Source organism: Streptomyces sp. NPDC127190 (assembly GCF_042672505.1).
Taxonomy (GTDB): domain Bacteria; phylum Actinomycetota; class Actinomycetes; order Streptomycetales; family Streptomycetaceae; genus Streptomyces.
Window position 1 is genome coordinate 61,639 of the sequence record NZ_JBHXVE010000016.1, and the last position, 57,494, is coordinate 119,132.

Here is a 57,494-nt window from a genome sequence, read left to right on the forward strand (position 1 = left end):
CCTGCGGGGGAGTGTGGGTGTCGCGGGCGCTGTGGGTCGGGGCGCGCGCGGGTGGGTGCGGGGGGGGGGGCCCCCGCGGCCGCCCCCCCCCCCACATGCTGTGGAAGCTCACGCGTCGTCACCCTCGCGCATCGGCACCCGCACCCCGCGCTCCTCGGCGACGGACTCCGCGATGTCGTAGCCCGCGTCCACGTGCCGGATGACACCCATGCCGGGGTCGTTGGTGAGGACCCGGCGGATCTTCTCGCCGGCCAGCTTGGTGCCGTCGGCCACGGTGACCTGGCCGGCGTGGATGGAGCGGCCCATGCCGACGCCGCCGCCGTGGTGCAGGGAGACCCAGGACGCGCCGGAGGCGACGTTGACCATGGCGTTGAGCAGCGGCCAGTCGGCGATGGCGTCGGAGCCGTCGAGCATGGCCTCGGTCTCCCGGTAGGGGGAGGCGACGGAGCCGCAGTCGAGGTGGTCGCGGCCGATGGCCAGCGGGGCGGCCAGCTCGCCGCTGGCGACCATGTCGTTGAAGCGCTCGCCGGCCTTGTCGCGCTCGCCGTAGCCGAGCCAGCAGATCCGGGCGGGCAGGCCCTGGAAGTGGACGCGCTCGCCGGCCATCTTGATCCAGCGGGCCAGGGACTCGTTCTCCGGGAAGAGGTCGAGGATCGCCTTGTCGGTCTTGGCGATGTCGGCGGGGTCGCCGGACAGGGCCGCCCAGCGGAAGGGTCCCTTGCCCTCGCAGAAGAGGGGGCGGATGTAGGCGGGGACGAAGCCGGGGAAGGCGAAGGCCCGGGTGTAGCCGGCGAGCTGGGCCTCGCCGCGGATGGAGTTGCCGTAGTCGAAGACCTCGGCGCCCGCGTCCTGGAAGCCGACCATGGCCTCGACGTGCCTGGCCATGGACTCGCGCGCGCGGGTGGTGAAGCCCGCCGGGTCCTTGGCCGCCTCGTCGGCCATGTCCTCGAAGGCCACGCCGACCGGCAGGTAGGACAACGGGTCGTGGGCGGAGGTCTGGTCGGTGACGATGTCGATGGGGGCGTTCATCGCGAGGAGCTGCGGGACCAGCTCGGCCGCGTTGCCGAGGACGCCGATGGACAGCGGCTTGCGCTGGTCGCGGGCCTCGACGGCGAGCTGGAGGGCGTGGTCGAGCGAGTCGGCCTTCACATCGAGGTAGCGGTGCTCGATGCGGCGCTCGATGGCGCGCGGGTCGCAGTCGATACAGATCGCGACGCCGTCGTTCATGGTGACCGCGAGGGGCTGGGCGCCGCCCATGCCGCCGAGGCCGGCGGTGAGGGTGATGGTGCCCGCGAGGGTGCCGTTGAACTTCTTCGCGGCGACGGCGGCGAAGGTCTCGTAGGTGCCCTGGAGGATGCCCTGGGTGCCGATGTAGATCCAGGAGCCGGCGGTCATCTGGCCGTACATGGTCAGGCCGAGGGCCTCCAGGCGGCGGAACTCCTCCCAGTTGGCCCAGTCGCCGACCAGGTTGGAGTTGGCGATGAGGACGCGCGGGGCCCACTCGTGGGTCTGCATGACGCCGACCGGGCGGCCGGACTGGACCAGCATGGTCTCGTCCTGCTTGAGGGTCCTCAGAGTGCGGACCATGGCGTCGAAGGAGCGCCAGTCACGGGCGGCCTTGCCGGTGCCGCCGTAGACGACGAGCTTGTCGGGGTGCTCGGCCACCTCGGGGTCGAGGTTGTTCTGGAGCATGCGCAGGGCGGCCTCCTGCTGCCATCCCAGGGCGCTCAGTTCCGTGCCGCGCGGTGCTCGTACGGGGCGGGGTCCCGACATCGTCTGCCTCCTCCTGTTACTACGTCTATTCACATCCTGTCGTTCTGAATAGAACTAGTCAATAGGGCGGTACGGCCGCGTCCGCGCGCCGCCGGTGTTTGGCTGGAAGCACCCGAGGCGGACACGGCGGACACGAGGGGAGAGGCTGTGGAGCGCGACCCGGAGACGGAGGCACGGCGGCAGGACCTCGAAGCGGAGGCGCGGGCCCGGGCGGGCCGGCGGGACCGGGCCGTGCGAGCCGCGGTGGAGCAGGGGCTGCTGGGGCCGGACGCGGCCGTGCTGGGGCTGCTGGACGTCACCGGCATCCGGGAGTCGGCGGCCGCGCTGCGGGCGGCGTTCGCCGCGGTCGTACCGCCCGGCACCCCGGTGCTGCACGCCTTCGCGGTGAAGGCGACCCCGCTGGTGCCGGTGGTACGGCTGCTGCGCGAGGCGGGGATCGGCGCGGAGGTGGCCAGCCCCGGCGAGCTGGCGCTGGCCCGGGCCGCCGGGGTGCCGCCCGCCCGGACGGTGCTGGACTCGCCCGCGAAGACCCCGGCCGAGCTGCGCGAGGCGCTGGCGCTGGGCATCGCCGTGAACGCCGACAACCCCCAGGAGCTGGACCGGATCGACGCCCTGATCCGCTCGGCAGCCAGCCGCTCCCCGCTCGGCCTGCGGGTCAACCCCCAGGTCGGCGGTGGCAGCATCGGGGCGACCTCGACGGCGACCCCGACCTCCAAGTTCGGGGTGGCGCTGCGCGACGAGGGGGCGCGCGAGTGGGTCGTGCGGGCGTGCCTGGAGCGGCCGTGGCTGACCCGGCTGCACGCGCACACCGGCTCGCAGGGCATCCCGCTGGCGCTGCTGGCGCGCGGGGTGGCGGAGACGTACGCGCTGGCCGAGGAGATCAACGCGCGTGCGGGACGGCGGCAGATCGACACGCTCGACATCGGCGGCGGGCTGCCGGTGAACTTCGCCGGGGAGGCGGCGACCCCGTCGTACGCCGAGTACGCGCGCGTGCTCGCCGAGGAGGTGCCGGGGCTGTTCGACGGGCGGTACGGGCTGGTGACCGAGTTCGGCCGGTCGCTGCTGGCCAAGCACGGCACGGTGGTGGCCCGGGTGGAGTACACCAAGAGCGCGGGCGGACGGCGGATCGCGGTGACCCACGCGGGCGTGCAGGTGGCGACGCGGACGGTGTACGCGCCGGCGGCGTGGCCGCTCAGGATCGCGGCGTACGACGGCGAGGGGCGGCCCAAGCGGGGGCCCAAGGAGGTGCAGGACGTGGCCGGGCCGGCCTGCTTCGCGGGCGACCTGCTGGCCGAGGGGCGCACGCTGCCGCTGCTGGAGCCGGGCGACTATGTGGCGGCGCTGGACACGGGCGCGTACTACTTCGCGCACCACTACGCCTACAACTCCCTGGCCCGGCCCGGCATCCACGGTTTCGCGCCGGACGGCCGGGGAGGCGTCGCCTTCGCGGTCGTACGGGAGCCGCAGTCGATCGCGGAGGTGGTGGCGGAGTCCGGTGGGGCGCACGGGGCGTCGCTCACCACCCTGAGCGCGCCCGGGAACCGTTGACACACCCCCCGAACCCCTCGAACAAAGGAGTCAACTCCGCGCGCACAGACGCCGGTTGGCAACACTAGTACGCCGGACGCATGTTCCACTGGAAAATGCCAAAGACCTCACCCCTCGCGCACACCGTGCGTAGTGTCGGCGTCACGCAGCCGGAGTCCCAGGCGGGAGGGGAGCCACGGTGCCCGGAATCGACGAGTGCCTGCTGGAAGCGATGCGGTTACCCGGTGCGCGCGGAGCCGCACTGGTGGACTGGACGAGCGGACTGGCGCTCGGCACGGTCGGGGAGGCCCCCGGCGACGACCACGAGCGGACCGCCGCCGAGGCCGCCGAACTGGCCCGGATGGCCGCCGAGCACGGCACGTTCGCGGCGCACGGCACGGACCTCGCGCCGGTGGAGGACGTGATCATCAGCAACGGCGACAGCTACCACCTGCTGCGGTTCGTGGACACGTCCTTCGACAGCAGCGTCTTCCTGCATCTGTGGCTCGGCCGCGCGGAGGGCAATCTCGCGCTGGCCCGGATCCGGCTCGGCGAGATGGCCGCCCGGCTGGTGCTGGGATGACCGCGGTCCGCACGCCCCCGCCGCTGCCGGTGCGGGACCGGACGGCCTCCCGGGCGCTGTCGCCGATGCTGACCCGGCTGGCCGAGGAGCGGGCCACCGGGGTCCTGGTCCGCGAGCACGGCACCCTCCATCTCGCCGAGGGGCGGGTGGTGCACGCCGAGAGTCCGCTCGCCCCCGGCCTGGACGTGCTGCTCACCGCCCACGGCACGCTCGCGGCCGCCGCCTGGCAGCGGGCCGCCGCGCAGGCCTCCGGCCCGCTGCACGCCGCCGAACTCCTGTTGCGCTCCGGCCTGTTACCGGCCGGCGCGCTGGAGCTGTGCCATCTGGACGCGCTGTACGACGCCGGGTACTTCACGCTGGCGCCGAGCAGCACCCCGGGCCGGTTCCGCTACGACCCCGCACCCCGCCTCGGCCCGCTGCCCTCGGTGCCGGTGGTGGCCCTGGAGCACGAGACACTGCGCCGCCGGCTGCTGCTGCACCGGCTGTGGCCCGACCCGGCCGCCGACAGCGCACCGCTGATCCGCGCGGACCCGGTCGCCGGGCCGCCGGCCGCCGCGCCGGTCACGCCCCGGCAGCGGGCGGTGCTGGACCGGGTGGACGGCGTCCGTACGGCCGTCGACATCGCCCGGAACCTGGGCCGGCAGGCCTTCCACACCCTGGTCGACGTCCGTCGGCTCACGGCGGCCGGCCACCTGGCACCCGCCCCGCCGAGAGCACCCGCCCCGCCGAGAGCACCCGCCCCGCCGAGGGCACCCGCCCCGCCGAGAGCACCCGCCCCGCCGAGGGCACCCGCCCGGCCGACACCGCCGTCCCCCGCGACGGCACCGGCCGCCCCCACGCCACACGCACCGGCGGCACACCCCGCACCGGCGATCCCCGTCCCGCCCCCGCTCCACCTGGTCACGACCGACCCCGACATCGCGCTGCTGAAGAGGCTCAGGGATGCGCTGGAGGCGCTTTGAACGGCACCGCCCCGCCGAGAGGAGAGAGCTGATGGTGTCCGAGGAGGACCTCCGGACCGTCCTGGACGAACTGCTCCGGCTGCGCAGCCGCGTGCCGCAGCTCACCGGAGCGCTCGCGGCCGGCGTCGACGGCCTCGTCGTCGCCCACGACACCCCCGGCGTCGACCCGGAGGGCCTGGCGGCACTGACCGCCGCCGCGCTCGGGGTCGCCGTCCGGGTCACGGACGCCACCGGCAACGGCGGCTTCCGGGAACTGCTGGTGCGCGGCGAGCGCGGCTACATCGCCACCTACGCGGCGGGCCGCACCGCCGTACTGACCCTGCTCGCCCAGGACCGGGTCAACGTCGGCCGGCTGCACCTGGAGGGCCGCCGGGCCGGCGCCCGCATCGGGGAGCTGCTCGACGCCGCCGAGGCGGCGGCGCGGGCCGCCCGCCCGGCCCGGAGAGCGCTGGGCGCCGTCAGCACTCCGGCCGACAGCTGACCGCCGACAGCTGAACACAGCTGAACGAAGAGCACCGAAGCCGACCGAAGAGAACCGTAGAGAGAGGACCCGTCATGGCCAACACCGAGACAGCGCTGAAGGAAGCCCTCACCACCATCGAGGGCGCCACCGGTGTCGCGCTCGTCGACTACACCAGCGGAATGGCGCTCGGCACGATGGGCGCGAACAAGAGCTTCGACCTGAACGTGGCCGCCGCCGGCAACACCGACGTGATCCGCGCCAAGATGCGCACCATGGAGATGCTCGGCCTCAAGAGCGAGATCGAGGACATCCTGATCACGCTGACCGACCAGTACCACCTCATCCGGCTGCTGCGCAGCCGCGGCGGCAACGGCCTCTTCCTCTACCTGGTCCTGGACGCCGGCCGGGCCAACCTGGCGATGGCCCGGCACCAGCTCCGCCGGATCGAGGAGCAGCTGGAGGTCTGAGCCCGCCGCTCGCGCCGCACAGCCACCCGGACCGCCGTCCGGGCTCGGCCTCAGACCAGGGCCTCGGTACGGCGGCGGGCCCCGCCCGGGGCCGCGTCGCCGGCCGCGATGCCCGTGCCGCGCAGGCCCTTCACGGCCTTGCCGGCCGGGCACCCGGCGCGCCGGTCGAGCCAGTCGACGCGCACCCACAGCAGGGTGTCCGCGGCCCGCTCGAGCCGGCCGATCCAGGCGGCCTTGAGCCGCAGCCCGGTGCCGAACCCGGCCAGCAGCAGCCCGCCGGCCACCGGCACCGCGAAGGCCGAGCCGACCGCGAGGGCGAAGCCCAGCAGCAGCCACCAGCGGTGCCCCCGGCGCCAGTTGCGCACGCTCACCGCACGGTCCTGCAAGACGTCGTACCTGCCCGCGCGGGCCGCGCCCCGGGCCAGCTCCGCATAACGGCGCCGGCGCGTCAGGGCCACGGCCGCCGCGCCGACCAGGAACAGCGCGGCCCCGGCCAGTGCCCCGATCCGGCGGCCGGTCAGCCCTTCCGGCAGTGCGCCGAGCCCTGCGGCGCACACCCCGAACCACCACATCGGCGCGGCCCCCGCCCGTACCACGACGGCCAGCCGAGCCAGACCCTGTCCTCCGCGTCCTCCGCGCGCCACGTCAGCCTCCCGTGTCACGTGTTCCCTCGGTGTCTGTGTCCCGACAGGAAGCTAGTGCCAGAAGGTGAGACGAGTCTGAGAGCGGGCGCGCCGACGCGTGGTCACTCCACGAACAGCCCACGGGCCGCGGCGTGCGCGTCGAACTGCTCCAGGCGGGCCTGGGCGTCCGGCAGGTCGTCGCAGATCGCCTCCAGCAGCACCCGGCCGAGCAGCATCGGCGCGCACGCGGTGTCGAAGGCGAGCCCGGTGCCGACGGCGGCGGGCAGCAGCAGGTCGGAGTACTTGGCGACCGGCGCGAAGGCCGAGTCGGCGACCGTGACGACGGTGAGGCCGGCGTCCTTGGCATAGGCGAGGGTGTCCACGACCTCGCGCGGATGCCGGGGCAGCGCGAAGCACAGCAGGGCGGTGGCGCCGGCGCGGACGGCCGTGTCGATGCGGTCCTGGATCATCGTGCCGCCCTCGTCCAGCAGCCGGACGTCCGGGTGGACCTTGGCGGCGAAGTAGGCGAAGCCGTACGCCTGCGAGGCGGCGGCGCGCAGGCCCAGCACGGGCAGCGGACGGGAGGCGGCGAGGACCCGGCCGGCCTGCTGCACCGGGCGCGGGTCGGCGAGGAGCTCGGCGAGGTGCCGGAGGTTCTCGATCTCGGCCTCGACGGCCAGCTGGTACTCGTTGTGGACGCCCGTGCCGGGGGCCGGTTCGGCGGGGACGACCTCGCGCAGGTGCTTGCGCAGGGCCGGGTAGCCGTCGAAGCCGAGGGCGACCGCGAACCGGGTCACCGAGGGCTGGCTGACCCCGGCCAGTTCGGCCAGCTCCACGCTGGAGAGGAAGGGCACGTCCGCGGCGCGGCGCACCATGCTGTGCGCGATGCGGCGCTGGGTCGGCGTGAGCCGGTGGCCCTCGAAGAGCGCCTGCAAGCGGTTGGCCGGGGTGTCGGTCGCACTCATCTGGTACTCCCCCCTCCGTATGTCCTCGACGTCCCGGGAGAGTACAGCGCCGAGGCACGGACGAACACGGGCAGTCCATTCACAGAATGTTTCGCTGCATACCGTTATACAGCCCAGAGGTGCCGGAGAGGGGGGTTGTCCCCAGTGCGACGGCGGCGGTGGCTCCCTAGCCTGGTCGCCATGGACACACGGGACGAGGGGGACGTCGACCTCCGCAAGGATCTCGACGCCACGGTGCGGGCACGCAGGGACCTGGGCGAGGACTACGACTCCGCGCTGGTCGACTCCTTCCTGGAGAAGGTCGGGCAGCGCATCGACGACACGGTCGACCGGCGGGTACGGCGGCAGCTGGCCGAGCAGCAGATGACGGCCGTACGCGGGGCGCGGCAGCCGCAGGGCGACAGCTGGGCCGAGCGCCATGGCTTCGCCCTGATCACGTTGGTGCTGGCGATCCCGCTGTCCGCGATCGCCGCCGCCCTCAGCGGTCTCACCGGTCTGGCGGTCGCCTGGGCCGGCATCGTCGGCGTCAACCTGGTGCAGGCGGTACGGCTCAACCCGGAGCTGTTCCGCGGCGGTTCGGCGGCGCGGGACTGAGGGCGCGCCGGCCCGCCGGGAAAGTCACGGGAAGACCGCACGGCGGGCAGGCGGGAAACACGGGAAAACCAGGAAAACCAGGAAAGCCGGGAAGCCGGGAAGCCGGGAAGCCGGGAAGCCGGGAAAAGCTTTCGCGGGGACCGCCGCACCCCCGTCACCGGGGGGCGGGACGACGGCGGTCCCCGCGAAGGACGCGGGCCGGGTCAGGGCCGGGCTGTCGCGTCCATGGCGTCCATGGAGGTCCGGGAGCCGCTCCGGAGGTCCTTGGCGCCGTTCGGGCCGGCCGGGGCGGGGAGCCGCTCCCGCCCTGCCGACACCCACCAATGTGCCGGACCCGTGTTAAGCGGGTGCTGCGTGCACGTGACACTTCCGGAACGGCGCGAACAGCCCGGGACACCGCACGTTCGCCGGAGTCACGGGCCGTTCACCGCACGTTCGCTACTTGTTGCCGCCCTTGGCGAGGAAGGCGAGCAGGTCCTGCCGGCTGACCACACCGGTCGGCTTGCCCTCGACCAGGACGATCGCGGCGTCGGCCGTGCCGAGCACCTGCATCAGGTCGCCGACCGGCTCACCGGAGCCGACCTGCGGCAGCGGGGCGCACATGTGCTTCTCCAGCGGGTCCTCCAGCGAGGCCCGCTTGCTGAACAGGGCGTCCAGCAGCTCGCGTTCGACGACCGAGCCGACGACCTCGGCGGCCATCACGTCCGGGTGCCCGGCGCCCGGCTTGACGACCGGCATCTGCGAGACGCCGTACTCGCGCAGCACCTCGATGGCCTGGCCGACGGTCTCCTCCGGGTGCATGTGCACCAGGGAGGGGATGGTGCCGCCCGCCTTGTCGCTCAGGACGTCGCCGACGCGGGCGCTGGGGCCCTCGTCCTCGAGGAAGCCGTAGTCAGCCATCCACTCGTCGTTGAAAATTTTACTGAGGTAGCCGCGGCCGCTGTCCGGCAGCAGGACCACCACGACGTCGTCCGGGCCGAGCCGCTCGGCGACCCGCAGCGCGGCCACGACGGCCATGCCGCAGGAGCCGCCGACCAGCAGGCCCTCCTCCTTGGCCAGACGGCGGGTCATCTGGAAGGAGTCCTTGTCGGAGACCGGCACGATCTCGTCGGCGACGGTGCGGTCGTAGGCGGTCGGCCAGAAGTCCTCGCCGACGCCCTCGACCAGGTACGGCCGGCCGGAGCCGCCGGAGTAGACCGAGCCCTCCGGGTCGGCGCCGACGACCTTGACCGCGCCGCCGCTGACCTCCTTGAGGTACCGGCCGGTGCCGGAGATGGTGCCACCGGTGCCCACGCCCGCCACGAAGTGGGTGATCTTCCCCTCCGTCTGCTCCCACAGCTCGGGGCCGGTGGAGTGATAGTGGGAGAGCGGGTTGTTGGGGTTGGAGTACTGGTCGGGCTTCCACGCGCCCGGCGTCTCACGGACCAGCCGGTCGGAGACGTTGTAGTAGGAGTCCGGGTGCTCCGGCGCCACGGCGGTCGGGCAGACGACGACCTCGGCGCCGTACGCACGCAGCACGTTGATCTTGTCGGTGCTCACCTTGTCGGGGCACACGAAGATGCACTTGTACCCCTTCTGCTGAGCGACGATGGCCAGCCCCACACCGGTGTTGCCGCTGGTCGGCTCGACAATGGTCCCGCCCGGCTTCAGCTCGCCGCTCTGCTCTGCCGCCTCGATCATGCGCAGGGCGATGCGGTCCTTCACGGAGCCGCCCGGGTTGAAGTACTCCACCTTGGCCAGGACGGTGGCCTGGATGCCCTTGGTGACGTTGTTGAGCCGCACCAGCGGGGTGTTGCCGACGAGGCTGATCATCGAGTCGTGGAATTGCACCGTTGTCTCCGGTTGCTTGCAAAAACTGTGGTCGTAGTGGTTCCGCCAGCCTAAGGCCCGCGGGTGACGCCGCGCGGGCGTTCACTCCCCGTGGAGATTGACGCACGCCCTGTACGGGGCAAGGAGTGGGTGTACGGCTACGAGGAGGTGGCGGCGACGCATGACGAGCATGTCGAGGGCGAGGGTGGCCCGGCGTATCGCGGCCGGTGCGGCGTACGGGGGCGGCGGGGTCGGGCTGGTCGGCGCGGCCGCGGTCGGTCTGCTGCTGGCGGAGGTGCGGCTGGCCCGCCGGCATGTGGGCAACGGCGGCGGCGGCCGGGTGCCGGTGGCCGACGGGGTGTACGGCTGGGGGTACTCCCGCTCGGACGGGCTCGGGAGCGAGGGGGCCGGGCTCGGCGGGACGTACGGCCTCGCCGGCGAGGTGCCGTTGCGGCTGACCCTGCTGGGCGACTCCACGGCGGCCGGTCAGGGGGTGCACCGCGCCGGGCAGACCCCGGGGGCGCTGCTGGCCTCGGGCCTGGCGGCGGTGGCGGAACGCCCGGTGGAGCTGCGCAATGTGGCGCTGCCCGGCGCCCAGTCCGACGACCTGGACCGCCAGGTGAGCCTGGTGCTGTCCTCCTCGGCCCCCGTCCCGGACATCTGCGTGATCATGATCGGTGCGAACGACGTGACGCACCGGATGCCGCCGACCCGCTCGGTGCGGCATCTGTCGGCGGCGGTACGGCGGCTGCGCACGGCCGGCGCCGAGGTGGTGGTCGGCACCTGCCCCGACCTCGGCACCATCGAACCGGTGCAGCAGCCGCTGCGCTGGCTGGCCCGGCGGGCCTCGCGGCAGCTGGCGGCGGCCCAGACGATCGGGGTGGTGGAGCAGGGGGGCCGCACGGTGTCCCTCGGTGATCTGCTGGGCCCGGAGTTCGAGGCGAACCCGCGGGAGCTGTTCGGCCCGGACAACTACCACCCCTCGGCGGAGGGGTATGCGACGGCGGCGATGGCCATACTGCCCACCGTGTGCGCCGCGCTGGGTCTGTGGCCGGAGGAGGAGCGGCCGGACGTGTCGCGCCGCGAGGGCTTCCTGCCGGTGGCGCGGGCCGCCGCGGAGGCCGCTTCCGAGGCGGGCACGGAGGTCACGGCGGCGATGCCGACGGGCCCGCGCGGCCCGTGGGCCCTGCTCAAGCGCCGGCGCCGGCGCCAGGTCCCCGAACCGGAGGCGGTCACCCCGTCCCCGTGACCGCCCCCCGGCCGAGTGGGAGGCTGGACGGACAAGGGCCCGGGGGTACGGCACTGCGGCCAAGCAAGCGACAGCCAAGCAAGCCGTGGCCAAGCAAGCGCTTAGAAAGTGCGGCCAGTGTCACACCACGACACCGGTGACCTGGGCCATACGTACCGGTAACTTCCCAAGCGGCCATGCCAAACTCAGCCCCACTGGAGCCGTGATGCCCGAAGCCGTCATCGTCTCGACCGCCCGCTCCCCCATCGGCCGCGCCGGCAAGGGTTCCCTCAAGGATCTGCGCCCCGACGACCTCACCGCCACCATCATCCAGGCGGCCCTCGCCAAGATCCCCGAGCTGGACCCGCGGGACATCGACGACCTGATGCTCGGCTGCGGCCTCCCCGGCGGTGAGCAGGGCCACAACCTCGGCCGCGTGGTCGCCGTACAGATGGGCATGGACCACCTTCCGGGCTGCACCATCACCCGGTACTGCTCCTCCTCGCTCCAGACCTCCCGCATGGCCCTGCACGCCATCAAGGCCGGCGAGGGCGACGTCTTCATCTCGGCCGGCGTCGAGACCGTCTCCCGCTACATCAAGGGCAGCTCCGACGGCCTGCCCGACACGCACAACCCGCTGTTCGCCGAGGCCGAGGCCCGTACCGCCGCGGTGGCCGAGTCGACCGGCTCCACCTGGCACGACCCGCGCGAGGACGGCCTGCTCCCCGACCCGTACATCGCGATGGGCCAGACCGCCGAGAACCTGGCCCGGCTCAAGGGCGTCACCCGCCAGGACATGGACGAGTTCGGCGTCCGCTCGCAGAACCTCGCCGAGGAAGCCATCAAGAACGGCTTCTGGGAGCGCGAGATCACCCCGGTGACGCTGCCCGACGGCACGGTCGTCAGCAAGGACGACGGCCCGCGCGCCGGCGTCACACTGGAGGGCGTGTCGGGTCTGAAGCCCGTCTTCCGCCCGGACGGCCTGGTCACCGCCGCCAACTGCTGCCCGCTCAACGACGGTGCCGCCGCCGTCGTCATCATGTCGGACACCAAGGCCCGCGAACTGGGTCTGACCCCGCTCGCGCGGATCGTGTCCACCGGCGTCTCCGGCCTGTCCCCCGAGATCATGGGCCTCGGCCCGGTCGAGGCGTCGAAGCAGGCACTGCGCCGGGCCGGCCTGACCATCGGCGACATCGACCTGGTCGAGATCAACGAGGCCTTCGCCGCCCAGGTGATCCCCTCCTACCGGGAGCTGGGCATCGACATCGACCGGCTGAACGTCAACGGTGGCGCCATCGCCGTCGGCCACCCCTTCGGCATGACCGGCGCCCGGATCACCGGCACGCTGATCAACTCCCTCCAGTGGCACGACAAGCAGTTCGGCCTGGAGACCATGTGCGTCGGCGGCGGCCAGGGCATGGCCATGGTCATCGAGCGGCTGAGCTGACGCACGGTCGGTAGCGAACCGGCCACGTTATGTCGGCCAGGGGCCCAGAACCGAGGAAACTCCCAGGTTCTGGGCCTTTCTGTGATCCAATCTCCCCCAGGATGTGACCTATCTGACGCGCCGGACACATCGGTGCAGGTCAGTGAAGGTCAGCGCGGTACACAACGAAACCATGAGCCAAAAGTCCTGTCCGTTTCGTGACGTTACGCACTGACAGTTGGTTAGTCCGCCCTTCAAGCTGATGTAGGAAGTCGGGGGTCGACTTTGAACCTGGGAGTACGTCAGTGAGCGCCATGCCGATCGCCCTGCTGCTCACCACGGCCGCCACGGGCGCCGTGGGCGTCGCCGTCCTGCGCACCGTCCTGAAGCTGCGCCGCCAGCTCACGGAGTTGCAGGCCCAGCTCGCCGAGAACCAGCACGCCACCACGCGCGCGCTGCTGCCGAACGCCCGCACGTCGGCCGCCGCCGACCAGATACGCACGGCCGTGGCCGAGGCGCTCGCGGAGGAGCGGGAGCGGGAGCTGGCCGAGGCGCGCGCCTTCTGGGCGGCGCAGGAGGCGCGGGACGCCTCCGACACCCCCTCGCTGCTGGGCCTGCCGGACACCGAGCTGTTCCTGCCGCGGCAGAGCGACTTCGTGGGCCTGGAGCCGGTGGCCGAGCCGGGCGCCGACGCCGAGGAGTTCTCCGGGGAGTCCCCGGAGCTGGCCGCCGCCCGCCGTCGCCACCCCTCGCACCCGGACTTCGTCCCGGTGCAGTCGCCCGCCGTGAACGACCACGAGCGTACGGTGACCGCGCTGGAGCAGCTGGCCGCCGAGCGCGTCGAGCTGTCCGACGTCCGCCCGGGCCCGCTCGGCACCCTCGACGTCTATGTCTTCGCCGACGGCACCACCCTGTGCATGACGCCGGGCCACCGTGAGACGGCGGAGCGTCTGGCGGCCGCGGTGGAGGCGGGCGAGGCTCCCTACCTGCTGGGCGGCTCGGGCATCTCCGGCGCCTACACCCTGACCTTCGCCTGCGGCGAGAACGGCACGGACATGGTCTACATCCTGGCCGACCGGGTGATCGCGTCCCTGTAGGGCCTCAGACCCCCGCCCGCTTCCGCGCCTCCTCGACCAGCCGCACCGCCTCCGCGACCTGGTCGTCGCTCTCCAGCACCACCGCCAGATCGTGGGCCGCCACGAGGATCTGGTCGGCCGCCGCGAACATCCCGGCGTCCGGCATCTCCCGAGGCTCGGTCCCGGGCTCCTCGACGCGCTGCGCCCATCCGGCCAACTGCCGGGCCAGCGCCAGCGCCTCCGTGGCGGCGCCTCTCTGGAGCCGGCTCTGCGGAGCGGCCCGCAGCCGGTCGGCGAAGTGATCCACTGCTTGGGTCAGGGGCGTCGTATCAACCACGCGCCGAGCGTAACGTGCCGGACTGTTGCCAATACGCGAACGCTCAGGCACGGTGACGTGAAGGACCGGCTTACATCCCCTTTGCGTTCGGAGGCGCCGATGTCCCAAGTCTTCTCCGAGGAGACCCATCGCAATCTGCTCGCCCGCATCCCGCACTGCACCGGTCGTGAAGTCTCCGACTGGCTGCGCACCGTCGAAGAAGGCCCGTCACTCTTCCGCTTCGAGGAGAAGGTCAGCTGGCTCCGGCACGAGTACGACCTCGCGTACGGCCACGCGAAGGCGCTCGTGCACGAGTACGACCTGAGGAGGGCGGCCCGCAAGCTGCGCTAGCCACCGCTCCCCCTGCATGGCGAAGGGCCCCGGGTCGGAACCCGGGGCCCTTCGCAACGACGGGGCAGGCGCTAGTCGTTGTTGGTGAAGATGGCCACCAGCCGCAGCATCTCCACGTAGATCCACACCAGGGTCATGGTGAGACCGAACGCGGCGAGCCAGGACTCGTGGCGCGGGGCGCCGTAGGCGATGCCGTCCTCGATCTGCTTGAAGTCGAGCGTCAGGAAGAACGCCCCGAGCAGGATCGCGACGATGCCGACGAGCGCGCCGAGCGGGCCGAAGCTGCGCAGACCGCCGTCCTCGGCGACGCCGAAGGCGACCAGCAGCAGGTTGACCGCCATGACCACGAAGAAGGCCATCGCGATGGCGATGCCGATGCGGGCGTACCGCGCGGTGACGCGGACCCAGCCGGCCTTGTAGACCAGCAGGGTCGCGGCCGAGACCGCCATGGTGCCGAGCACCGCCTGGAAGGGCGCGCCCTGCCAGCGGCTGTTGTACATCTCGCTGAGGACGCCGAGGAAGACGCCCTCGAAGGCGGCGTACCCGAGGATCAGCGCGGGCGAGGGGGTGCGGCGGTAGCTCTGCACCATCGCCAGGACGAACGCGACGATCGCCGAGCCGACGGCCAGGCCGTAGCTGGTGGCCGAGACCGGCAGCAGCGCCCAGGCGAGGACGGCGCCGACGGCGACCGTGCCGAGCGTGATGGCCGAGCGGACGACCACGTCGTCCATGGTCATCCGGTCGGTGGTGACCGGGGCCTGCGGTGGCGTGCCGACGCCCTGCTGGGCGTACGGGTTCTGCGCGTAGGGGTTCTGGCCGTAGGGGCTCTGCGCGTACGGGTTGCCCTGTGCGTACCCGGCCTGCGGTGCGGTGTTGAAGCCGGCGTAGCCGTGGTCGCGGCTGAACCCCCGTCGCGAGAAGACCGGGTTGCTGCTCCTCATCTCACTCCTCCATGGCTGCCGTGCGCAGCCTTGGCTCAAAGCGTAATGGATTGGCAAAGGATCGACGTGATACCTGAGGAGGATCTTTCCCCTGCCGTGCTGAGCAACACGCTACGCGGCCGGGTGATTCCTGGCCATGGGTGATCGCACCGAGGGTGCCCCCTAGGGGCGTGGTGGTGCCCGGAGCCGGACTTGAACCGGCACGCCCGCGAAGGGGCAGCGAGGTTTAAGCTCGCCGTGTCTGCATTCCACCATCCGGGCAGGCCGTGGGCTCCGCTTCGGGTTCCGAGCCTATCGGGACGCATCCCCCGAACAGCGGAAGGGCGGACCGATGTTGTCTTATTTTATTGACGTCTGAGGGTGCATCAGCCCAAGGAACAAGCCATCCGCACTTGCCAATAGCCTGACGCGGGGCGTCTGCCGACGCACGCGAAATGACGGAATTTCACCGTCTGAACGAGGGTGTTCCACCCGTTCTCGACAATGCCCGACACTCCCTTGACAGTGCTGACGCTCCCTTGACGTTGCCGGGTCTCGGGGTCGGTGGTCCTTCCCAGGTATGACACGGCCGCCCCGGGTCCGACCCGAGTCGCCCTCCGGAACCCGTTCTGCGTCTGACTACACGGCCGTCCCGCGCCGGAACGATGGAGAGGTCCCCTGAACCACTCGTCGTCCCGACAGGAGCACCCTCCCGTGACCACCACCCCCACCGCCGGCCGGACCACGGCCGTGGCCGCACGCGCCACCGAGCTGTCAAAGATCTACGGGCAGGGTGAGACCCGGGTGGTCGCCCTGGACCGGGTCTCCGTGGACTTCCGGCAGGCCGAGTTCACCGCGATCATGGGCCCGTCCGGCTCCGGCAAGTCCACGCTGATGCACTGCGTGGCGGGCCTGGACACCTTCTCCTCGGGCTCGGTGCGGATCGGCGAGACCGAGCTGGGCTCCCTGAAGGACAAGCAGCTCACCAAGCTGCGCCGGGACAAGATCGGCTTCATCTTCCAGGCGTTCAACCTGCTGCCCACGCTGACCGCGCTGGAGAACATCACCCTGCCGATGGACATCGCCGGGCGGAAGCCCGACAAGGCCTGGCTCGATCGCGTCATCGAGATGGTCGGTCTGTCCGGGCGGCTGAGCCACCGGCCCGCCCAGCTCTCCGGCGGCCAGCAGCAGCGCGTGGCCGTCGCCCGCGCCCTCGCCTCCCGGCCCGAGATCATCTTCGGGGACGAGCCGACCGGAAACCTGGACTCGCGCTCCGGCGCCGAAGTGCTCGGCTTTCTGCGCAACTCCGTACGCGAGCTGGGCCAGACCGTCGTCATGGTCACGCACGACCCGGTGGCCGCCGCCTACGCGGACCGCGTGATCTTCCTCGCGGACGGCCGGATCGTGGACGAGATGTACGCCCCCACCGCCGAGTCGGTCCTCGACACCATGAAGCAGTTCGACGCGAAGGGCCGTGTCAGCTGATGTTCCGCACCGCCCTGCGCACCGTCCTCGCGCACAAGGCCCGGCTGCTGATGACCGTGCTCGCCGTCATGCTCGGCGTCGCGTTCGTCTCCGGCACCCTCGTCTTCACCAACACCATCTCCGACGCCTACCAGAAGAGCAGCGCCAAGGGCTTCGACGGCGTCGACGTCGCCGTACGGCCCACGTACCAGGAGTCCAAGGGCGATCAGGTCGGCAGGACACCCGAGCTGACCCAGGCCCTGCTGGAGCGGGCCGCGAAGGTTCCCGGCGCCGCCTCCGCGACCGGTGTCGTCAGCGGCTTCACCGCCGTCGCCGACCGGCACGGCAAGCTGGCCGGCGGCGACTGGCAGTCCGCCGGCGGCAACTACTGGGGCACCAAGGACACCCGGTACCCGCTGGTCAGCGGCCACGCCCCGCACGGCAGCGGCGAGGTGCTGCTCGACTCCAAGACCGCCGAGCGCGCCGGCTACCGGGTCGGCGACACCGTGCGGCTGTCCGTGAACGGCCCGGTGCTCACCCCGACCCTCGCCGGCATCTTCACCACCGACGACGGCAACGTCTCCGCCGGCGGCAGCCTCGCCCTGTTCGACACGCCGACCGCGCAGAAGCTGTTCGGCAAGAAGGGCACGTACGACGAGATCGACGTCCGGGCCGCTCCGGGCACCAGCCAGTCCGCGCTGAAGGCCGGGCTGGACCGGGCCCTGCCGTCCCGCCTGGTGGAGACCACCACCGGCGCCCGGCTCGCCGACGACCAGGCGAAGGCGATCGCCGACTCGATGAGCAGCCTGAAGCAGACCCTGCTGGTCTTCGCCGGCATCGCGCTGTTCGTCGGCACCTTCATCATCGCCAACACCTTCACCATGCTGGTCGCCCAGCGCACCCGCGAGCTGGCGCTGCTCCGCGCGGTCGGCGCCTCCCGCCGGCAGGTGACCCGGTCCGTGCTCGTCGAGGCGTTCGTGGTCGGCGCGGTCGCCGGGGTGGCCGGTCTGGCCGCCGGTGTCGGCATCGGCGCGGGCCTGCGGGCGCTGCTCGGCTCCTTCGGCGCGAGCGTGCCGGACGGGCCGCTGGTGATCACCCCGGGCACCGTGGCGGCCGCCCTCGCGGTCGGTGTCCTCATCACCATGCTGGCCGCCTGGCTGCCCGGCCGCCGGGCCGCGAAGATCCCGCCGGTGGCGGCGATGAGCAGCGTGCACGCCAAGGCGACCACCAGGTCGCTGGTGCTGCGCAACACCCTCGGCGCGCTGTTCGCGGCGGCCGGTGTGACGGTGGTCCTCGCGGCCACCACGATGAGCGCCGACTCCGCGCAGGCCCCGATGGGGCTCGGCGCCGTCCTGCTGATCGTCGGCGTGTTCGTGCTGACCCCGTTGCTGTCCCGGCCGCTGGTCGCGGCGGCCGCGCCGGTGCTGCGCGCGTTCGGGGTCTCGGGCCGGCTGGCCCGGCAGAACGCGGTGCGCAACCCGCGCCGTACGGCGGCCACCGCGTCGGCGCTGATGATCGGCCTGACCCTGATCACCGGGATGACGGTGATGGCGGGCAGCCTCCAGACGTCCATCGACAAGATGGCCTCCTCGGCGATCCGCGCGGACTACGTCGTCTCGATGGCCAACCGCTCGCCCCTCTCCCCGGACGTGGCGAAGAAGCTGGCCGCCACCGACGGCGTGACCGCCAGCAGCCCGCTGCGCAACGCCGCGTCCCGGATCGACGGCACGACCGAGTACCTGACCGGGGTCAACGGCGCGGCCATCGGGAAGCTGACCGACCTGACGGTGGACGAGGGCTCGTTCACGGTGGGCGGCACCCGGGTGGTCGTGGACAAGGACCGGGCCGAGCAGTACGGCTGGCACGCCGGGTCCCGGTTCACCGCGCACTTCGAGGACGGCACGGCACGGCGGCTGACCGTCGCCGGGGTCTACGAGGGCAACCAGATGATCAACGGGATCATCCTCGACGACACCGTCCTCACCCCGCATCTGGCCCACCCGTCCGACATGCAGGTCATGGTGAAGACGGCGGACGGCGCCTCGGAGGCGACGAAGGACCGGCTGGCGAAGGCGCTCGGCCTGAACCCGGCGATCAAGATCCAGGACAAGCAGGACATCTCCCATGACATCGCGCAGATGTTCACGATGATGCTGAACATGGTCTACGGCCTGCTCGGCATGGCGGTGATCGTCGCGGTCCTGGGCGTGATCAACACCCTGGCCATGTCCGTCTTCGAGCGCTCCCAGGAGATCGGCATGCTCCGCGCGATCGGCCTGGACCGCAAGGCGGTCAAGCGGATGGTCCGTCTGGAGTCCCTGGTGATCTCCCTGTTCGGCGGGGTCCTCGGCATCGGCCTGGGCGTGTTCTTCGGCTGGGCAGCCGGCGAGCTGCTCGGCACCAAGATGCCGACCTACGAACTGGTCCTGCCCTGGGGCCGGATGGCGCTGTTCCTGCTGCTGGCGGGCGTGGTCGGCGTCCTCGCCGCCCTGTGGCCGGCCCGGCGCGCGGCCCGGCTCAACATGCTCGCGGCCATCAAGGCCGAGTAGGACCGAGCAAGGGCGGTAAGGCCGAGCAAGGGCCGGATGACGGTCGTACGACGGGAAAGGGGGCCCCTGGGCAAGGGGCCCCCTTTCCGTGGTACCCAGAGGGTCAGGCGGTCCAGGTGCGGGTCCGCAGCGGCAGCCCGGGGGCGCCGGAGTCGGGGGTGCGGATCGCCAGGACCTGGTTGACGCCGATGCGGTTGCGTTCGAAGGCGAGCGCGCAGGCGGCCATGTACAGCAGCCAGACCCGGGCCCGGCCGGGGCTGGTCAGGCCGACCGCGCGGTCCCAGCCGGCCTCCAGGTTGGCCACCCAGCGGCGCAGGGTGCGGGCGTAGTGCTCGCGGATCGCCTCCACGTCCCGGACCTCGAACCCGGCCCGCTCCAGCTGGGTGACGGTGGTGCCGACCGGGGCGAGTTCGCCGTCGGGGAAGACGTAGGCGTCGATGAACGCGTCCACCTCGTAGGCCGCTTCGTCGCGCTGGGGGCGGCGGGCGATCTGGTGGTTGAGCAGCCGGCCGCCGGGCTTCAGCAGGGCGTACAGCTGGCGCGCGTACTCCAGATAGCGTTCGGCGCCGACGTGTTCGGCCATGCCGATGGAGGAGATCGCGTCGTAGGGGCCGTCCACGACGTCCCGGTAGTCCTGGACCCGGATCTCCACCCGGTCGGTCAGTCCCTCGTCCGCGACGCGCTTGCGGGCGTACGCGGCCTGTTCCTGCGACAGGGTGATCCCGACGACGCTGACGCCGTGCTCACGGGCCGCGTGGATGGCCATCGAGCCCCAGCCGCAGCCGACGTCCAGCAGCCGCTGACCCTCCTTCAGGCCCAGCTTGCGGCAGACCAGTTCCAGCTTGTCGCGCTGGGCGGACTCCAGGGTTCCGCCGTCCTCCCAGTAGGCGCAGGAGTACACCATGGAGGGGCCGAGGACCAGCTCGTAGAAGTCGTTGCCGACGTCGTAGTGGTGGCTGATGGCCCGCTTGTCGGTGCGCCGGGTGTGCAGTCCCCGGCGGGGCCGGCGGACCTCCTCGCCCGGCGGGGCGGGCGGCACCGGCGGGCCGGCGAGCTTCAGCAGCTCGCGGCCGGCGGCCCGGACGGCGGGGTCGCGCAGGGTCTGGAGGAGGCCGGGCGCGTCCTCGTCGCGCTCCCAGACCAGCCCGGCCATCGCGTCCAGCGCGGTGTACAGGTCACCCTCGATCTCCAGGTCCCCGGCCACCCAGGCGCGGGCCAGGCCCAGTTCGCCCGGCTTGAAGAGCATGCGGCGCAGGGCGCGCCGGTTGCGTACGACGAGCGCCGGCGCATCGGCCGGCCCCGCCTCGGAGCCGTCCCAGGCCCTGATCCTCACCGGGAGCGGGGCTCCCAGCAGCTGCTCGGCAAGACTCTTCAGCCGCGACGCGGCGTCGGCCATGGCACACCTCCAAGACGACGATCCCGGATGCCGGTTGGCACGTAAACACCCGGAGCCCTCATTCGTAGTCCCGCACCGGGCCGACTGACCGTTTCCTGCCAGGGACGCGCCGCACGAGTATCCCCGGGAACGCCGAAGGACCTCCCGCACCACGGATGGCAGGAGGTCCTTCGGTTGGTTCGGCCGTACGGCCTTTCAGCGACCGGGGGAGGTCAGGAGGCCTTGGCCTTCGCCTCGGTCTTGCCGGCGGCGGCGACCGGCGCCGGCTTGGCGGCCTCGTAGAACTCCTCGCGCGGGTTCTCCATGGCGCCCAGGGAGACGACCTCGCGCTTGAGGAACATGCCGAGGGTCCAGTCGGCGAAGACGCGGATCTTGCGGTTCCAGGTCGGCATCGCCAGACCGTGGTAGCCACGGTGCATGTACCAGGCGAGACGGCCCTTGAGCTTGATCTTCATCTTGCCCATGACGATCATCGCCACGCCCTTGTGCAGGCCGAGACCGGCCACCGCACCCTTGTTGGCGTGCGAGTACTCCTTCTGCGGGAAGCCCCGCATGCCGGAGACCACGTTGTCGCCGAGGACCCGGGCCTGGCGCAGCGCGTGCTGGGCGTTCGGCGGGCACCAGGCGTTCTCGTTGCCCGCCTTGCGGCCGACGAGGTCCGGGACCTGTGCGTTGTCACCGGCGGCCCAGATGTAGTCCGTGCCCTTGACCTGGAGGGTCGGCTCGCAGTCCACGTGGCCGCGCGGGCCGAGCGGCAGACCGAAGCGGGCGAGGGCCGGGTTCGGCTTGACGCCGGCGGTCCACACGATGGTGTTGGCGTCGACCTCGAGGCCGTTCTTCAGCACCACGTGGCCGTCGACGCAGGAGTCCATGGAGGTGGAGAGGTAGATCTCCACGCCCCGGCTCTCCAGGTGCTCCTTGCCGTACTGGCCGAGCTTGGGGCCGACCTCGGGCAGGATCTTGTCGGCGGCGTCGACGAGGATGAACCGCATGTCCTCACGGGACACGTTCTTGTAGTACTTGGCCGCGTCGCGGGCCATGTCCTCGACCTCGCCGATGGTCTCCGCGCCCGCGAAGCCACCGCCGATGAAGACGAAGGTGAGCGCCCTGCGGCGGATCTCCTCGTCGGTCGTGGAGTCGGCCTTGTCCAGCTGCTCCAGCACGTGGTTGCGCAGGCCGATGGACTCCTCGATGCCCTTCATGCCGATGCCCTGCTCGGCGAGGCCGGGGATCGGGAAGGTGCGGGAGACCGCGCCCATGGCGATGACCAGGTAGTCGAAGGGCAGCTCGTACGCCTCGCCCACCAGCGGGGCGATCGTGGCGACCTTGCGGTCCTGGTCGATGGTGGTGACCCGGCCGGTGAGGACCTCCGCCTTCGGCAGCACGCGTCGCAGCGGGACGACGACGTGGCGAGGGGAGATGTTGCCGGCGGCGGCTTCGGGGAGGAAGGGCTGGTAGGTCATGTACGACCGGGGGTCGACGACCGTGACGGTCGCCTCGCCGTAGCGCATCTTCTTGAGGATGCGCCGAGCTGCGTACAGGCCTACGTACCCACCGCCTACTACGAGGATCCTGGGACGCTCCGTGGTGCTCATGGCATCGAGTATCCACCCGCCGGGAGGGGGTCGCTCGTGCGCCCCTTCACAAGGTCCGACAGGGCCTGTGCTACACTCCCCGACCCGCGTGACGCAGATCATGGTGCGCTCGGGGAACCGTGAACCGGTTCGCCCCGTTGTCAATGCCGCGTGAGCTGCCTCTCCGGGCACTCGGGGGGTGCGTGAGGGTGTCGGAACACCCTCGGAACGCACCGTTCCGAGGCCTTCTCTCGCCTGTCATCTGAACATGTTCAAACGGCTCTTGACCCCCCGGAAGGGCCATGCAGCACCCCTCGGCGGCCCGCCAGGGGGCAATATCTTGTGAAGAACTTCACGAAGGTTCCCGGCGGCTCGCCACCGAGGGGCCCCGCAGGGCCCCTCGAAGTCGCTCAAACGTTATCCGACCTGCTCAGCCGACGGCTACTGGCCGGTAACAAAAGAGAGCTACGCCACCGACCACGCGGTCCCGTCGAGGATGTCGTGCTCGCTGACGATGACCTCCTGGGCGCCGATCCGCTCCATGATCGCGAGCAGCACCAGGGCGCCCGCCCCGATGACGTCCACCCGCCCCGGATGCAGCGAGGGGATCGCCGCGCGCTCGGCGTGCGTCGAGCGCAGCAGCCACTCGGTGATCTCCCGGACCCGCTCGTAGCCGACCACGGAGTGGTGGACGCGCTCGGAGTCGTACTCCGGCAGCTCCTGGGCGATCGCGGAGACCGACGTGACCGAGCCGGCCAGGCCCACCAGGGTCCGGGCCTCGCGCAGCGGGACCGTCTGCTCGGCCAGGTCGAGCGCGGCCTCGATGTCGGCCCTTATCGCGGCGATCTGCTCCTCGGTCGGCGGGTCGGTCACCTTGCCGTCCCGCACCAGGTGCCGCTCGGTCATCCGGACACAGCCGATGTCCACGGACCGTGCGGCCCGGGCGTGCTCCTCGCCGACCACGAACTCCGTGGAGCCGCCGCCGATGTCCACGACCAGATACGGCCTGGCGAGGTCGTCCCGGCTCTTCAGGTCCTTGGTGGCGCCCATGAAGGAGTACTCGGCCTCCTGGTCGCCGCTGATGACCTCCGGCTCGACCCCGAGGATGTCCAGCACGCCGCGCACGAAGTCGTCGCGGTTCTCGGCGTCCCGGGAGGCCGAGGTCGCCACGAAGCGGAGCCGCTCGGCGCCGTGCTTCTTGATGATCTCCGCGTACTCGCGGCACGCGGCGAACGTCCGCTCCAGCGCCTCGGGCGCGAGCCGGCCGGTGCGGTCGACGCCCTGGCCGAGCCGCACGATCGTCATCCGCCGGTCCAGGTCGACCAGTTCACCGGTGGCCGGGTCGGCGTCCGCGACCAGCAGACGGATCGAGTTCGTACCGCAGTCGATGGCGGCGACACGGGTCACTTGTCCTCCCCCTCGGTGTGTTCGGGCCCGGCCTGGCCGAGCGTCACGCAGGCGCCCTTGCGCCACCACTCCGGCAGCATCGCGAGCGCCTCGTCGCCGAGCGGGTTCACACCCGGCCCGGCGGCCAGCGAGTGGGCCACCAGGACGTGCAGGCACTTCACCCGGTCCGGCATGCCGCCCGCGCTCGGGAAGCCCTGGAGCACCTCGATCTCGTCCCGGCGCCGGATGTAGTCCTCGTGCGCGGCCCGGTAGGCGGCGGCCAGCTCCGGGTCGCTCTGGAGCCGCTCGGACATCTCCTTCATCACGCCGTTCGCCTCCAGCGTGCCGATGGCGGAGGACGCCTTGGGGCACGTCAGGTAGTACAGCGTCGGGAAGGGCGTGCCGTCGGGGAGCCGGGGAGCCGTCTCCACGACGTCCGGCTGACCGCACGGGCAGCGGTGCGCGATGGCCCGAAGGCCCCGCGGCGGGCGGCCCAGCTGCTGTTTGAAGGCCTCGACGTCCGCGTCGGTGGGCTCGGTGCGCGGAGTGGGCGGCGGAGGCGTTTCCATGACTGCTTTCGAAAGACTTTCTGTCGGTGGCCGGCCGAGGACGTGTCGTCGGTGGCCGGCCGATGGCCGAGGCTGCTGCTCAGCCGACGGTACCGGTCACTGGTCGGAGGCGTCGGACTTGTCGATCCCGTCCCAGACGTTCGCGTACCAGGGCCGGTGGGCGGCGCGCAGGTCGGTGCGGGACTGCCGGGCCGCGCCGGGGTCGACCACCACGTACCCGGTCTCGCCGGGCATCACGTAGTGCAGCCGCCGCCGGATCTGCTGCTCGGCGTAGGAGTCGTCCTGCCAGCGCGCCTTGAGGTCGCGCAGCTGCTCCACGCGCTCGCGCGCCTGTTCCTGCTGCCGCTGGAGGTCGGAGATCTGGGCGCGCTGGGAGACGTACTGCCGCATCGGGTACGCGAGGGCGACGATCAGCGAGCACAGCACCAGCGCGAGCAGCGCCGCCCGTCCGGTGAGCCGGGAGCGGCGGGCCTGCCGTTTGGTCTGGGAGCGGTAGACCCGGGCCGCGGTCTGCTCGCCGAGCAGCCGCAGCCTGGTCGCGGTGGAGAAACGGTCCCGGTCCTTCACGGCCATCTGGCGTACCGCCTCCCCTTGTCTGTCGCCTGCTGCTCGCACACGTGCGTACGTCCCCGGACACGGTACGGGACCGGGTACGGGGACGTACGTACGACTGGCGAGGACTTAGCCCCTACTGGCTCAGCCCTCTGCCGGCTCAGCCCTCTGCCGGCTCGGCTGTCTGCCGGCTCGGCTGTCTGCCGGCTCAGCCCTTGAAGCGCGGGAAGGCGCTGCGGCCGGCGTACACCGCGGCGTCGTCGAGGATCTCCTCGATGCGCAGCAGCTGGTTGTACTTGGCGACGCGCTCGGAGCGGGCCGGGGCACCGGTCTTGATCTGGCCGCAGTTGGTGGCGACGGCCAGGTCGGCGATGGTGACGTCCTCGGTCTCGCCGGAGCGGTGGGACATCATGCACTTGAAGCCGTTGCGCTGGGCCAGCTCGACGGCGTCCAGGGTCTCGGTCAGCGAGCCGATCTGGTTGACCTTGACCAGCAGGGCGTTGGCGGTGCCCTCCTCGATGCCGCGGGCGAGACGCTCGGGGTTGGTGACGAACAGGTCGTCGCCGACCAGCTGGACCTTGTCACCGAGCTTGTCGGTGATGGTCTTCCAGCCGTCCCAGTCGTCCTCGAACAGCGGGTCCTCGATGGAGACCAGCGGGTACGCCTCGACCAGCTCGGCGTAGTACTCGGTCATCTCGGCGGCCGAGCGGTTCTTGCCCTCGAAGACGTAGGAGCCGTCCTTGTAGAACTCGGACGCGGCCACGTCGAGGGCGAGGGCGATCTGCTCGCCGGGGGTGTAGCCGGCCTCCTTGATCGCCTCCAGGATGAGGTCCAGGGCCTCACGGTTGGAGCCGAGGTTCGGGGCGAAGCCGCCCTCGTCGCCGAGGCCGGTGGCCAGGCCCTTGTTCTTCAGGACCTTCTTCAGGGTGTGGTAGACCTCGGCACCCCAGCGCAGGGCCTCGGAGAAGGACTCCGCGCCGATCGGGGCGATCATGAACTCCTGGATGTCCACGTTGGAGTCGGCGTGCGAGCCGCCGTTCAGGATGTTCATCATCGGCACCGGCAGCAGGTGCGCGTTCGGGCCGCCCAGGTAGCGGAAGAGGGGGAGGTCGCTGGCCTCGGAGGCGGCGTGGGCGACGGCGAGGGAGACGCCGAGGATGGCGTTGGCGCCGAGGGAGCCCTTGTTGTCGGTGGCGTCCAGGTCGAACATGGCCTGGTCGATCAGGCGCTGCTCGGTGGCGTCGTAGCCGACCAGCTCGGGGCCGATCTGCTCGATGACGGCCAGGACGGCCTTCTCGACACCCTTGCCCAGGTAGCGGTTCGGGTCGCCGTCGCGGAGCTCGATGGCCTCGAAGGCGCCGGTCGAGGCGCCGGACGGGACGGCGGCACGACCCGTGCTGCCGTCGTCGAGGCCGACCTCGACCTCGACCGTGGGGTTGCCTCGGGAGTCCAGGATTTCCCGGGCTACGACGACGTCGATGGACGGCACGAGCATCTCCTTCTTGGATGTGACGCTGGAAGTGCGGGGCGGTCTGCCTTACGGCTGTGCCTTGCGACTAGAGCCTAACCGCCCCAGGGCCATCGGCCAGCCGACCGACCGGCCCGTGGACGGGGAAGGACACGCAGACGGTACCCATTGTTCACCGTCGGAACAAAGGGGGGTGCGGAAGAACAGCGGACGACGGCTCGGCAAAGAGGACGACGGCTCGGCAAAGAGCCGGGCCGGCCCGGAGCGGCCGAGGGCCGGTCATGGAAAAGCCCCGCCCCGGCGCGTACGGGGGAGAACGCGCCGGGGGGGGGGGCCCGCGGGGACGGGGGGGTCGGCCCTCACCGGGGCTTCACTCGGCGACGAGTGTGGGGGGCCCGGTGGTGAGGGCGCTGTGGCTCTGCGCGGGGCCGCGGGTCACTTCAGGTGCAGCTGCTGGCCCGGGTAGATCAGGTCGGCGTCCGTGACGATGTCCTTGTTCAGGTCGAACAGCTTCTTCCAGCCGCCCTGGACGTGGTGCTTCTCGGCGATGGTGCTGAGGGTGTCGCCCGCGACGACCTTGTACTCGCCGTCGCCCTTCTTGACCTTCTTGCCGGTCGGCGTGGTCACGGTCTTGCTCGGGGACGGGGTGGTGCGCTGGGTGGAGCGGGTGGCGGCCTGCCCGTCGGTGGAGCGGCTGGTGGTGCCGGTGCTCTTGGTCGTGGAGCCGGTGCTCTTGGTCGTGGTGCCGCCGGCCGGGGCGGAGCCGTTGTACGGCGTGCTCGTCAGGCCCGTGCCGCAGACCGGCCAGGCGCCCTTGCCCTGCGCGGCGAGGACCTTCTCGGCGACGGAGATCTGCTGCGCCTTGCTGGCCTTGTCGGCGGTCGAGGCGTAGGCGGTGCCGCCGTACGCGGCCCAGGTGGAGGCGGAGAACTGGAGACCGCCGTAGAAGCCGTTGCCGGTGTTGATGGCCCAGTTGCCGCCGGACTCGCACTGGGCGACGGCGTCCCACTGGGAGGCGGTGGCGGCGGAGGCGTTGCCGGCCGCCATCAGCGGGGCGGCGACGGCGGCACCGGCGACACCGGCGAGTGCGACGGCGCGGACGGCCTTGGACGGACGACGGTGCTTGCCCTTGCCGGAAAACAGCATGGATCATCCCCTCACCGACGCCTGCGAGGTGAGCTGTCGGGTTCGGGCCGGTTGAGTTGCCCGGCCGCACTCCGCTTGCGCGGGGCGCGGCTTCACCCCAAGCCGGTTCCGGCCTCAACGGCCGGTCACGGCACCTACCTTGGTTCCCCCGCTCCTGCCTGCGGCGCTCGAAGCGACGACTGTTCCCGGGTGGCCGCTGGCAGGATTCGGCGTTGCGACCGCCGGGGCTCGCGGTGGCGAGCGGTCCTGACCGTAGACACGCGATCGGCGGAATTTCAAAGACGATCAGGGCTTCTGAGACTCATCCCACACTTTCGCCAAAACGGACATTAGCGATCAAGCGGGGCGTCAACTGGCCCTAATTTACGCCCGTTTCGGTACCGACTTTCAGCGTCTGACCGGCACTGATGTCGTTCGGGTCGGACCCGATGGACTTCTGGTTCTCGGCGTAGAGGGCATGCCATCCGCCGTCGACCCCAAGGGAGTCCGCAATGGAGGTGAGAGAGTCCCCCGCGCGCACGGTGTAAGTCTCCGGCCGACGGGAGGCATGGCGGCCCGAAGCGGCGTCGTTCTGACCGTTTGTCACGCTTTCGTCCGCACTGTCCCCGCGGTGACGCCCGCCACTGCTGAGCGAACCGGTGTCCACCAGGCTCCAGGAGCCGGCGCTCTGCTGGGTCGGGTCCGGATCGTCCGCTTCCGGCGTGTCCGGGGTGGAAGTGTCGCTTTCCTTGGGGTTCTGGCTGCCGGTCGGCGCGGAGGTGCCCGGCTTCGGGGTGCCGCTCGGGGTGGAGCCGTGCGCCTTGCCGTGGTGCGCGCCGGAACCCTTGCCCGTACCCGAGGAGGGGGTCGAGGCGGGGTCCTGGGTCGAGGTGGAGGGGCCGGAGGAGCCGGCGCCGCCGGAGCCGGTGCCGCTGTCCGTGCCGGAACCGGAAGCCGAGCCCGTCGAGTCCGCCGAGCCGGTCGAGCCCGTCGAGCCCGTCGTCGGGTCGGACGACGTACCCGAATCCGACGAGCCGGACGAACCGGAGCTGTCCGTGGAACCGGACGCGTCACCCGTGCCGCCGGAGCCACCGGAGCCGCCGACGCCCGTGTCGACGTCCACCGAGCCGGAGTTCGCGGTCAGCCCGGACAGCAGGGCGCAGGTGGCCCAGGGCGTGGTGCCCTTGTCGGCGAGGATCTTCTCGGCGACCGCGATCTGCTGCGAACGGCTCGCCTGGTCGGGGCTGCCGGCGTAGCGCGTGCCGCCGTATTTGGCCCAGTCGTCCTGGGATATCTGGAGACCGCCGTAGTACCCGTTGCCGGTGTTCGCGCTCCAGGAGCCGCCGCTCTCGCACTCGGCGACCTTGTCCCAGGTGGTTCCGTCGGCCGCGTTGGCGCTCGCGGCGCCGAGGAGCGGGATCGCGATGGCGGAGCCGGTCACTCCGGCCGCGACGAGGAGGGCCGGAGCCTGACGGGGGCGACGGTGACGACCGTTCCCGGAGAGCATGCGGAAGCCTTTCGTGCGACAACAGGAGCGGCGTGGCGGTTGGTGCGGGGCGCCACGCTGATGGGTGAACGTATCGGCAACGATCACTTGTCACAAGTTCATGCCGCGCAGATCACGTGAAGATCACAGAGCTGATGGTGTGTCACCTCGCCCCGCGGGGTATCGGGTCGGCCGGTGTTCAGGCGCGCGGCGTGAACTCCACCGGCAGGGTGCGCAGGCCCCGCATGATGAGCCCGCCGCGCCAGCGCAGCTCGGCCGGATCGGCCCCGAGCCGCAGGTCGGGCAGGCGGGTGAACAGCGTGGCGAGCGCGCTCTGGCCCTCCAGCCGGGCGAGCGGGGCGCCCAGGCAGTAGTGGATGCCGTGGCCGTAGCCGAGGTGCTGGTTGTCCCGTCGGCCGAGGTCCAGCACGTCCGGGTCGGCGAACCGCTCCGGGTCCCGGTCGGCGGCGGCGAGCACCACGAGCACCGGGTCGCCGGGGGCGATGTCCTGGCCGCCGATGGTCAGCGGCTCGGTCGCGAACCGCCAGGTGGCCAGCTCCACCGGGCCGTCGAAGCGCAGCAGCTCCTCGACACCGGTCTCCAGCAGGTCCCGCTCGCCGCGGGCCAGGGACGCCTGGAGCCGGGTCCGCTGGCCGGGGTGGGTGAGCAGCGCGTAGGTGCCGTTGCCGATGAGGTTGACGGTCGTCTCGAAACCGGCGAACAGCAGGATGAACGCCATCGCCGCGGCCTCGTTCTCGGTGAGGTGCTCGCCGTGGTCGGAGGCGCGGATGAGACCGGAGATGAGGTCCTCGCCGGGCACCGGCTCCGCGGGCAGCGCCGCGCGCTTCTTGTGGATCAGCTCGGCGAGGTAGCCGCGCATCTTCTTGACGGACCGCGCGACCCCGCCCCGGGGTCCGCCGCCGTGCCGGATCATCATCCCCGCCCAGTCCCGGAAGTCGTCCTGGTCCTCGCGCGGGACACCGAGCAGGTCACAGATGGCGTAGATGGGCAGCGGGAAGGCGAACTCGTGGATGAGGTCGGCCGAGCCCCGGGCCGCGAACCCGTCGATGAGGCGGTCGGTCAGCTCCTGCACCCGGGGCGCGAACTCGGCGACCCGGCGGGGCGTGAACGCCTTGCTCACCAGCCGGCGCAGCCGCGTGTGGTCCGGCGGGTCGATGTTCAGCAGGTGCGTCATCAGCTCGGCCTTGCGCTCCCCGGGGATACCGGTCTTCCCCTTGGCGTGCGCGGGCTCGTCGTGGTGCGCCGGGTTCTTGCTGAGCCGCTGGTCGGCGAGGGCCTGCTTGGCATCGGCGTACCGGGTGACCAGCCAGGCCTCGACCCCGCTGGGCAACCGGGTCCACCGCACCGGCGCGTGCTCCCGCAGCCACGCGTAGGCGGGGTAGGGGTCGGCGGCGAACTCCCAGCTGAAGAGGGCGGGAGGGGCGGGAGGGGGGACGGGTCCGGGGGTGCCGGGGGTGGCGTCGGGGGTGGTCGGGGGGTGGGGCAGCTCGGTCACCTCTCGACGGTATCCGGCTGCGCCCCCTTCCCCTCGCGCCTCCCCCTTGTTACGCCTTCTCCCCTGGTACGCCTTCTCCCCTGGTACGCCTTCTCCCCTGGTACGCCTTCTCCCCTGGTACGCCTTCTCCCCTGGTACGCCTTCTCCCCTTGTTGCACCTTCTCGTGCCTGTTACGCCTTCTCCTCCGGCAGTCCCTCCGCCGCCCGTATCGCGTCGCGGTAGACGCGGGCCGCCGCGCGCAGGGCCGCCTCCGGGTCGGTGCCGTTCGCCTCGGCGTGGGCGGCCAGGGCGAGGAGTTCATAGCCGACGCCCTCGCCCGTGGGCAGCGGGACGTCCAGGCCGGCCGTGCGGGCGCGGGAGGCGAGCTTGGCGGCGAGGGCCAGGCCGGGCTGGCCGAGCGGGACGCCCTCGGTGACCGAGTCGCGCTGCTTCTCCTCGGCCTTGGTGCGCAGCCAGTGCGCCTTGACGTCCTCCGGGGTCTCGGCCTTCTCGTCGCCGAAGACATGCGGGTGGCGGTGGATCAGCTTGGCGACGATGCCGCCGGCCACGTCGTCGATGGAGAACGGCGCGTCCGGGTGCTCCTCGGCGATCCGGGAGTGGAAGACCACCTGGAGCAGCACGTCGCCCAGCTCCTCGCGCAGCTCCACCCGGTCCCCGGCCTCGATCGCCTCGACCAGCTCGTACATCTCCTCGATGCCGTGCTTGGCCAGGCCCTCGTGGGTCTGCCGGGAGGACCACGGGCACTCGGCCCGGATCTGGTCCATCACCTGGACGAGGTCGAGCACGCGCGCGCCCGGCAGGTCGTAGGAGGCGGGCAGCAGCTCCAGCTCCGGCATGGCGACACGGCCGGAGCCGGCCAGCCGGGCCAGGCCGTCGGTGAGCGCGGGCTCGCCCTCGCCGGTCGCCACGACCACCACCGTCCGCCCACCCGCACAGGCGTCGACCAGCTCCTGTGCGGTGGGGGCGGCCTCGGCCACCGCTATCCCCGCCTCCCGCAGATAGGGCAGCTGCGGATGCGCGCCGTCCGCGCAGAGCACGGCGTCGGCGGCGTGCAGGGCCTGCCAGGCGGGCCAGGACAGCAGGCCGGGGGCGACCCGGTGGCTGGTGGTGAGCAGGACGACGCGACCGGGGCCGGCGGACCCCGCGGGGTCGGCGGCGGGGCCGGTGCCGGTGGCTTCGCGGATGGATTCGTTCACGATCCGAACGTAACCCACCGCGGAACCCGAGCGGATCCGGTTATCCACAGGGCGAAGGGATCCTGTGATCGTATGACCGGCTGGTGGTCCTCCGCGGCTCCTCCGCGGCTCCTCGGCCGCGTCCTACGCCGTGAGCGGCTGTCCGCCCGACACCTCGGTGACCTCCCGCACCCAGGGCGTCTTCGCGTCCACCCGGCTGCTCTTCTGCACGTCCCAGGCGCCGTAGCGCGGGTTGAGGTCGACGTGGAGTTCCGCGGACGCCTTGGCCAGGGCCTTCCAGAAGGCGGGCTGGGAGGCGTCGGTGCCGAGCTTGGCGCCGAGCTTCTGCGCCTCCAGCCGGAGCCGCAGATTGTCGTCGAGACGGGCCGGCGCGATGCCGTACTTCTGGAGCCAGGCCGTCTCCAGCCCCTTGGCGCCGCCCGCCTGCTGCTCCAGGCCGGTGCGCAGCTGCTGGAGCTCCTTGGGGGTGACCGTGACGCCCTCGTCCTGCGCGGCCCGGTGCAGCACCCGGTCGAGCACCATGTTGTGCAGGGTGTCCCGGGTGAGGCTGCTGGTGGAGGCGAGAACCTGCTGGTACTGGCTCTCGTCCGGCACCGCGGCCCGCTGTGCCCGGCGGACCTCGTTGACGCGGCTCTCCAGCTGGGCGACGGTGATCCGCTGTCCTCCGACGACGGCGGCCGCGCCCGGATGCGCATCGTTTCCGCAGGCGGTCAGGAGGGGCGCCGCGGCGGCGATCGCGGCGGTGAGGACGAGCGCGGTGCGACGGCGGCGGTGCAAGGAAACCTCCAAGGGGAGATTGTGCGACGGTGCACAAAGTCTTGCGGTGATCGATGGTAGGCAGCGGCACTGCTCCGGCCAACCCATTCGACCAACGATTCACCACGACTTCGGGCACCGAATCGCCCGAGAAGGCTGGAACCAGCCGCACCGCCCGCGGAGGCCGGAACTAGCCGCGCACCTGTCCGAGCCACTGGAGGGTGCGGCGGATGTCCGCGGCCAGCGGGTGGGCGGGGCCCTGGAGGCGCTCCACGTCCATCAGCAGGCGCGCGAGCGTCTCGTGCGCCGAGGGCCGGTCGCCGAGGGCGAGCAGCAGATGGCCGATGCGGCGCCGGACCTCGTGGGCGAGCTGCGGATCACCGGAGACGTACTGGTTCTCGTAGTACGGCAGCAGCGCGCGGTACTCGGCGAGCGCCGCCGCCGGCTCGCCCAGCTGCTCCAGGCACTGCGCGGCCTCGTAGCGGAAGCGCAGCGACTGCGGGTCGGCCTGGCCGGCCTCGGCGGCGCGTTCGTCGGCGAGCCGGCGCAGTTCGGGCAGCGCGCGCCGGTACTGGCCGTCGTCCATGAGCGTCGCGGCGTACTGCTTGCGCAGCGTGCGGACGACCGGGGAGTGCTCGCCGTGCTGTTCGGCGGCGGCGGGCAGGATCGCGCCCAGGATGTCCACGGCCTGGGTGATGCGCCCCTCCCCCAGCAGCCGCTTGACCTCGTCCACGGCGGCGGCGACATCGGGCTTGCCGGCCGCCGCGGGCGCCGGGGCCACCGGGGCGGGCTGCGGCGCGGGGGTCCGCGCACGGTCCGGCCAGGGGGCGTGCGGGCGCAGGAAGGGGCGGGTGGGGTCCAGCGGCGCCCCGGTGGGGGTCCCGCGCGCGGGCAGCAGCCGCTCCAGGTCCTCGTACACCTCCTGCGCGGACGCCGGCCGGTGCTGCGGGTCCTTGGCGAGCAGGCGCAGCACCAGGGTCTCGAGCGCCTCGGGGACCTCGGGGCGGATCCGGCGTACCGGCAGCGGGGGCTCGTACAGGTGCCGGTGCAGCACGCCCAGCGCCGTGGAGCCCACGAACGGCACGTCACCGCTGAGCAGTTCGTGCATCAGCACACCGAGCGCGTACAGGTCGGTGTACGGGCCGACCGCGCCGCCCATCGCCTGCTCGGGCGCCATGTAGGCGGGCGAGCCGATCGGCGAGCCGGTGTGGGTCAGCCGGGTGGTGTCGGTGTCCATGACCGAGGCCACGCCGAGGTCCAGGACGGTGACCGTGCCGTCCTGCTTCACCATCACATTGCGCGGCTTGAGGTCCCGGTGGACGATCGGCACGGCGTGCACGGCGCTCAGCACGGCGCACAGTTGCGCGGCCACCGCGACCGTCCACTGCCACGGGTACGGGTCGTGCTCGGCGAGATGGTCGGACAGGTCGGCGCCGTCGACGTACTGCATGACGAGGAACAGCTCCTCGCCCTCGCTGCCCGCGTCGTGCACCGTGACCAGGCCCGGATGGTCGACCTGCGCGGTGACCCGGCACTCGCGCACGAACCGGCGGCGCAGCTCGTCCGCCTCCTGGCCCGCCACCTTGTCCGGGCGCAGCAGCTTCACCGCCACGCGCCGGTCCAGCCGCTGGTCGTACGCCGTCCACACCTGGCCCATGCCGCCCTGCCCGATGAGCGTGGACAGCTCGTACCGGCCGGCGACGACACGTCCGGTCGCCACGCTCACCGTCCGCCCTCGGGGTGGCCCTCGGGGCGGCTGTCGTGCTTGCGCAGATAGTCGCTCAGCTCGTCCAGCTCGGCCCGCACCTGGTCGATCCGCGCGGGGGCCGGGCGCTGCGGCGGCCCGGGCACGGGGGCCACCGGGCCCACGGGTGCTGCGGGTCCCACCGGCACGGGCGGCGTGACCGGCGGAGCCGGAGCAGCGGGAACGCCCGGCGCGAGGTACGGGACCGTCGGGACCGTCGGGCCCGGGTAGCCGTACGCCTGCGCCGGCCGCTGTGCCGCGTACGCCTCCTGCCACAGCCCGTAGTGGCGGATCTCCGCGGCCAGGTAGTACGCGATCGTGCCCACCAGGGTGCCCAGCAGGAGGATCATGCCCGCGTTGCCCCGGGCGGTGGTGATCTCGTCGCCGGGTTCGCTGCCTATCAGCGCCGTGCTGACGATGTCGGTGACCAGGACGCCCCCGAACAGACACCAGTCCAGCACCCGGCGCGTGACGATCGCCAGCCGCAGCAGCATCGCCCAGGACAGGAAGCCGATGCTGAGGATGCCGAGCCCGACGAACAGCACACGCAGGATGACCAGCCACGCGGTGTGCGGCGGCTGTTTCACCGGCTGTCCGAGGCCGTGGCCTTGCATGGCTGCTCCTGTTGCCTTCAGCGGGCGTGCGGTTCCGCCGGCGCGGGCCGCGCGGGCGGGCAACGCCGGTCGTGCGATTGTCGCTTCGAGCATATGGCCCGACACGGACAACCGGTCCGCGTTGTACCGAACCGTTGTCCGGGGCTCTGTCCGGGGCTCCGTCCGGGGCTCCCACGGCGGAACGGCCGGTCAGGGCTCAGTCGGGCGCGACCGTGCCGTCGGTGAGCCCGTCGTACATCCCGCGCACCAGCTGCTCCCCGAGCCGGCTCGCGTGCCGCAGCGCCCGCTCGAACTCGTCGAGCGCGCGGAACCGCGCCCCGTAGCGCCGTTGTTCGTCCAGCGGGAGCCGGGGCAGCTGGAGCCGGCGCACGTCCAGCCGGGTCGCGGTGGACGCATAGCTGCTGGCCTGGCGGTTGTTCGCGGTACCGCGCAGGAACCCGGCCAGGAACCACGGATCGAGCGCCGTGCGGTCCGGGCGCAGCAGCACGAGGTTGCGCCCCAGGGCGGCGCCCCCCGTCGCCTCGTCGATCACCCGCGCCACCGAGCCGCCGCCCAGCACCGGTACGACGACGTCGCCGGGCTCGGTCAGCACGGCCTCCTCGTCGCTCTCGGGCAGCGTTCCCGAGGGCGCCGATCCCGCGAGCACGTCATGGTCGGTGAGCACCGGCACGCGCGCGTGGCCGCCGTTTCCGCCGGTGCGCATCACCAGTGCGCCCCCGCGCGCGAGTTCGCCGATGGTGGTGAGCGGCCACCGCGCGGGCGGCGCCGGATCGGCCGGCGGCGGGGTGAGGTCGGTGGTCAGGCGCAGGGTCTCGCCGAGGCGCTCGCGCACCGCCGCGAGCTGCTCCGCGCCGTCCGCCACCACCGGCGGCAGATGCCGGGCGGGGGCGAGGTCCACGTCGTCGTCGAGGAGTTCGATGACCGGCACGGAACGGGCCAGCCCCGGACGCTCCTCCAGCCGCCCCGCGCGCGCGAAGGTCCGCCACGCGTCCAGCACGGCCTCGCGCACCGCCTCCCAGTCCGGGCCGCCGCGCCCCTCCCCGGCGAACCTCCCCGAGTCCACGAGCAGCACCTCGGGCGCCGCCGGCATCCGGTCGGGCCGGCGCAGCACCCACAGGTGCAGCGGGATGTTGTACGGCGGTGCCGCCCCGACCGGCAGCGCGACGACGGCCCTGAGCGCGCCCCGGCGCAGCAGGTCCGCCCGGATCCGGCGCCCGGAACGGCGGGACGCGGCGGCCGGCGGCATCAGCAGTACGGCGCTGCCGCCGTCGGCGAGCCGGGCCAGCGCGTGCTGCACCCAGGCCAGCTCGGACTCGGTGCGGGCCGGGAAGCCGTACTCCCAGCGGGGGTCGTAGGCGAGTTCGTCGTGGCCCCAGTTGCGCTCGTTGAACGGCGGATGGCACAGCACGGCGTCCGCGCGCAGCTCCGGGTAGGCGTCGGCGCGCAGCGTGTCACCGGCGGCCCCGCGCACGGCGGCCCGGGAGTGCAGCGCGAGCCGCAGCGCGGTGAGCGCGGCCAGGTCGGCTGCGCTGTCCTGGGCGTACAGCTCCTGGTCGGGGCGGACGTCCACGGCGCGCAGCAGGGCGCCGGTGCCGCAGGCCGGGTCCAGCACGGTACGGGCGGGACCGGCCAGGTCCGCCATGAGCCGGGCCAGCTCGGCCGGGGTCAGCGTGTACTGCCGCGGGTTGGCGTCCAGGTGTCGGCCCAGCAGGAACTCGAAGGCCTGCCGCGCCCCCGTCTCCGCGGCCAGCTCGGCGGCGCCCCGGAGGAGGGGGACGGAGGGGAGGAGCTGGGGGCCGGTGGGGACGCGAAGGGCGGGGGTGGCGTGGGCGGCGGGGGCGGCGGGGGCGGTGTGAACAGTCGCCGGGGCGTTCACAGTCGGCGGGGCTGATAGGAGGTTCACAGCCGAAGGGGCCGAGACGGCGTTCACACCCTGCATATCGCGTGGGGCGTTCACAGCAGCTTTCCCCGATGCGGTGTTCACAGCACCCCCGAAGCGCGGCGCCAGCACCTGCTCCAGCGCGCCGGGCAGCATCGCCGCGAGACGCTCGTCGGAGCCGGCGCTCGCGTCGAGCCAGACGGTGGGGCGTTCATGGATCAGCAGCAGCGCGCACCCGGCGTGCACCAGCGCCGTCACCGGACCCTCCGGATGGCCGGCGAGCTGCTGCCAGACGCGTTCCCGCAGCGGGACCTCGGCGAGCTTGCCCTGCCTGCGCAGCCAGGACTCGACCTCGGCGAGCGCGAAGGAAGGGCTGGTCTCGGTGCCGCCGACGGGCTTGGGGAAGTCGGCGTGGCGGCGGCGCCAATTGCTGACGGCGGCCCGGCCCACTCCGGCGAGCCGCGCGATACCGGCCGCGGTCACCTCTGTCGCGCTGTCCTGCACCGGCCACACTCCCCTCGTCCCATGTGTGCGCCGAGCATACCGACGTACGCAAGATCGAAGCATTCACGCCGTGTACACACCCAACCCTGTGAACCGTGTTGACTCGGTTCACAGGCTCTGATCTTATTGACCCAGCGAACGAGCGGTCACCCGAGTGGGGCGGCCGCCGCTCTGGGAGGGGGTTCGCAGGGGCAGCGCAGCCCTGTGTCATGCTCCTGTGGCCCCGGGCCCCGGCCCGGCACCCCTTCCCCCACCCCCCGCGCCCGTACGGCATGCCGTACGCACTCCCCCGTACCACCGAACCGCTCGAAGGACACCCCGATGCGTCTCCCGTCCCGTGCCGTCACGCTGCTCGCCGTCGCCGCGATGCCGTTCGCTCTCTCCGCCTGCTCCGGCGGCTCGTCCTCCGGCACCGGTGCGAGCGCCGGCCAGGGCAAGGCGAAGGCTGCCGCTGCCGCCCCGCTCACCGGCACCCAGCTGAAGAAGGCCCTGGCGCCCGCGTCCTCGTTCCCCGCCGGTTTCACCATGGCGTCCGACGGTGCCGTCGACAGCGGCGGCCAGCTCCAGGACCAGGCCGCCCAGAAGTCCGGCAAGCCGGACTGCACCCGGCTGGAGGGCACGTCCTGGATCCAGGTGACCGGCTTCCAGGGCGGCCGCTCCTTCGCCCAGAACGACTACTCGAACAAGGCCAAGACCGAGACCCTGGCGCAGGAGATCGACGCCTTCGACGGCACCACGGCCCAGTCGGTGATGAAGGCGGTGCAGTCGGTCGCCACCCAGTGCGCCACCTTCACGGACACCGACGCCCACGCCAAGGTCAACGTGACCAGCAAGGCCACGGCCGGCCTCGGTGACGAGGCCTACACCCTCACCGAGAAGAGCGCCGCCTGGCAGAACGGCACCACGCTGATCGCGGCCCGCTCCGGCAAGACCGTGGTCACCGTGCTGTCCACGGCGGGCAGCGACAACGGGGCCGCCTCGGCGAAGAAGCTGGCCACCGAGATCCTGGCCTCCCTCAAGAAGATCGAGGGCGCCAAGTCCGCGTGACCCGGGGCGGCCAGGCAGCCGCCTGACCCCATGGATGCGGCACCCTGTCAGCGCAGGGGGTGCCGCATCCACACGTTGGGCTCGACGTAGACGGCGTAACCGCGCTCCGGTTCGCAGCGGACCGGGACCAGCGCGCCCGGCACCTCGACGTCTCCGGGGGTGTCGAAGGGCAGCCCGGTCCAGCGGCGCCACTCGGCGAGCGAGCCGCCGACGGTCATGGACGCCGGGGCGACGGAGTCGATGACGGCGCCCGCGCGCGCGTGCACACGCAGCCACGGGTCCTCGGGCAGGCCGTCCGGGCGGGTGCGGTGCGCGTACTCGGCGATCGGGGTGTGCGGTTCCCGGTGCTTGGCGCTGGGCCGGACGGGCGCGACGACCTCGCGGAAGCCGCGGTCGCGGGCGCCCTCGCGCATCGCCGACAGCAGGACGGCGGACAGGCCCCGGCCCTGGGCGTGCGGGGCGACGGTGACCGAGATCGCGCTCACCGTGTCCGGGCGGGTGCCGCGGCGCAGATCGGCGAAGGCCCAGAGCAGGATCTGGTCCCAGCCGCGCTCGGGCAGGGTGTGCCGGCCGTCGACGCCGAGGGCGAAGGGGACGCTGTAGGCGTGGGCGACGATGTCGCCGTGCTCGTCCTCGGCGAACAGCACGTATTCCGGCAGTTCAACGGGGATGCGGCCGTAGTGGGCCGTGCCGACGGGGTCGTTGGTCACGAACTCGGGCCAGGTGTCGGCCATCCGCTGGACCGCCGCCAGCCGGTCGGGCCGCTCGGCGATGCTGCTCACCTTGATGTGCATGGCGGCCACGGTAGGCAGCGCGAGCGGGGCCCGGCCAGTGAATTCCGGCGGGTTCAGCGGGCCCGGAAGCGGTCGGGGGCCTTGGTGGGGTTACCGCCGGTGGGCAGTTTCTGGTCCGGGCAGGCGGCGAGGACCTTCTTCATGGCGGCCTTCTCCTGGGCGGTCACCCACAGGCCGTACTTCTTCTTGACGGCCACCTGGGCGGCGACATAGGTGCAGCGGTAGGCCGGGTTGGGCGGGAGCCAGTCGGCGGCGTCGCCGTCTCCCTTGCCGCGGTTGGCGCTCGCGTCGACGGCTATGAGGTTGAGCGGGTCGTTGGCCAGGGCGATGCGCTTGCCGGGGTCCCAGTACCGGGCGCCCGTCTGCCAGGCGTCGGACAGGGCGACGACATGGTCGATGTCGACCTGGCTGCGGCCGCGCCGGTAGGTGATGTCCTTGCCGGAGTAGGGGTCGGAGTCCAGCAGCCCGTAGGTGACCTTGCAGGTGCCGCCGCTGAACCGCACGTTCTTCAGGTCGCGTTTGAGTATGTCGTCGCGGGTGTCGCAGGAGTTGGCGTCGGTGTCCGCCCAGGCCGTGCCGAACCGGGCCCGGGAGTAACCGGTCTTGGCTGCGCGAGCCTTGACGGGCAGCGCGTCGGCCGCCGCCAGCGCGGCACCGCCGCCCCCGCCCCGGCCCGGCCCGGGCGCCCCCTTGTCCTGCCCCGACGTACAGCCGGCCACGGCGACCAGCATGGCTACGGCGGTGACCGCCCCGGCCCTCAGACGCGTCACGGTGCGCTCCCCTTGCCTGCCCGGGTCCGCCCCCGGTGCAGGCGGATCGTTCCGCCCACCACGGTAACCGGCCTGTCGCCTCCGGGAGATGGGGCGCAAAGGGATGATTATGGTGCAAGTCAGGCGCGCGATGGCGCACTTGGTGCCGTGCGGGGAGAGCGAGGCCGGCCCGCCCGCGCGCCCGCTCGTCCCTCGCTGCCAGCGCCGGTGCTTGACCCTGACACCAGCGTCAGGGTCCGAGGATGCGTCACATGAACGAGACCGCATCCGCCCCGGGTCCCCGTACCGTCCTCGTCACCGGCGCCGGAACCGGCATCGGCCGCGCCACCGCTCGCGCGTTCGCCGCCGAGGGCGCCCGGGTCGTCGCCGTCGGCCGACGCCCGGCACCACTCGCCGAGACCGCCGACGGTCATCCCGGGATCAGCCCCCTGCCCGCCGACCTGACCGCCGAGGACGGCCCCGAGACCGTCGTACGCGCCACGCTGGAGCGGTACGGCCGGATCGACGTCCTCGTCAACAACGCCGGCGTCGTCACCGGTGACTCGCTGCGCGGATACACGCGCGCGTCCGTACGTCCGCTGCTGGACACCAACCTGCTCGCCCCCGTCCTGCTCACCCGCGCGGCGCTCCCCGCGCTGGAGGAGAGCCGGGGTGTCGTGGTGAACGTGACGACCTCCGTCGGGCAGCGCGCCTGGCCCGGCAACTCCCTGTACGCGGCGGGCAAGGCGGCCCTGGAGACGCTGACCCGCAGCTGGGCGGTGGAACTGGCGCCGCACGGGATCCGGGTGGTGGCGGTGGCCCCCGGCGCGATCGGGACACCCATCAACGAGCACGCGGGGTACGGCCCCGAGCGGCTGGCCGCGGTGCGCGCCTGGCAGCTGGCGCACACCCCGCTCGGCCGGATCGGCCGCCCCGAGGAGGTCGCCTGGGCCATCACCCGGCTGGCCTCGCCCGAGGCGTCGTTCGTGACGGGTGTCGTCCTGCCGGTGGACGGCGGCGCGGTAGTTGCCTGACCCCTCATGGCATCCCGACCGCCGGTCCGGTCACGGCATCCCGACCGCCCGCCCGGTCACGGCATCCCGACCGCCCGCCCGGTCACGGCACCCCCGCGCCCGACTCCCGCAGTGCCGTCGCCAGCCGGTCCCGGACCGCCGTCTGTGCCGCTATGCGCGCGTCCAGTACCGCGAGCCGGTCGCGGGCGATCCGCAGCCCCTTGGCGGAGGGCGGGCCGGCGGTGACGTCGCCGTCCAGGCAGGGCAGGAAGACCCGTACGTCGTCCAGGGTGAGGCCCGCCTCCAGCAGTCGGCGGATGTTGCGGACGCGGACGGCCGTACCGGTGTCGTACTCGCGGTAGCCGTTGCACGCGCGCGTGGCGGTGATCAGGCCCTGCTGCTCGTAGTGGCGCAGGGCGCGCGGGGTCGCACCGGTGGCCTTGGCCAGCTCGCCGATCCGCACCCGCGCCCCCGCCCCTCGCTCAGGAGCCCAGGACCGAGGCGAGGAACTCCCCGACCCACGCCAGCAGTTCGCGGCCGACCAGCGGCTTGCCGCCGACCTTCGCGGTCTTCGGGCGGGGCACCAGCACCTGGTGCGCGGTGGGCTTGATGACCGTGCCCGGATAGAGCCGCTTGAGCCGCAGCTCCTGCGACTCGCGCAGCTCCACCGGGGCGAAGCGGATGTTGGTGCCCTGGAGCACGATCTCGCCGACGCCGCACGCGCGCGCGAGCATCCGCAGCCCGGCCACCAGCAGCAGGTTCTCCACCGGCTCGGGCAGCTTGCCGTAGCGGTCGGTGAGTTCCTCGCGGACGGCCTTGACGTCCTCCTCGGAGTTGGCGGAGGCGATGGACCGGTACGCCTGGAGGCGGAGCCGCTCGCCGGGCGCGTAGTCGTGCGGGACGTGTGCGTCGACGGGCAGCTCGATCTTGACCTCGAGGGGTGCTTCCTCCTCGATCTCCCCGGTCTCCAGCTGGCGCCGGTAGTCGGCGACCGCCTCGCCGACCATCCGGACGTACAGGTCGAAGCCGACGCCCGCGATATGGCCGGACTGCTCGCCGCCGAGGAGGTTGCCGGCGCCGCGGATCTCCAGGTCCTTCATGGCGACGTACATGCCCGCGCCCATCTCGGTGTGCTGGGCGATGGTCGCCAGGCGCTCGTGCGCGGTCTCCGTGAGCGGCTTCTCCGGCGGGTAGAGGAAGTAGGCGTAACCGCGCTCCCGGCCCCGGCCGACGCGGCCGCGCAGCTGGTGCAGCTGGGACAGGCCGAAGGTGTCGCCGCGCTCCACGATCAGCGTGTTGGCGTTGGAGATGTCGATGCCGGACTCGACGATCGTGGTCGAGACGAGGACGTCGAACCTCTTCTCCCAGAAGTCGACGACCACCTGCTCCAGCGCCGCCTCCGACATCTGGCCGTGGGCCGTCGCGATCCGCGCCTCGGGGACGATCTCGCGCAGCCGGGCCGCCGCGCGGTCGATGGACTCGACCCGGTTGTGGATGTAGAAGACCTGGCCCTCGCGCAGCAGTTCGCGGCGGATGGCGGCGCCGATCTGCCGCTCCTCGTACGGCCCGACGAAGGTGAGCACCGGGTGCCGCTCCTCCGGCGGCGTGGTGATCGTGGACATCTCGCGGATGCCGGTGACCGCCATCTCCAGGGTGCGCGGGATCGGGGTCGCGGACATGGTGAGCACGTCGACGTTGGCGCGTAGCTTCTTCAGCTGCTCCTTGTGCTCGACGCCGAAGCGCTGCTCCTCGTCCACGATGACCAGCCCGAGGTCCTTGAACTTGGTCTCGGAGGAGAACAGCCGGTGGGTGCCGATGACGACGTCCACCGTGCCCTCCTTCAGGCCCTCCAGGACGGCCTTCGCCTCGGTGTCGGTCTGGAACCGGGACAGCGCCTTCACGGTCACCGGGAACTGCCCGTACCGCTCGGAGAAGGTGCCGAAGTGCTGCTGCACCAGCAGGGTCGTCGGCACCAGGACGGCGACCTGCTTGCCGTCCTGTACGGCCTTGAAGGCGGCCCGCACCGCGATCTCGGTCTTGCCGTAGCCCACGTCGCCGCAGATCAGGCGGTCCATCGGGACCGACTTCTCCATGTCCTCCTTGACCTCGGCGATGGTGGTGAGCTGGTCGGGGGTCTCCGCGTACGGGAAGGCGTCCTCCAGCTCGCGCTGCCAGGGCGTGTCCGTGCCGAAGGCATGGCCGGGGGCGGCCATCCGCGCGCTGTACAGCTTGATCAGGTCGGCGGCGATCTCCTTGACCGCCTTCTTCGCGCGGGCCTTGGTCTTCGTCCAGTCCGCGCCGCCCAGCCGGTGCAGGGTCGGGGCCTCGCCGCCGACGTACTTGGTGATCTGCTCCAGCTGGTCGGTCGGGATGTACAGCCGGTCGCCGGGCTGGCCGCGCTTGGCGGGCGCGTACTCCACGACCAGGTACTCGCGGGTGGCGCCCTGCACGGTGCGCTGCACCATCTCGATGTAGCGGCCCACGCCGTGCTGTTCGTGGACGATGTGGTCGCCCGGTTCCAGGGTGAGCGGGTCGATGGTCTTGCGGCGGCGGGCCGGCATCCGGGCGCCGTCACGGCCGGCGGTGCGCTGGCCGGACAGGTCGGTCTCGGTGAGCACGGCGAGTCTGAGCGCCGGGTCCACGAAGCCGTACTCGATCGAGCCGCAGGAGACGTGCACCACCGAGGGGCCCGGTTCGCCGAGGTCGGCGTCGAGCCGGGCGGGGATGCCCTCGCCGCCGAGCACCTCCACGGTGCGGGCGGCCGGGCCGTGGCCCTCGGTGACGAAGACCGCGCGCCAGCCGTCGGCGAGCCAGCCCTTGGTGTCGGCGAGCGCCCGCGCGGTGTCGCCGCGGTAGGCCTCGGGTGCGTGCATGCCCAGCTTGAGGGTGTCCGGGTCGCCCGCCGCGTCGGCGGCGAACGGCGAGACGGACCACCACATCATGTCCAGCTCGCGCGCGCGGTCGCGGATGTCGGCGATGGACCACAGGGAGGCCGCGCCGACGTCGATGGGGGCCTCGCCGCCGCCCGCGGTGGCCGCCCAGGACGCCTGGAGGAACTCCTGGCTGGTGGCGACGAGGTCGGATGCGCGGGTGCGGACCCGCTCCGGGTCGCAGACGACGGCCATGGCGCCCTTGGGCAACACGTCGACCAGCAGTTCCATGTCGTCCACCAGGACCGGTGCGAGGGACTCCATGCCCTCCACCGCGATGCCCTCGGCGATCTTGCCGAGCAGTTCGCCCAGCTCCGGGTGTTCCTCGGCGAGCGCGCGGGCGCGTGCCCGGACGTCGTCGGTGAGCAGCAGTTCACGGCAGGGCGGCGCCCACAGGCCGTGCTCGGCGACTTCGAGGGAGCGCTGGTCGGCGACCTTGAAGTAGCGGATCTCCTCGACGTCGTCGCCCCAGAACTCGATGCGCAGGGGGTGTTCCTCGGTGGGCGGGAACACGTCCAGGATGCCGCCGCGCACGGCGAACTCACCGCGCTTCTCGACCAGCTCCACGCGTGCGTAGGCGGCGGCCGCGAGGGCTTCGACCACATCGCCCAGCTCGGCGGTCTGGCCCGTGCGCAGGGCCACCGGCTCCAGGTCGCCGAGGCCCTTGACCTGCGGCTGGAGCACGGAGCGCACCGGTGCCACGACCACCGAGACGGGGCCGGTCTCGGGGTCGTCGGGGCTGGGGTGGGCGAGGCGGCGCAGGACGGCGAGGCGGCGGCCCACGGTGTCGCTGCGCGGGCTGAGCCGCTCGTGCGGGAGCGTCTCCCAGGCGGGGTACTCGACGACGCCCTCGGACGGCAGCAGGGAGCGCAGCGCGGCGGCCAGGTCCTCGGCCTCGCGGCCGGTCGCGGTGACCGCCAGGACCGGGCGGCCGGCCTCGCGGGCCAGGGCGGCGATCGCGAAGGGGCGGGCCGCGGGGGGTCCGACGAGGTCGACGTGCATGCGGTTGCCGTCCGCGGCCGCCTTGATCGCTTCCGCGAGGGCGGGGTCCTTGACGACGGCGTCGAGCAGACCGTGCAGGCTCATGGGGGCTTTCCGTCCGGGGGATGGGCGACGCACCCCAGCCTACGACGCTGCCGAGATCGCCGTCGGGCCTGTGGACAACCGGCGGTGTGGTGCTCACCGGTTGTCCACAGGCCCGTGCGAAGCCGTATGGCGTGATCTCCCCGCTAGTCGGTCGCGATCGCGTTCAGGACGTTCATCCGGCCCGCCCGGAACGCCGGGACCAGCGCGGCGAACAGCCCCACGAAGGCCGAGCCGACGAACACGGCCGTGATGGTCGGCCAGGGGATCTCCAGGATGTGCAGGCCCTCCAGCGCGAGGAGCTTCTGGGCGGTCGCGCCCCAGCCCATGCCCAGGCCGAGGCCGAGCAGCGCACCGAACAGGGCGATCACCACGGACTCCAGGCGGATCATGCGGCGCAGCTGGCGGCGGGAGAGGCCGATGGCCCGCATCAGGCCGATCTCCCGGGTCCGCTCGACCACCGACAGCGCCAGGGTGTTCACCACGCCGAGCACCGCGACGATGATGGCCAGCGCCAGCAGGCCGTAGATCATGTTCAGCAGCTGGCCGATCTGGTCCTGCAACGCCTTCTTGTAGTCGGTCTGGTCGCGGACGACCAGCGAGGGGTCCGAGCGCAGGGTCGACTTCAGCGCCTTGTAGGCGGCCGCTTCCTGCCCGTCCTTGGCGGTGGCGAACACCATCTGGTCCAGCGGCATCCGGTCGGCGGGCACGTGCTTGGCGGCCGTGGCGATGGACGTGTACATGGCACCCTTGTCGATCACGACGTCGTCGCTGGTGATCGCGCGGACCGTCAGCCTCGCCGTCGTACCGTCGGCGAAGTCGACCGCGACCCTGGAGCCGAGCGTGATGCCGTGCTTCTTGGCGAAGCCCTCGACGACGGACATGGAGTCGGGCCGGTAGGCGTCGGCGAGGGTGCCGGCGACGGTCTTGGTGCGCAGGTCCTGGGCGTAGCTCGGGTCGGCCGCCTTGACGGTCTCCTTGGCCGAGACCTGGCCGTCCGGAGTGGTCAGGGAGGCGTCCAGGAGCTTGTACTCGGTGACCCGGGCCAGGCCGGGCGTGGCCTTGATCTTCCGCACCGCCTGCTGGTCGACCATCTTGTACGGCTGGTCGCCCGCGATGATGAAGTCCGTCCCGACGGTCTTGTCGAGCTGGTCGGTGGCCGAGGCCACCATGGAGGAGCCGACCACCGACAGACAGGCCACCAGGGCGAGGCCGATCATCAGGGCGGCGCCGGTCGCGCCGGTGCGGCGCGGGTTGCGCAGCGCGTTGCGCTCGGCCATCCGGCCGACGGGGCCGAAGATCCGCAGCAGCAGGGCGCCGAGCACCCGGACCAGGCCGCCGGCGAGCAGCGGGCCGACGACGACGAACCCGACCAGGGTGAGCAGCACGCCCAGGCCCAGCCAGCCCGAGCCGGCCTTGGCCTTCTCGGCGGTGGCGGCGGCGTACAGGCTCCAGGCGCCGGCGCCGGTGAGGGCCAGCCCGAGCACGGCCCGGACCAGGCCCGCCTTGCCGTCGGCCGGGGTGCCGGCGTCGCGCAGGGCGGCCATCGGGGAGATCTTTCCGGCGCGCCGGGCCGGCAGATAGGCGGCCAGGACGGTGACGACGACGCCCAGGGCGAGGCCGACGGCCGGGGTGGTCCAGGCGACGGTCAGATCGTCGGTGGACAGGTGCATGCCCATCCGGCCCATGAGCTTCATCAGGCCGACGGCGATCCCGATGCCGGCCCCGACCCCGAGCACGGAGCCGATCACCCCGAGCAGCAGGGCCTCGACCAGCACCGACCGGTTGACCTGGCGGCGGGAGGAGCCGATGGCCCGCATCAGGCCGATCTCCCGGGTGCGCTGAGCGACCAGCATCGAGAAGGTGTTGATGATCAGGAAGATGCCGACCAGGAAGGCGATCCCGGCGAAGCCGAGCATCGCGTACTTCATGACCTTCAGGAAGCTCTCGACCTGCTTCTGGTTGGCGTCGGCGACCTCCTTGGCGGTCCGCACCTTGTAGCCGTGGCCGAGGACGGCGAGGACGTTCTGCTTCAGAGCCGCGTCGCTCACGCCCCGCGCGGCGGTGACGTTGACGTCGGTGTACACCCCGGTCCGGCCGACCAGCGTCTGCTGGGCGGTCCGGGTGTCCAGGTAGAAGATGGCCGCGCCCGGGTTGGTCACCTGGAAGGTGGCGATGCCGGACACGCGCGCGTGGTGCGTGCCGACGACCGAGATCATGCCGATGTCGTCACCGAGCTTCAGATGGTGCTTGGTGGCGGTGTCCTGGTCCACCATCACCTGGCCCGGGCCCTTGGGCGCCGTACCGGAGGTGATCTTCATGGTGCGGGCGTCGTTGCCGTTCCAGCTGCCGACGATGGTGGGGCCGCCGCCGCTGGGCGACAGCTTGTCCAGGTGGGCGTCGGTCACGGTCACCGCGGTGGAGAACACGGTGCCCTCGGCGGACCGCACGCCCTCGGCCTTGCGGACCCGGCCGAGCACGGCCGCCGGCAGCACCGGCGGCTTGCCGGTGGAGGAGGTGGTCTGGCCGGTGTCGGAGGCGCCCTTGGCGCTCACCGTGACGTCCGAGGCGGTCGCCTGGAACAGCTTGTCGAAGGTGGTGTTCATGGTGTCGGTGAACACCAGGGTGCCGCAGACGAACGCCACCGACAGCAGCACCGCGACCGCCGACAGCGCCATGCGGCCCTTGTGCGCGAGGAAGTTGCGCATCGAGGTCTTCAGGACAGTCATGACGTACGCCCCCGGGCGTCGAAGTCCTTCATGCGGTCCAGGACCTGATCGGCCGTCGGCTGGTGCATCTCGTCCACGATCCGGCCGTCGGCGAGGTACAGCACCCGGTCCGCGTAGGAGGCGGCGACGGGGTCGTGGGTGACCATCACGATGGTCTGGCCGAGTTCGTCCACCGAGCGGCGCAGGAAGCCCAGAACCTCCGCTCCCGCGCGCGAGTCGAGGTTTCCGGTCGGCTCGTCGCCGAAGATGATCTCGGGGCGGGCGGCGAGCGCGCGGGCCACGGCGACGCGCTGCTGCTGGCCGCCGGAGAGCTGGGTCGGCCGGTGCTTGAGCCGCCCGGCGAGCCCCACGGTCTCCACCACCCGGTCCAGCCACGCGCGGTCCGGCTTGCGGCCCGCTATGTCCATGGGCAGCGTGATGTTCTCCAGCGCGTTCAGCGTCGGCAGCAGGTTGAACGCCTGGAAGATGAACCCGATCCGGTCCCGGCGCAGCTGGGTGAGCTTCTTGTCCTTCAGACCGGTGATCTCGGTCTCGTCCAGGTAGATCTGACCGCTGGTCACGGTGTCGAGCCCGGCCAGGCAGTGCATCAGGGTCGACTTGCCGGACCCCGAGGGGCCCATGATCGCGGTGAACTGCCCCCGGGCGATGTCCACGTCCACCTGGTCCAGGGCGACGACGCGGGTCTCACCGGACCCGTACGCCTTCACGACCTGCCGCGCCCGCGCGGCAACGGCCGTACGCCCTCCAGTACCCCCGTGCCTGGGAATGGTCACAGCCGATGTCACGGTATGTCTCCTATGTCGGTCGACGAGCGGTGTCGTGAAGCGGTACGACGATGAGTCTCGGTGCGCCGAGGGGTGCGGCGCGCTGGTGCGCGGCCCCCTCTTGTGCGGGGGAAAACCCCACCCCCGCCGGTTCGTTCGGCCGCTCATGGCGCCCGCGGCCGGCCCCCGTCGAGGCTCCGGCCGGCCACCCCCCAGCGGCGTAAAGCCAGATTAAGGAGCGACCCGGTGCCGTCTCCTCCTCCGCCGGGACGAACCCTCCCCGAGTCGTAGGAGGGAGGGTCCCCTAGGGGTCTCTCCACCGCCGGGTGGAGAGATGTCCGGGATCGCTCCGCCCCTCGGCCCGCCCAGGCTCCACCCTCCCGCCGCGTGCGGGTCAAGTGGGAAGCTGTCCGGGCAGAGATAGATGCAAGGGACACGGTCCGGGGGCAGGGCGGGCCCAAGGGGAGGGAATCCGGTGGGGAGCACGACACCCGCGATACGCGACGGCGCCGCGGAGCGGCAGCACAGCAGGCGGCGGGGCGCGGTCGTGGCGGCGCTGATGCTGGCGATGGCACTGGCGGCGCTCGATGCCACGATCGTCTCCACGGCCGTACCGCAGATCGTCGGCGACCTCGGCGGGTTCTCGGTCTTCTCCTGGCTGTTCTCCGGCTATCTGCTCGCCGTCACCGTCACCCTCCCGGTCTACGGCAAGCTGTCCGACACCTTCGGCCGCAAGCCGGTGCTGGTGGTGGGCGCGTCCGTGTTCCTGCTGGGCTCGCTGCTGTGCGCGGCGGCCTGGAACATGGCGGCGCTGATCGCGTTCCGGATCGTGCAGGGGCTGGGCGGCGGGGCCTTGCAGGGCACGGTGCAGACGCTGGCCGCCGATCTGTACCCGCTGGCGGAGCGCCCGAAGATCCAGTCGAAGCTGTCCACCGTGTGGGCGGTGTCGGCGGTGGCCGGTCCGGGGCTCGGCGGGGTGCTCGCCGCCTATGCCGACTGGCGCTGGATCTTCCTGGTCAACCTGCCGTTCGGTGCCGCCGCGCTGTGGCTGGTCGTGCGCCATCTGCACGAGCCGCAGCGGGAAGCCGTCGCCCGCGCGCGCGTGGACTGGGCCGGGGCGCTCGCGGTGTTCGCCTGCGGCGGGGTGCTGCTGACCGCGCTGGTGCAGGGCGGGGTCGCCTGGCCGTGGCTGTCGGCGCCGTCCCTCGCCCTGTTCGCCGCGGGGCTGGCGCTGGCCGGGGTGGTCGTCCTGGTGGAACGGCAGGCGGCCCAGCCGATCATCCCGGGGTGGGTGTGGCGGCGCCGTACGATCGCGGCCGTCAACCTGGCGCTCGGCGCCCTCGGCCTGCTGATGGTGGCGCCGAGCGTGTTCCTGCCGACCTACGCGCAGTCGGTGCTCGGACTCGCGCCGGTGGCCGCGGGGTTCGTGCTGTCGGTGTGGACGCTGAGCTGGCCGGTGTCGGCCGCCTTCAGCCAGCACGTCTACCGGCGCATCGGCTTCCGGGACACCGCACTGCTCGGCATCGGCCTGGCCGCGCTGCTGCTGTTCGCCTTCCCCTTCCTGCCCTACCCCGGCTCGTGGTGGCAGCCGGCGCTGCTGATGCTGCTGCTCGGCGGGGCGCTGGGGCTGTTCCAGCTGCCGCTGATCGTCGGGGTGCAGTCCACGGTCGGCTGGTCGGAGCGGGGCACCACGACCGCCTCCGTGCTGTTCTGCCGGCAGACCGGGCAGACCGTGGGCGCGTCGGTGTTCGGCGCCGTCGCCAACGCGGTGCTGGCCGCCCGGCTGGGCGGCGCGGGCGACCTGGACTCCGTCACGCGCGCGCTGGACTCCGGTACGGCGCCGGAGACCACCCGGCGGGCGATCGCCGCGGCGGTGCACTCGGTGTACCTCGGCGCCGGCTGCGCGGCGGCGCTGGCCTTCCTGGTCCTGCTGCTGGTGGCACCGCGCAGGTTCCCGGTGCTCGACGAGTGAACCGGCGCCGTCTGCGCCCCGTATGTCCCAGGGCAACATCCGAGGTGGGAGCGGTGGTCGCACAGTAAGCGCATACCGACCGGCCAGTTCGGTGAAAACGCCCCACCGGGCCGAACTCGCGAGTAACGTGCGTGGCTCCGCTCCCCCCAACTCCCTGCGGTCCGCCGCCACGGACCCGAGCCACGCAAGGAGCCCGGGATGTCCCAGGACCCCCCGCACACGCCCAACTCGCCGTACTCGCCGACTCCCCCGTACCCGGCCGACCCCGGGAACGCGTCGTACACCTACCCCTGGCAGCCTCTGGCCCCCGAACCGTCCCGCAGAACCGCCCCGCCGCACCGGGCGCCGGTCGGGCACCACAGCGACCTGCGGGTGCTGCGCGGCGCCTACCGCTGGCAGCGCCGCGCCGCCACCCTCACCGCACTCGGCTACTTCACCCTCTTCCTCGTCCTGTCCGCGTACGCCCCCGGCCTGATGACCGACACGGTCGCCGACGGCATCCCGGCCGGGCTGCTGCTCGCCCTCGTCCAACTCCCCGTCACCTGGCTCGCGATCGCCCGGTACGAGCACACCGCGCGCGTGCACGTCGATCCGCTCGCGGACCGCATCCGCAAGGAGGCCGAACTGGACGCGCGACGAGGAGCGATGCGATGACCACGGCAACCGGCTCCCTCGCCGTCCCCGCCTTCACCGGTTTCAGCGGCTCGGCGCAGACCATGTCCCTGATCGCCTTCACCACCGTCGCCACGGTGACCCTGCTGCTGTGCGTGATGACCGGCCCCGACCGCGACGACCTCGACGAGTTCTACACCGGTTACGGCTCCCTCTCGCCGCTGCGCAACGGCCTCGCCATCGCCGGCGACTACATCTCCGCCGCCACCGTCCTCGGCACCGGCGGCGTGATCGCCCTGTGCGGCTACGACGGCGTCGTCCTCGCCCTCAGTACGGCGCTGTCGCTCATGCTGCTGATGTTCCTGCTGGCCGAACCGCTGCGCAACGCCGGGCGGTTCACCATGGGCGACGCGCTGGCCCGCCGGCTGCCGGGGCGCGGTGTGCGCATCACGGCCTGCGCGGTGACCATCGCCGCCCTGCTGCCGCTGATGCTGGTCCAGCTCGCCGGGACCGGGCAGCTGATGGCGTTCATCCTGGGCTTCTCCAACGAGTCGCTGAAGACCGGATGCGTCGTGGGCCTCGGCGTCCTGATGATCGGCTACGCCGCGATCGGCGGCATGAAGGGCACCGCGCTCATCCAGATCCTGAAGATCGTGCTGCTGGTCGGCTCCGGCGCCGTGATCGCCCTGCTGGTGCTGCACCGCTTCGACTGGGACCCGGGCGCCCTGTTCACCGCGGCGGCCCGAAGGAGCGGTGCCGGGCCCGCGTTCCTGCGCTCCGGGCTCCAGTTCGGCACCGGCGCACGCTCCCGCCTGGACATGATCGCCTCGCAGTTGACCGTGGTGCTGGGCGGCGCCTGTCTGCCGCACATCACCATGCGCATGTACACCGCCTCCAGCGCCCGCCAGGTGCGCCGCTCGATGTCCTGGGCGGTCTCGATCGTCGCACTGTTCGTGCTGGTCATGACGGTGGTCGGGTTCGGCGCCACGGCACTGGTGGGCCGCGCGGGGATCGCCGCGGCCGACCCGCAGGGCAACACCGCCTATCTGCTCGGCACGCGCGCGGTGTTCGGCACGGACGTGTCGGCGGCGGAGACCTTCCTGTTCACCCTGGTCACCACCGCGATCTTCCTGACCCTGCTCGCCTCGGTGGCCGGGATGATCCTCGCCTGCGCCAACTCCCTCGCGCACGACGTCTTCGCCACCGGGGCACGGGAGATGCCGGCCCGGCGCGAGATGGCCCTGGCCCGCGCCTCGGCCCTCGCCGTCGGCGCCCCGACGATCCTGCTGGCCACCATGGTCCAGCACCACAGCCTCCAGCCGCTGGTCACACTCTCCTTCTGCCTCGGCGCCTCGGCCCTCGCACCCGCCCTGGTGTACGGCCTCTTCTGGCGCCGCTACACCCGCGGCGGACTGCTGAGCACGCTGATCGGGGGCACGCTGACCGTGCTGCTGCTGATGCCGGGCACCAACCTCGTGTCCGGTTCACCGGTCTCCGCGTTCCCGCACGCGGACTTCAACTGGTTCCCGTTCACGACCACCGGGATCGTCTCCATCCCGGCCGGCTTCCTCTTCGGCTGGCTGGGCACGGTGGCCTCGGGCCGCGCGAAGGCGGAGCAGCAACGGCGCCAGTACGAGGCGGTGGAGGGCTGGATCCTGGCAGGGGCGGTACGACGCCGGTGAGGGCCGGGGCGCTCCGTGCCTCGGCTACTCCAGGGCGGCCCTGGCGGTCAGCGAGATCAGGCTGCTGCGGACGTGGTCCATGTGCGCGCTGACGTCGTCCCAGGCCTCGCCGTGCTCGCGCAGCACCCGCTCCGTCTCGCGGGCGATGCGCTCCTCGCGCAGGCGCGCGTCGGCGATGATCTCGGCGGCCCGCGCGTCCGCCTCCTCCTGGCGGCGGCGCGCGGACTCCTCTGCCTCGCCGAGGGCCCGCTTGGCCTCCGACAGAGCGGTCTCGGCCCGGCTCACCCGCTGGGCGTGCCGGGCGTCCAGGGCTGCCGCCTGCTCGGCCTCCTCGCGCTCGACGGCGGCCCACCGCTCGGCGTGCTCCCGGGACTGCTCGGCGAGCAGGGCGGCGGAGCGCTCCCGCGCCTCACGCAAGGCCGCGAGCGCCGCCGCGCGCTCCTGCTTCACCGCGCGCCGGGCGCCGATGCGGATCTCGTCGGCCTCGGCGCGCGCCGCCTGGAGGCGCTGCCGGGCGCGTTCGTCGGCCAGCGCGCGAAGCGCCTCCGCCTCTTCATGCGCCTCCCGGCGTACGCCCTCGGCCCGCTCATCGGCCTCCACCACCTGCTGCTGGGCCTCGCGCCGGGTGCGCTCCCGGAGATCGGCCGCTTCCTCCAGCACGAGCTGGAACACGCGCCGGGCGCGCTCCCCCAGCGTCTCGTAGTCCTGCGGCGCGAGCTGGGCGACCGCCTCGCGCAGCCGCCGCACCTCCGCCTCCATGTCCTTGGCGAGCACGGTGAGCCGCGCGGCGCGTTCCCACGCGGCGTCCCGGTCCTGCGACAGCGCCTGGAGACAGGCGTCGACCTGAGCGGGGCGGTAGCCGCGCCCCCGGACCGTCACGAAGCCGTGCGGCGGCATCGATGCGCTGCTCACCCTGGGAACCCCTCTCCACCGGACATACACGACAGGATGATTTCGCGCATATCTTGATGGATCGGACATAGGCGTTCATAACGCGACACTCCGCAGTCACGTCACGGCCCTAGGGCAGTCGCTACAACAGGCCGTCCCACATCTGTTCCAGCAGCACCGACCACCAGCTCTCCGGCGAACCCAGCGCCGCCGGGTCCAGAGCGGCCAACTGCGCCTGGAAATCGACGGTCCAACGGCCCGCCTGCTCCTGGTTCAGCCCGAACCGCAGCCGCCACATCCGGCCCAGCAGCGCCAGACAGCGCGCGAACTCCGGCAGCCCCGTGTTCACGAACTGCGGCGGCACCGGAGCACCGCCCGGCCCCGCCTCCACCGGCACCGCCACGATGTTCGCCGTGCCGTACTGCACACACAGCGCCCTGCCGAAGTCGGTCCCCATCACGAGGTACGACCCCGCGTCCGGCGCCGGCTGCACCCCGCGCTCGGCCGCCAGCTCCGCCAGCGTCGGCACCGGACGGCCCGGCTGCGCCTGCGCCCAGAAGAACGGGCCCATGTCCACCGGCAGTCCGGCCACCACCAGCGTGTGCGCCACGACCGGCGGCACACCCTGCCGCGACACCGCCTGCTGCTCGAACCGGAAGACCCCCGGCCCGAACGCCGCCGCCAGCTCCTGCGCGATGGCCTCCGGCGGAACCGGCGGCGCCGCCTGCACCGGCGGCAACGGCGCACGCACCGGCGCGGGCCGCGCGGGACCGTCCGCGACCTGGTGCAGCTCACCCTGGTGCGCCAGCAACTGCTGCATGCCCTGCTGCCGGCTCGCATGATCCGTGCCGTACGGCGCGATGCTCGTGATCCGCGCCTGCGGCCACTGCTCCCGGATCATCCGCGCGCAGTAGGCACCCGGCAGCTCACACGACTCCAACTCCGTGTGCAGCTCCAGCACCTGGTCCGGCGGCACGTTCATGGCCCGCAGCTCATGGAAGATCTGCCACTCCGGATGCGGCGTACCCGGCGCCGAACGCCGGATCAGCTGCTGCTCCGAACCGTCCTGCGCCCGGTAGCGCAGCACCGCCTGGTAACCGGGGCCGACCATCGGCTGCCCCGCCTGCGGATACCCGTACGCCGGAGGCTGCCCCGGCACCGGCCCGCCCGCCGGCATGGGCTGCATCGGCTGCATCGGCTGAGGGGCGCCCGGAGGCATGCCGGGAGCGGACGGCGGCGGAGGTACGCCGGGACCGGCCACCGGGGGCCCGGCCAGCATGGTCTCCGCGTGGTGCACGGCGTTACGCCCCCCACCGGGCGCACCAGGAGCCCCGGGGGCGCCCGGCGGCTGCGGCGCGCCGGGGACCGGCGGCATACCCGGGGCGCCCGGAGCCGCGGGCACGCCCGGCGGATGCGGCACACCCGGAGCGCCCGGCATGCCCGGAGCGCCCGGCGGCTGCGGCGCGCCTCCCATCTGACTGGGATCGGCCAGCATCGTGGCCGCGTAATGCGCCCCGCCCGGAGGCGTGCCGCCCGGAACACCGGGCGGCGCGGGCGGGTTGGGGGCACCCGGCGCATGCGGCACACCAGGCGGCTGCGGCACACCCGGGGCGCCCGGCGCACCTGGCATCCCCGGCCCCTCGGGACCGAGCGCCGACACCAGCTGGGTCGCCACATACCCGCCCGCGGGCGCACCAGGAGCACCCGGCGCGGGCGGTACCGGCGGGTTCCCCGGGCGCGCGCCCGGCGCACCAGGTGCGCCCGGCGGAGGAGGCGGCGTGTTCAGGCCACCGCGCCCCTTCTTCGGCGGCGGCGCCGCCTTGCTCGTCGCCGCGTCCGCGATGTCCCCGGCGTTCGGCGGCAGCGGCCGCGCCTGCTCACCCTGGCCCGCCGGAGCCTGAGCCCCGCTCAGGTCAGCACCGGGCCCCTGCGGATAGCCGTACGCGGACGCACCCGGCACGGGCGGCGGCGTACTCCCCGCCGCCACACCCGGCGCACCAGGACCGGCAGGGGGCGCGGGCGGAGTACCGGGCGCCCCCGGGTATCCCGGCACGCCCGGCGGCGGGGTACCGGGAACCGCCGGCCCCTGCGGATAGCCGTACGCGGACGCACCCGGCACGGGCGGCGGCGTGCTGCCCGGCGGGATGCCCGGCGCGCCCGGCAGGTTCGACGTGTCGAGCGCCGGCGCGACCGCCGTCGGCGGCAACTGGCTGCCCCCCGACATCAGCGCCGTCTTCGCCTCCGGCGGGGCCACCGGCCGCTGCGGCGCGACCTCGTCCACATCCAGATCGGTCAACGGCGGCGCGAACACCGTCGCGGGCAACGGCACCGAACGGTCCTCCTCGCCGGAGTCCGCGTTCGTGTCCGTACCGGCCCACGGGGTGGCCCCCACGGGCACATCCGCCGGAGCCGGCGCCCCCGGAGCACCGGAAGCCGCGGGCGCCCCGGGCACGGCAGCCGCGCCCGGCGCATCCGCCACCCCCTGCGCCTCCTCGGCCCCTTGGGCTCCCTGGACACCCTGCGCACCCATCGGCACCCCGGCCTGCGTCTCCGCAAGCCCGCCGGCACCGGAGCCGCCCGCCGCTTCCGCCTCCGCGCCGGCACCGGCGGACCCCGCGGCGGCGGGCCTGCTACCGATCCCCAGCTTGTCCGCGGCCTCCTGCAACCACTCCGGAGGAGACAGCAGGAACGACGTCTGATTCAGATCCACCCGCGCCGGAGCAGGCGCCGGCACCGCGTCCCGCGCGTCCTCCGCACGGCCGTACTCCTCCTCGTACCGGCGGATCACCTCACCCACCGGCAGCGCGGGCCACAGCGTCGCCTCCCCGCTGTCCCGCGCGATGACGAGCCGCTGCCCGCCCGCGTCCGAACGCGGGCCCTCCGCACGGTCCTCGCCCCACACCACGAACCCCAGCTCGAACTCCCGCACCCGCACCTCACGGTGCTGGTACGCGGGCACGTCGCCGTTGATCCACTCCTCGGCGCGCTCCTGCGCCTGCGCGTACGTCACCATCGTCTGCGTCTCACTCCCCCACCGGGCCGGACGAAGCCGAACCGGACGACACCGGCACGACACGGGCGAAACCGCCGTCCACCATCAGGCTCGCCACCGTCTCCAACTCCGGCGGACTGCCCGCCAGCCGGGACAGAAAGGCATCGAAGTCCTCACCGCACGGCAGCAACAGGCGCTCCACCCGCTCCGCCGGCGACCACGACGGATCGGCGTCGCGCACATCGTCGTACGCGCAGAACCACACCGAACCCACCCGCTCGCCCTTCACCTTCACCGCGAGCAGCCCGCCCTGCACGAACGACACACACAGGTAGTCCTTCGTCAGATGGTCACGCAGGCACTTGTTCACATACACCAGATCGTTGACCGCGGCCTCGTCCCGCACCGTGAAGAACGGCTGGTCCACCAGCAGACCCAGCTCCGGGTCCAGCGCCGTACCGACCGGCGCACAACCGCCCGCGGCCTTCAGGAACGACCGGTACGCGCCCGGCAGCCGGTAGCCCAGATCCTCCTCGACCCCCTGCACCTGCGCCTCGGTCACCGCCACACCCAGCTTCGGCAGCCCGAAGTGCGCCGGCCGCGTCTCCTGCAACGGCCGCGTCCCCCGCTTGTCGTGGTCCACCCGCGTGGTCGCCAGCCCGGCATGATGCCGCAGCAACGCCTTCACCTCGACCGGAACCAGCTCCAGCCGCCGCGTCCCCGCCACGTGATGCCACGTCCAGCCGTGCGGCGTCGCCACATCCGGCACCGTGTCCCACAACTCGTGCTCCGCCGCCGCCAGCGCCGCGTTCGCCGTCACGAAGTCCGTCAGCCGCAACTCGTCGACACCGAACCCCTCCGGCGGCTCGGCGATCTCCACCGCCACGCGCGCGTACGGCGAGAAATCCGGGTAACCCCGCTCATCGACCCGTACCCCTCTCGGGTGACGTGCCGCACGGACCGGATCCGGAAAGTGCACGACCTGCCCGGCATAGGCCGCGTTCGGCGGCGCGGCTTCCTGCCCGAGCCGACCTGTCGTCATGGCGGTTGCCCCCTGCGGCGTTCTCTCTGGCCTGAACGGCGGTGTCGATCGCGGATGGCGACAGCCTATGCGCTCCCCGAATCCCGGTCACCGGCCCGTCACAACCCCGCCGCCACCGCCGCATCCCGCACACCACACCCCACCCGCCCCCACCGTGACCAGCCGTCACCCCACCATGACGGACCGTCCGTACCCTGGCGTGTCGCGCCGCCCCAGCTTCCACACGAGCCACGGCATTTGGCACCCTGTGTCCTTCGGGGACGCCCGGGGAGGAAAAGCAATCATGAGTACGATCATGAAAACTGCGCAGACCGGAGGTACCGACGTGCGGG

Annotated in this window: 47 protein-coding genes, 1 tRNA gene and 1 riboswitch (1 of these 49 running past the window's edge); of the genes, 18 read left to right on the plus strand and 30 right to left on the minus strand. The window is 72.5% G+C overall.

Translation table 11 applies throughout. From position 1 onward, the window contains the following. Window positions 1–108: 108 nt before the first annotated feature. On the minus strand, window positions 109–1,773 hold the full coding sequence (gene hutU / locus ACFVIU_RS23845; protein WP_385844867.1) for a urocanate hydratase: 1,665 nt from the start codon (window positions 1,771–1,773) through the stop codon (window positions 109–111). Window positions 1,774–1,920: 147 nt separating this feature from the next. Here hutU and ACFVIU_RS23850 point away from each other — a divergent pair, with 147 nt between their 5' ends. From ACFVIU_RS23850 to ACFVIU_RS23870, 5 genes are all read left to right on the plus strand, one after another. Next, entirely contained in the window at window positions 1,921–3,321 is a 1,401-nt protein-coding gene (locus tag ACFVIU_RS23850; RefSeq protein WP_385844868.1) for a diaminopimelate decarboxylase, read from the plus strand. A gap of 178 nt (window positions 3,322–3,499) precedes the next feature. Beyond that, entirely contained in the window at window positions 3,500–3,883 is a 384-nt protein-coding gene (locus tag ACFVIU_RS23855; RefSeq protein ID WP_385844870.1) for a hypothetical protein, read from the plus strand. After that, window positions 3,880–4,845 (plus strand): transcriptional regulator, encoded by a 966-nt coding sequence (locus ACFVIU_RS23860; RefSeq protein WP_385844871.1) that lies wholly within the window; start codon window positions 3,880–3,882, stop codon window positions 4,843–4,845. Before ACFVIU_RS23855 ends, ACFVIU_RS23860 begins: the two co-directional genes overlap by 4 nt. Window positions 4,846–4,876: 31 nt before the next feature. Then, window positions 4,877–5,326 (plus strand): roadblock/LC7 domain-containing protein, encoded by a 450-nt coding sequence (locus ACFVIU_RS23865; RefSeq protein ID WP_385844872.1) that lies wholly within the window; start codon window positions 4,877–4,879, stop codon window positions 5,324–5,326. A 74-nt stretch (window positions 5,327–5,400) separates the two neighbouring features. Beyond that, on the plus strand, window positions 5,401–5,775 hold the full coding sequence (locus ACFVIU_RS23870; protein ID WP_385844874.1) for a hypothetical protein: 375 nt from the start codon (window positions 5,401–5,403) through the stop codon (window positions 5,773–5,775). Window positions 5,776–5,825: 50 nt separating this feature from the next. Here the strand turns inward: ACFVIU_RS23870 and ACFVIU_RS23875 are convergent, their stop codons facing one another. Then, window positions 5,826–6,419 (minus strand): hypothetical protein, encoded by a 594-nt coding sequence (locus tag ACFVIU_RS23875; RefSeq protein WP_385844875.1) that lies wholly within the window; start codon window positions 6,417–6,419, stop codon window positions 5,826–5,828. Window positions 6,420–6,520: 101 nt separating this feature from the next. Continuing rightward, the gene (locus ACFVIU_RS23880) at window positions 6,521–7,363 is read right to left on the minus strand and encodes a MurR/RpiR family transcriptional regulator (RefSeq protein WP_385844876.1); all 843 of its coding nucleotides are present in this window, start codon (window positions 7,361–7,363) and stop codon (window positions 6,521–6,523) included. Between the two features lie 180 nt (window positions 7,364–7,543). Here ACFVIU_RS23880 and ACFVIU_RS23885 point away from each other — a divergent pair, with 180 nt between their 5' ends. Continuing rightward, window positions 7,544–7,957, plus strand: a complete 414-nt coding sequence (locus tag ACFVIU_RS23885; protein WP_385844877.1) for a hypothetical protein — start codon at window positions 7,544–7,546, stop codon at window positions 7,955–7,957. A gap of 438 nt (window positions 7,958–8,395) precedes the next feature. Here ACFVIU_RS23885 and ACFVIU_RS23890 read toward each other — a convergent pair whose 3' ends face one another. Further along, a complete protein-coding gene (locus ACFVIU_RS23890; RefSeq protein WP_385844879.1) occupies window positions 8,396–9,787 on the minus strand; it encodes a cystathionine beta-synthase in 1,392 nt (463 codons plus the stop codon). Between the two features lie 160 nt (window positions 9,788–9,947). Between ACFVIU_RS23890 and ACFVIU_RS23895 the strand changes: the two genes are divergently transcribed. The 3 genes from ACFVIU_RS23895 to ACFVIU_RS23905 all read left to right on the plus strand — a co-directional run bounded on the left by ACFVIU_RS23895 (window position 9,948) and on the right by ACFVIU_RS23905 (window position 13,517). Then, window positions 9,948–11,015: an SGNH/GDSL hydrolase family protein gene (locus tag ACFVIU_RS23895; protein ID WP_385844880.1), complete on the plus strand. Its 1,068-nt coding sequence runs from the start codon at window positions 9,948–9,950 to the stop codon at window positions 11,013–11,015. Window positions 11,016–11,220: 205 nt separating this feature from the next. After that, complete coding sequence (locus ACFVIU_RS23900; protein WP_385844882.1) at window positions 11,221–12,441, plus strand: acetyl-CoA C-acetyltransferase; 1,221 nt, start codon at window positions 11,221–11,223, stop codon at window positions 12,439–12,441. Between the two features lie 284 nt (window positions 12,442–12,725). Next, window positions 12,726–13,517, plus strand: a complete 792-nt coding sequence (locus ACFVIU_RS23905; protein ID WP_385844883.1) for a hypothetical protein — start codon at window positions 12,726–12,728, stop codon at window positions 13,515–13,517. 4 nt (window positions 13,518–13,521) lie between these two features. Here the strand turns inward: ACFVIU_RS23905 and ACFVIU_RS23910 are convergent, their stop codons facing one another. Further along, window positions 13,522–13,833: a hypothetical protein gene (locus tag ACFVIU_RS23910; RefSeq protein WP_385844885.1), complete on the minus strand. Its 312-nt coding sequence runs from the start codon at window positions 13,831–13,833 to the stop codon at window positions 13,522–13,524. Between the two features lie 99 nt (window positions 13,834–13,932). Here ACFVIU_RS23910 and ACFVIU_RS23915 point away from each other — a divergent pair, with 99 nt between their 5' ends. After that, a complete protein-coding gene (locus ACFVIU_RS23915) occupies window positions 13,933–14,163 on the plus strand; it encodes a DUF4287 domain-containing protein (protein WP_385844886.1) in 231 nt (76 codons plus the stop codon). A 71-nt stretch (window positions 14,164–14,234) separates the two neighbouring features. Here ACFVIU_RS23915 and ACFVIU_RS23920 read toward each other — a convergent pair whose 3' ends face one another. Beyond that, window positions 14,235–15,104 (minus strand): Bax inhibitor-1/YccA family protein, encoded by an 870-nt coding sequence (locus ACFVIU_RS23920; RefSeq protein ID WP_385844887.1) that lies wholly within the window; start codon window positions 15,102–15,104, stop codon window positions 14,235–14,237. Between the two features lie 174 nt (window positions 15,105–15,278). Beyond that, window positions 15,279–15,365: transfer RNA gene (locus ACFVIU_RS23925), tRNA-Leu, on the minus strand. 432 nt (window positions 15,366–15,797) lie between these two features. Here ACFVIU_RS23925 and ACFVIU_RS23930 point away from each other — a divergent pair. Both ACFVIU_RS23930 and ACFVIU_RS23935 read left to right on the plus strand, forming a co-directional pair. After that, window positions 15,798–16,568, plus strand: a complete 771-nt coding sequence (locus ACFVIU_RS23930) for an ABC transporter ATP-binding protein (protein WP_385844889.1) — start codon at window positions 15,798–15,800, stop codon at window positions 16,566–16,568. Next, window positions 16,568–19,096 carry an ABC transporter permease gene (locus ACFVIU_RS23935; protein ID WP_385844891.1) on the plus strand — a complete coding sequence of 843 codons (2,529 nt, stop codon included), beginning with the start codon at window positions 16,568–16,570 and terminating at the stop codon, window positions 19,094–19,096. Before ACFVIU_RS23930 ends, ACFVIU_RS23935 begins: the two co-directional genes overlap by 1 nt. 103 nt (window positions 19,097–19,199) lie before the next feature. Here the strand turns inward: ACFVIU_RS23935 and ACFVIU_RS23940 are convergent, their stop codons facing one another. The 14 genes from ACFVIU_RS23940 to ACFVIU_RS24005 form a co-directional block, all read right to left on the minus strand. Then, window positions 19,200–20,492: a class I SAM-dependent methyltransferase gene (locus tag ACFVIU_RS23940; RefSeq protein WP_385844892.1), complete on the minus strand. Its 1,293-nt coding sequence runs from the start codon at window positions 20,490–20,492 to the stop codon at window positions 19,200–19,202. 212 nt (window positions 20,493–20,704) lie between these two features. Next, window positions 20,705–22,087, minus strand: a complete 1,383-nt coding sequence (locus ACFVIU_RS23945) for an NAD(P)/FAD-dependent oxidoreductase (RefSeq protein WP_385844893.1) — start codon at window positions 22,085–22,087, stop codon at window positions 20,705–20,707. Between the two features lie 444 nt (window positions 22,088–22,531). Next, window positions 22,532–23,473 carry an exopolyphosphatase gene (locus tag ACFVIU_RS23950; protein WP_385844895.1) on the minus strand — a complete coding sequence of 314 codons (942 nt, stop codon included), beginning with the start codon at window positions 23,471–23,473 and terminating at the stop codon, window positions 22,532–22,534. After that, window positions 23,470–24,021 (minus strand): DUF501 domain-containing protein, encoded by a 552-nt coding sequence (locus ACFVIU_RS23955; RefSeq protein WP_385844896.1) that lies wholly within the window; start codon window positions 24,019–24,021, stop codon window positions 23,470–23,472. Before ACFVIU_RS23955 ends, ACFVIU_RS23950 begins: the two co-directional genes overlap by 4 nt. A 96-nt stretch (window positions 24,022–24,117) precedes the next feature. Beyond that, window positions 24,118–24,594, minus strand: coding sequence for a septum formation initiator family protein (locus tag ACFVIU_RS23960; protein WP_385844897.1), 477 nt, complete (start codon window positions 24,592–24,594; stop codon window positions 24,118–24,120). Between the two features lie 187 nt (window positions 24,595–24,781). After that, the gene (gene eno, locus ACFVIU_RS23965; protein WP_385844899.1) at window positions 24,782–26,062 is read right to left on the minus strand and encodes a phosphopyruvate hydratase; all 1,281 of its coding nucleotides are present in this window, start codon (window positions 26,060–26,062) and stop codon (window positions 24,782–24,784) included. 414 nt (window positions 26,063–26,476) lie between these two features. Next, entirely contained in the window at window positions 26,477–27,187 is a 711-nt protein-coding gene (locus ACFVIU_RS23970) for a transglycosylase family protein (RefSeq protein WP_385844900.1), read from the minus strand. Window positions 27,188–27,190: 3 nt separating this feature from the next. Beyond that, window positions 27,191–27,363, minus strand: a riboswitch (cyclic di-AMP (ydaO/yuaA leader). A 182-nt stretch (window positions 27,364–27,545) separates the two neighbouring features. Further along, window positions 27,546–28,673: a transglycosylase family protein gene (locus ACFVIU_RS23975; protein WP_385844902.1), complete on the minus strand. Its 1,128-nt coding sequence runs from the start codon at window positions 28,671–28,673 to the stop codon at window positions 27,546–27,548. Between the two features lie 178 nt (window positions 28,674–28,851). After that, complete coding sequence (locus ACFVIU_RS23980) at window positions 28,852–30,168, minus strand: cytochrome P450 (RefSeq protein WP_385844903.1); 1,317 nt, start codon at window positions 30,166–30,168, stop codon at window positions 28,852–28,854. Window positions 30,169–30,339: 171 nt separating this feature from the next. Next, window positions 30,340–31,365 (minus strand): nucleoside triphosphate pyrophosphohydrolase, encoded by a 1,026-nt coding sequence (locus ACFVIU_RS23985; protein ID WP_385844905.1) that lies wholly within the window; start codon window positions 31,363–31,365, stop codon window positions 30,340–30,342. Between the two features lie 123 nt (window positions 31,366–31,488). After that, window positions 31,489–32,142: a SurA N-terminal domain-containing protein gene (locus tag ACFVIU_RS23990; protein WP_385845053.1), complete on the minus strand. Its 654-nt coding sequence runs from the start codon at window positions 32,140–32,142 to the stop codon at window positions 31,489–31,491. A gap of 169 nt (window positions 32,143–32,311) precedes the next feature. After that, on the minus strand, window positions 32,312–33,805 hold the full coding sequence (locus ACFVIU_RS23995; RefSeq protein WP_385845054.1) for a protein kinase: 1,494 nt from the start codon (window positions 33,803–33,805) through the stop codon (window positions 32,312–32,314). 38 nt (window positions 33,806–33,843) lie between these two features. Continuing rightward, complete coding sequence (locus ACFVIU_RS24000) at window positions 33,844–34,479, minus strand: hypothetical protein (protein ID WP_385844907.1); 636 nt, start codon at window positions 34,477–34,479, stop codon at window positions 33,844–33,846. Window positions 34,480–34,675: 196 nt separating this feature from the next. Next, window positions 34,676–36,862 (minus strand): N-6 DNA methylase, encoded by a 2,187-nt coding sequence (locus ACFVIU_RS24005; RefSeq protein WP_385844908.1) that lies wholly within the window; start codon window positions 36,860–36,862, stop codon window positions 34,676–34,678. A gap of 321 nt (window positions 36,863–37,183) precedes the next feature. Here ACFVIU_RS24005 and ACFVIU_RS24010 point away from each other — a divergent pair, with 321 nt between their 5' ends. Further along, window positions 37,184–37,909 (plus strand): hypothetical protein, encoded by a 726-nt coding sequence (locus tag ACFVIU_RS24010; protein ID WP_385844909.1) that lies wholly within the window; start codon window positions 37,184–37,186, stop codon window positions 37,907–37,909. A 47-nt stretch (window positions 37,910–37,956) separates the two neighbouring features. Here ACFVIU_RS24010 and ACFVIU_RS24015 read toward each other — a convergent pair whose 3' ends face one another. After that, a complete protein-coding gene (locus tag ACFVIU_RS24015) occupies window positions 37,957–38,703 on the minus strand; it encodes an N-acetyltransferase (RefSeq protein ID WP_385844910.1) in 747 nt (248 codons plus the stop codon). A 53-nt stretch (window positions 38,704–38,756) separates the two neighbouring features. Beyond that, window positions 38,757–39,434 carry an HNH endonuclease family protein gene (locus ACFVIU_RS24020; RefSeq protein ID WP_385845056.1) on the minus strand — a complete coding sequence of 226 codons (678 nt, stop codon included), beginning with the start codon at window positions 39,432–39,434 and terminating at the stop codon, window positions 38,757–38,759. Between the two features lie 290 nt (window positions 39,435–39,724). Between ACFVIU_RS24020 and ACFVIU_RS24025 the strand changes: the two genes are divergently transcribed. Then, entirely contained in the window at window positions 39,725–40,486 is a 762-nt protein-coding gene (locus ACFVIU_RS24025) for an SDR family NAD(P)-dependent oxidoreductase (RefSeq protein ID WP_385844912.1), read from the plus strand. An 82-nt stretch (window positions 40,487–40,568) separates the two neighbouring features. On the opposite strand, the gene ACFVIU_RS24030 is transcribed toward ACFVIU_RS24025, so the two are convergent. The 4 genes from ACFVIU_RS24030 to ACFVIU_RS24045 form a co-directional block, all read right to left on the minus strand. Continuing rightward, the gene (locus ACFVIU_RS24030; RefSeq protein ID WP_385844914.1) at window positions 40,569–40,928 is read right to left on the minus strand and encodes a MerR family transcriptional regulator; all 360 of its coding nucleotides are present in this window, start codon (window positions 40,926–40,928) and stop codon (window positions 40,569–40,571) included. Between the two features lie 19 nt (window positions 40,929–40,947). Continuing rightward, window positions 40,948–44,481, minus strand: coding sequence for a transcription-repair coupling factor (gene mfd, locus ACFVIU_RS24035; RefSeq protein ID WP_385844916.1), 3,534 nt, complete (start codon window positions 44,479–44,481; stop codon window positions 40,948–40,950). Window positions 44,482–44,624: 143 nt separating this feature from the next. Then, window positions 44,625–47,207, minus strand: coding sequence for an ABC transporter permease (locus tag ACFVIU_RS24040; protein ID WP_385844917.1), 2,583 nt, complete (start codon window positions 47,205–47,207; stop codon window positions 44,625–44,627). After that, the gene (locus ACFVIU_RS24045; protein ID WP_385844918.1) at window positions 47,204–47,992 is read right to left on the minus strand and encodes an ABC transporter ATP-binding protein; all 789 of its coding nucleotides are present in this window, start codon (window positions 47,990–47,992) and stop codon (window positions 47,204–47,206) included. The genes ACFVIU_RS24040 and ACFVIU_RS24045 overlap by 4 nt, the downstream gene beginning before the upstream one ends. A 454-nt stretch (window positions 47,993–48,446) precedes the next feature. Here ACFVIU_RS24045 and ACFVIU_RS24050 point away from each other — a divergent pair, with 454 nt between their 5' ends. From ACFVIU_RS24050 to ACFVIU_RS24060, 3 genes are all read left to right on the plus strand, one after another. Continuing rightward, the gene (locus tag ACFVIU_RS24050; RefSeq protein WP_385844919.1) at window positions 48,447–49,943 is read left to right on the plus strand and encodes an MFS transporter; all 1,497 of its coding nucleotides are present in this window, start codon (window positions 48,447–48,449) and stop codon (window positions 49,941–49,943) included. A 198-nt stretch (window positions 49,944–50,141) separates the two neighbouring features. Continuing rightward, complete coding sequence (locus ACFVIU_RS24055; protein ID WP_385844921.1) at window positions 50,142–50,597, plus strand: DUF485 domain-containing protein; 456 nt, start codon at window positions 50,142–50,144, stop codon at window positions 50,595–50,597. Then, a complete protein-coding gene (locus ACFVIU_RS24060; RefSeq protein ID WP_385844922.1) occupies window positions 50,594–52,237 on the plus strand; it encodes a cation acetate symporter in 1,644 nt (547 codons plus the stop codon). The genes ACFVIU_RS24055 and ACFVIU_RS24060 overlap by 4 nt, the downstream gene beginning before the upstream one ends. Window positions 52,238–52,261: 24 nt before the next feature. Here the strand turns inward: ACFVIU_RS24060 and ACFVIU_RS24065 are convergent, their stop codons facing one another. The 3 genes from ACFVIU_RS24065 to ACFVIU_RS24075 form a co-directional block, all read right to left on the minus strand. Continuing rightward, entirely contained in the window at window positions 52,262–53,149 is an 888-nt protein-coding gene (locus ACFVIU_RS24065) for a cellulose-binding protein (RefSeq protein WP_385844924.1), read from the minus strand. A gap of 121 nt (window positions 53,150–53,270) precedes the next feature. Further along, window positions 53,271–56,141: an SUKH-4 family immunity protein gene (locus tag ACFVIU_RS24070; protein WP_385844925.1), complete on the minus strand. Its 2,871-nt coding sequence runs from the start codon at window positions 56,139–56,141 to the stop codon at window positions 53,271–53,273. A 10-nt stretch (window positions 56,142–56,151) separates the two neighbouring features. Further along, window positions 56,152–57,162 carry an SMI1/KNR4 family protein gene (locus ACFVIU_RS24075; protein ID WP_385844926.1) on the minus strand — a complete coding sequence of 337 codons (1,011 nt, stop codon included), beginning with the start codon at window positions 57,160–57,162 and terminating at the stop codon, window positions 56,152–56,154. A 283-nt stretch (window positions 57,163–57,445) separates the two neighbouring features. Here ACFVIU_RS24075 and ACFVIU_RS24080 point away from each other — a divergent pair, with 283 nt between their 5' ends. Next, a protein-coding gene (locus ACFVIU_RS24080) for a YwqJ-related putative deaminase (RefSeq protein WP_385844927.1) crosses the window boundary here: on the plus strand, window positions 57,446–57,494 show its 5' portion. Its footprint extends 479 nt past the window's final position; the window shows 49 of its 528 coding nt (coding positions 1–49); the start codon lies at window positions 57,446–57,448; its stop codon lies off the right edge, out of view.

What these genes read in the sequence shown, in the direction of transcription:
- hutU (WP_385844867.1), bottom strand. Translation starts at nt 1,773, where the DNA reads ATGTCGGGACCCCGCCCCGTACGAGCACCGCGCGGCACGGAACTGAGC.
- ACFVIU_RS23860 (WP_385844871.1), top strand. Translation starts at nt 3,880, where the DNA reads ATGACCGCGGTCCGCACGCCCCCGCCGCTGCCGGTGCGGGACCGGACG.
- ACFVIU_RS23865 (WP_385844872.1), top strand. Translation starts at nt 4,877, where the DNA reads ATGGTGTCCGAGGAGGACCTCCGGACCGTCCTGGACGAACTGCTCCGG.
- ACFVIU_RS23870 (WP_385844874.1), top strand. Translation starts at nt 5,401, where the DNA reads ATGGCCAACACCGAGACAGCGCTGAAGGAAGCCCTCACCACCATCGAG.
- ACFVIU_RS23880 (WP_385844876.1), bottom strand. Translation starts at nt 7,363, where the DNA reads ATGAGTGCGACCGACACCCCGGCCAACCGCTTGCAGGCGCTCTTCGAG.
- ACFVIU_RS23885 (WP_385844877.1), top strand. Translation starts at nt 7,544, where the DNA reads ATGGACACACGGGACGAGGGGGACGTCGACCTCCGCAAGGATCTCGAC.
- ACFVIU_RS23895 (WP_385844880.1), top strand. Translation starts at nt 9,948, where the DNA reads ATGACGAGCATGTCGAGGGCGAGGGTGGCCCGGCGTATCGCGGCCGGT.
- ACFVIU_RS23900 (WP_385844882.1), top strand. Translation starts at nt 11,221, where the DNA reads ATGCCCGAAGCCGTCATCGTCTCGACCGCCCGCTCCCCCATCGGCCGC.
- ACFVIU_RS23915 (WP_385844886.1), top strand. Translation starts at nt 13,933, where the DNA reads ATGTCCCAAGTCTTCTCCGAGGAGACCCATCGCAATCTGCTCGCCCGC.
- ACFVIU_RS23920 (WP_385844887.1), bottom strand. Translation starts at nt 15,104, where the DNA reads ATGAGGAGCAGCAACCCGGTCTTCTCGCGACGGGGGTTCAGCCGCGAC.
- ACFVIU_RS23935 (WP_385844891.1), top strand. Translation starts at nt 16,568, where the DNA reads ATGTTCCGCACCGCCCTGCGCACCGTCCTCGCGCACAAGGCCCGGCTG.
- ACFVIU_RS23940 (WP_385844892.1), bottom strand. Translation starts at nt 20,492, where the DNA reads ATGGCCGACGCCGCGTCGCGGCTGAAGAGTCTTGCCGAGCAGCTGCTG.
- ACFVIU_RS23945 (WP_385844893.1), bottom strand. Translation starts at nt 22,087, where the DNA reads ATGAGCACCACGGAGCGTCCCAGGATCCTCGTAGTAGGCGGTGGGTAC.
- ACFVIU_RS23955 (WP_385844896.1), bottom strand. Translation starts at nt 24,021, where the DNA reads ATGGAAACGCCTCCGCCGCCCACTCCGCGCACCGAGCCCACCGACGCG.
- ACFVIU_RS23960 (WP_385844897.1), bottom strand. Translation starts at nt 24,594, where the DNA reads ATGGCCGTGAAGGACCGGGACCGTTTCTCCACCGCGACCAGGCTGCGG.
- ACFVIU_RS23970 (WP_385844900.1), bottom strand. Translation starts at nt 27,187, where the DNA reads ATGCTGTTTTCCGGCAAGGGCAAGCACCGTCGTCCGTCCAAGGCCGTC.
- ACFVIU_RS23975 (WP_385844902.1), bottom strand. Translation starts at nt 28,673, where the DNA reads ATGCTCTCCGGGAACGGTCGTCACCGTCGCCCCCGTCAGGCTCCGGCC.
- ACFVIU_RS24000 (WP_385844907.1), bottom strand. Translation starts at nt 34,479, where the DNA reads ATGCAAGGCCACGGCCTCGGACAGCCGGTGAAACAGCCGCCGCACACC.
- ACFVIU_RS24010 (WP_385844909.1), top strand. Translation starts at nt 37,184, where the DNA reads ATGCGTCTCCCGTCCCGTGCCGTCACGCTGCTCGCCGTCGCCGCGATG.
- ACFVIU_RS24015 (WP_385844910.1), bottom strand. Translation starts at nt 38,703, where the DNA reads ATGCACATCAAGGTGAGCAGCATCGCCGAGCGGCCCGACCGGCTGGCG.
- ACFVIU_RS24020 (WP_385845056.1), bottom strand. Translation starts at nt 39,434, where the DNA reads ATGCTGGTCGCCGTGGCCGGCTGTACGTCGGGGCAGGACAAGGGGGCG.
- ACFVIU_RS24025 (WP_385844912.1), top strand. Translation starts at nt 39,725, where the DNA reads ATGAACGAGACCGCATCCGCCCCGGGTCCCCGTACCGTCCTCGTCACC.
- mfd (WP_385844916.1), bottom strand. Translation starts at nt 44,481, where the DNA reads ATGAGCCTGCACGGTCTGCTCGACGCCGTCGTCAAGGACCCCGCCCTC.
- ACFVIU_RS24040 (WP_385844917.1), bottom strand. Translation starts at nt 47,207, where the DNA reads ATGACTGTCCTGAAGACCTCGATGCGCAACTTCCTCGCGCACAAGGGC.
- ACFVIU_RS24055 (WP_385844921.1), top strand. Translation starts at nt 50,142, where the DNA reads ATGTCCCAGGACCCCCCGCACACGCCCAACTCGCCGTACTCGCCGACT.
- ACFVIU_RS24060 (WP_385844922.1), top strand. Translation starts at nt 50,594, where the DNA reads ATGACCACGGCAACCGGCTCCCTCGCCGTCCCCGCCTTCACCGGTTTC.
- ACFVIU_RS24070 (WP_385844925.1), bottom strand. Translation starts at nt 56,141, where the DNA reads ATGGTGACGTACGCGCAGGCGCAGGAGCGCGCCGAGGAGTGGATCAAC.
- ACFVIU_RS24075 (WP_385844926.1), bottom strand. Translation starts at nt 57,162, where the DNA reads ATGACGACAGGTCGGCTCGGGCAGGAAGCCGCGCCGCCGAACGCGGCC.